The 57,671-nt window shown below is 53.1% G+C and carries 48 protein-coding genes and 1 riboswitch (2 of these 49 only partly in view); of the genes, 8 read left to right on the plus strand and 40 right to left on the minus strand.

The window, feature by feature from the left end; genetic code table 11:
* Together ACZ439_RS08665 and ACZ439_RS08670 are read left to right on the plus strand one after the other, a co-directional pair.
* Positions 1-496: the 3' portion of a polysaccharide deacetylase family protein gene (locus ACZ439_RS08665; protein WP_464620889.1), read on the plus strand. Its footprint begins 434 nt before the window's first position; the window shows 496 of its 930 coding nt (coding positions 435-930); its start codon lies beyond the left edge, outside the window; its stop codon occupies positions 494-496.
* A gap of 89 nt (positions 497-585) precedes the next feature.
* Positions 586-1,014 (plus strand): cell wall hydrolase, encoded by a 429-nt coding sequence (locus ACZ439_RS08670; RefSeq protein WP_201319307.1) that lies wholly within the window; start codon positions 586-588, stop codon positions 1,012-1,014.
* 68 nt (positions 1,015-1,082) lie between these two features.
* Here the strand turns inward: ACZ439_RS08670 and ACZ439_RS08675 are convergent, their stop codons facing one another.
* Together ACZ439_RS08675 and ACZ439_RS08680 are read right to left on the minus strand one after the other, a co-directional pair.
* The gene (locus ACZ439_RS08675) at positions 1,083-1,562 is read right to left on the minus strand and encodes a YhcN/YlaJ family sporulation lipoprotein (RefSeq protein ID WP_164751813.1); all 480 of its coding nucleotides are present in this window, start codon (positions 1,560-1,562) and stop codon (positions 1,083-1,085) included.
* A 17-nt stretch (positions 1,563-1,579) separates the two neighbouring features.
* Positions 1,580-2,383: a divergent polysaccharide deacetylase family protein gene (locus ACZ439_RS08680; protein ID WP_464621121.1), complete on the minus strand. Its 804-nt coding sequence runs from the start codon at positions 2,381-2,383 to the stop codon at positions 1,580-1,582.
* A 144-nt stretch (positions 2,384-2,527) separates the two neighbouring features.
* Here ACZ439_RS08680 and ACZ439_RS08685 point away from each other — a divergent pair, with 144 nt between their 5' ends.
* The gene (locus ACZ439_RS08685; protein ID WP_464620890.1) at positions 2,528-3,274 is read left to right on the plus strand and encodes a polysaccharide deacetylase family protein; all 747 of its coding nucleotides are present in this window, start codon (positions 2,528-2,530) and stop codon (positions 3,272-3,274) included.
* Between the two features lie 72 nt (positions 3,275-3,346).
* Here ACZ439_RS08685 and ACZ439_RS08690 read toward each other — a convergent pair whose 3' ends face one another.
* From ACZ439_RS08690 to ACZ439_RS08775, 18 genes are all read right to left on the minus strand, one after another.
* Positions 3,347-4,222: an alpha/beta fold hydrolase gene (locus tag ACZ439_RS08690; protein ID WP_127607875.1), complete on the minus strand. Its 876-nt coding sequence runs from the start codon at positions 4,220-4,222 to the stop codon at positions 3,347-3,349.
* A gap of 102 nt (positions 4,223-4,324) precedes the next feature.
* Positions 4,325-5,323, minus strand: a complete 999-nt coding sequence (locus ACZ439_RS08695) for an ABC transporter permease (protein ID WP_464620891.1) — start codon at positions 5,321-5,323, stop codon at positions 4,325-4,327.
* 61 nt (positions 5,324-5,384) lie between these two features.
* Entirely contained in the window at positions 5,385-6,860 is a 1,476-nt protein-coding gene (locus ACZ439_RS08700) for a sugar ABC transporter ATP-binding protein (protein WP_464620892.1), read from the minus strand.
* 205 nt (positions 6,861-7,065) lie between these two features.
* Positions 7,066-9,183 carry a (Fe-S)-binding protein gene (locus ACZ439_RS08705; RefSeq protein ID WP_127607872.1) on the minus strand — a complete coding sequence of 706 codons (2,118 nt, stop codon included), beginning with the start codon at positions 9,181-9,183 and terminating at the stop codon, positions 7,066-7,068.
* 15 nt (positions 9,184-9,198) lie between these two features.
* The gene (locus tag ACZ439_RS08710) at positions 9,199-9,870 is read right to left on the minus strand and encodes a GntR family transcriptional regulator (RefSeq protein WP_127607871.1); all 672 of its coding nucleotides are present in this window, start codon (positions 9,868-9,870) and stop codon (positions 9,199-9,201) included.
* A 123-nt stretch (positions 9,871-9,993) separates the two neighbouring features.
* Positions 9,994-10,968 (minus strand): electron transfer flavoprotein subunit alpha/FixB family protein, encoded by a 975-nt coding sequence (locus tag ACZ439_RS08715; RefSeq protein WP_464620893.1) that lies wholly within the window; start codon positions 10,966-10,968, stop codon positions 9,994-9,996.
* A 14-nt stretch (positions 10,969-10,982) separates the two neighbouring features.
* Entirely contained in the window at positions 10,983-11,741 is a 759-nt protein-coding gene (locus tag ACZ439_RS08720) for an electron transfer flavoprotein subunit beta/FixA family protein (protein ID WP_054797183.1), read from the minus strand.
* 38 nt (positions 11,742-11,779) lie between these two features.
* Positions 11,780-12,550, minus strand: coding sequence for an enoyl-CoA hydratase/isomerase family protein (locus ACZ439_RS08725; protein WP_181410136.1), 771 nt, complete (start codon positions 12,548-12,550; stop codon positions 11,780-11,782).
* Between the two features lie 7 nt (positions 12,551-12,557).
* Complete coding sequence (locus ACZ439_RS08730; protein ID WP_054797181.1) at positions 12,558-14,297, minus strand: FAD-binding protein; 1,740 nt, start codon at positions 14,295-14,297, stop codon at positions 12,558-12,560.
* Positions 14,298-14,339: 42 nt separating this feature from the next.
* On the minus strand, positions 14,340-15,899 hold the full coding sequence (locus tag ACZ439_RS08735) for an acyl CoA:acetate/3-ketoacid CoA transferase (RefSeq protein WP_054797180.1): 1,560 nt from the start codon (positions 15,897-15,899) through the stop codon (positions 14,340-14,342).
* Positions 15,900-15,922: 23 nt separating this feature from the next.
* Entirely contained in the window at positions 15,923-16,558 is a 636-nt protein-coding gene (locus ACZ439_RS08740; RefSeq protein WP_127607865.1) for a 4-carboxy-4-hydroxy-2-oxoadipate aldolase/oxaloacetate decarboxylase, read from the minus strand.
* Between the two features lie 32 nt (positions 16,559-16,590).
* Complete coding sequence (locus tag ACZ439_RS08745) at positions 16,591-17,736, minus strand: acyl-CoA dehydrogenase family protein (protein WP_127607864.1); 1,146 nt, start codon at positions 17,734-17,736, stop codon at positions 16,591-16,593.
* 54 nt (positions 17,737-17,790) lie between these two features.
* Positions 17,791-19,251, minus strand: a complete 1,461-nt coding sequence (locus tag ACZ439_RS08750; RefSeq protein ID WP_464620894.1) for an aldehyde dehydrogenase family protein — start codon at positions 19,249-19,251, stop codon at positions 17,791-17,793.
* A gap of 13 nt (positions 19,252-19,264) precedes the next feature.
* Positions 19,265-20,434: an iron-containing alcohol dehydrogenase gene (locus ACZ439_RS08755; protein WP_127607862.1), complete on the minus strand. Its 1,170-nt coding sequence runs from the start codon at positions 20,432-20,434 to the stop codon at positions 19,265-19,267.
* A 114-nt stretch (positions 20,435-20,548) separates the two neighbouring features.
* Positions 20,549-21,256, minus strand: a complete 708-nt coding sequence (locus ACZ439_RS08760) for an ABC transporter ATP-binding protein (RefSeq protein ID WP_127607861.1) — start codon at positions 21,254-21,256, stop codon at positions 20,549-20,551.
* Entirely contained in the window at positions 21,243-23,105 is a 1,863-nt protein-coding gene (locus ACZ439_RS08765) for a branched-chain amino acid ABC transporter ATP-binding protein/permease (RefSeq protein ID WP_464620895.1), read from the minus strand. The genes ACZ439_RS08760 and ACZ439_RS08765 overlap by 14 nt, the downstream gene beginning before the upstream one ends.
* A 36-nt stretch (positions 23,106-23,141) precedes the next feature.
* Positions 23,142-24,032, minus strand: coding sequence for a branched-chain amino acid ABC transporter permease (locus ACZ439_RS08770; protein WP_127607859.1), 891 nt, complete (start codon positions 24,030-24,032; stop codon positions 23,142-23,144).
* A 77-nt stretch (positions 24,033-24,109) separates the two neighbouring features.
* On the minus strand, positions 24,110-25,285 hold the full coding sequence (locus tag ACZ439_RS08775; protein ID WP_181410137.1) for an ABC transporter substrate-binding protein: 1,176 nt from the start codon (positions 25,283-25,285) through the stop codon (positions 24,110-24,112).
* Positions 25,286-25,689: 404 nt separating this feature from the next.
* Here ACZ439_RS08775 and katA point away from each other — a divergent pair, with 404 nt between their 5' ends.
* Positions 25,690-27,147, plus strand: coding sequence for a catalase KatA (katA, locus tag ACZ439_RS08780; RefSeq protein WP_127607857.1), 1,458 nt, complete (start codon positions 25,690-25,692; stop codon positions 27,145-27,147).
* 65 nt (positions 27,148-27,212) lie between these two features.
* Here katA and ACZ439_RS08785 read toward each other — a convergent pair whose 3' ends face one another.
* The 13 genes from ACZ439_RS08785 to ACZ439_RS08845 all read right to left on the minus strand — a co-directional run bounded on the left by ACZ439_RS08785 (position 27,213) and on the right by ACZ439_RS08845 (position 47,420).
* Positions 27,213-28,373 (minus strand): Gfo/Idh/MocA family protein, encoded by a 1,161-nt coding sequence (locus ACZ439_RS08785; protein ID WP_141335348.1) that lies wholly within the window; start codon positions 28,371-28,373, stop codon positions 27,213-27,215.
* Positions 28,374-28,412: 39 nt separating this feature from the next.
* Positions 28,413-30,362 (minus strand): oxidoreductase, encoded by a 1,950-nt coding sequence (locus ACZ439_RS08790; RefSeq protein WP_464620896.1) that lies wholly within the window; start codon positions 30,360-30,362, stop codon positions 28,413-28,415.
* 35 nt (positions 30,363-30,397) lie between these two features.
* The gene (locus ACZ439_RS08795; RefSeq protein ID WP_054797166.1) at positions 30,398-31,375 is read right to left on the minus strand and encodes an ABC transporter permease; all 978 of its coding nucleotides are present in this window, start codon (positions 31,373-31,375) and stop codon (positions 30,398-30,400) included.
* Positions 31,376-31,402: 27 nt separating this feature from the next.
* Positions 31,403-32,902 carry a sugar ABC transporter ATP-binding protein gene (locus ACZ439_RS08800; protein ID WP_127607853.1) on the minus strand — a complete coding sequence of 500 codons (1,500 nt, stop codon included), beginning with the start codon at positions 32,900-32,902 and terminating at the stop codon, positions 31,403-31,405.
* Positions 32,903-32,970: 68 nt separating this feature from the next.
* Complete coding sequence (locus tag ACZ439_RS08805; protein WP_127607852.1) at positions 32,971-34,101, minus strand: substrate-binding domain-containing protein; 1,131 nt, start codon at positions 34,099-34,101, stop codon at positions 32,971-32,973.
* Positions 34,102-34,216: 115 nt separating this feature from the next.
* Positions 34,217-35,713, minus strand: coding sequence for a sugar ABC transporter ATP-binding protein (locus ACZ439_RS08810; protein ID WP_164751810.1), 1,497 nt, complete (start codon positions 35,711-35,713; stop codon positions 34,217-34,219).
* A 57-nt stretch (positions 35,714-35,770) separates the two neighbouring features.
* Positions 35,771-36,586, minus strand: a complete 816-nt coding sequence (locus ACZ439_RS08815; RefSeq protein ID WP_127607850.1) for a helix-turn-helix domain-containing protein — start codon at positions 36,584-36,586, stop codon at positions 35,771-35,773.
* 177 nt (positions 36,587-36,763) lie between these two features.
* Positions 36,764-37,462: an ECF transporter S component gene (locus ACZ439_RS08820; RefSeq protein WP_141335356.1), complete on the minus strand. Its 699-nt coding sequence runs from the start codon at positions 37,460-37,462 to the stop codon at positions 36,764-36,766.
* Between the two features lies 1 nt (position 37,463).
* Positions 37,464-39,116 carry an ABC transporter ATP-binding protein gene (locus ACZ439_RS08825; protein WP_330164505.1) on the minus strand — a complete coding sequence of 551 codons (1,653 nt, stop codon included), beginning with the start codon at positions 39,114-39,116 and terminating at the stop codon, positions 37,464-37,466.
* Complete coding sequence (locus ACZ439_RS08830) at positions 39,089-39,976, minus strand: energy-coupling factor transporter transmembrane component T family protein (RefSeq protein ID WP_127607847.1); 888 nt, start codon at positions 39,974-39,976, stop codon at positions 39,089-39,091. The genes ACZ439_RS08825 and ACZ439_RS08830 overlap by 28 nt, the downstream gene beginning before the upstream one ends.
* Positions 39,973-40,683 (minus strand): DUF4430 domain-containing protein, encoded by a 711-nt coding sequence (locus ACZ439_RS08835; RefSeq protein ID WP_464620897.1) that lies wholly within the window; start codon positions 40,681-40,683, stop codon positions 39,973-39,975. Before ACZ439_RS08835 ends, ACZ439_RS08830 begins: the two co-directional genes overlap by 4 nt.
* 70 nt (positions 40,684-40,753) lie before the next feature.
* Positions 40,754-45,301, minus strand: coding sequence for an S-layer homology domain-containing protein (locus ACZ439_RS08840; RefSeq protein WP_464620898.1), 4,548 nt, complete (start codon positions 45,299-45,301; stop codon positions 40,754-40,756).
* A 152-nt stretch (positions 45,302-45,453) separates the two neighbouring features.
* Positions 45,454-45,673, minus strand: a riboswitch (cobalamin riboswitch).
* Between the two features lie 130 nt (positions 45,674-45,803).
* On the minus strand, positions 45,804-47,420 hold the full coding sequence (locus tag ACZ439_RS08845) for a methyl-accepting chemotaxis protein (protein ID WP_054798037.1): 1,617 nt from the start codon (positions 47,418-47,420) through the stop codon (positions 45,804-45,806).
* Between the two features lie 494 nt (positions 47,421-47,914).
* On the opposite strand from ACZ439_RS08845, the gene ACZ439_RS08850 reads away from it, so the two are divergent.
* Genes ACZ439_RS08850 through ACZ439_RS08860 form a run of 3 tightly spaced genes read left to right on the plus strand, consistent with a single transcriptional unit; the run spans position 47,915 to position 50,559 of the window.
* Positions 47,915-48,976, plus strand: coding sequence for an ABC transporter substrate-binding protein (locus ACZ439_RS08850; RefSeq protein ID WP_127610044.1), 1,062 nt, complete (start codon positions 47,915-47,917; stop codon positions 48,974-48,976).
* A gap of 7 nt (positions 48,977-48,983) precedes the next feature.
* A complete protein-coding gene (locus ACZ439_RS08855) occupies positions 48,984-49,763 on the plus strand; it encodes an ABC transporter ATP-binding protein (RefSeq protein WP_127610046.1) in 780 nt (259 codons plus the stop codon).
* A 4-nt stretch (positions 49,764-49,767) separates the two neighbouring features.
* Positions 49,768-50,559 (plus strand): ABC transporter permease, encoded by a 792-nt coding sequence (locus tag ACZ439_RS08860; RefSeq protein WP_127610048.1) that lies wholly within the window; start codon positions 49,768-49,770, stop codon positions 50,557-50,559.
* 81 nt (positions 50,560-50,640) lie between these two features.
* Here the strand turns inward: ACZ439_RS08860 and ACZ439_RS08865 are convergent, their stop codons facing one another.
* The gene (locus ACZ439_RS08865; protein WP_054798036.1) at positions 50,641-51,102 is read right to left on the minus strand and encodes a DinB family protein; all 462 of its coding nucleotides are present in this window, start codon (positions 51,100-51,102) and stop codon (positions 50,641-50,643) included.
* A gap of 183 nt (positions 51,103-51,285) precedes the next feature.
* Between ACZ439_RS08865 and ACZ439_RS08870 the strand changes: the two genes are divergently transcribed.
* A complete protein-coding gene (locus ACZ439_RS08870) occupies positions 51,286-52,365 on the plus strand; it encodes a lactonase family protein (RefSeq protein WP_054798035.1) in 1,080 nt (359 codons plus the stop codon).
* 107 nt (positions 52,366-52,472) lie between these two features.
* Here ACZ439_RS08870 and ACZ439_RS08875 read toward each other — a convergent pair whose 3' ends face one another.
* The 6 genes in view from ACZ439_RS08875 to ACZ439_RS08900 are tightly spaced (at most 12 nt apart) and all read right to left on the minus strand, a layout consistent with a single transcriptional unit that may run on beyond the window.
* Positions 52,473-53,351: a MetQ/NlpA family ABC transporter substrate-binding protein gene (locus ACZ439_RS08875; RefSeq protein ID WP_464620899.1), complete on the minus strand. Its 879-nt coding sequence runs from the start codon at positions 53,349-53,351 to the stop codon at positions 52,473-52,475.
* A 12-nt stretch (positions 53,352-53,363) separates the two neighbouring features.
* Positions 53,364-54,026 (minus strand): methionine ABC transporter permease, encoded by a 663-nt coding sequence (locus tag ACZ439_RS08880; RefSeq protein WP_127610054.1) that lies wholly within the window; start codon positions 54,024-54,026, stop codon positions 53,364-53,366.
* A complete protein-coding gene (locus tag ACZ439_RS08885) occupies positions 54,019-54,786 on the minus strand; it encodes a methionine ABC transporter ATP-binding protein (protein WP_127610056.1) in 768 nt (255 codons plus the stop codon). The genes ACZ439_RS08880 and ACZ439_RS08885 overlap by 8 nt, the downstream gene beginning before the upstream one ends.
* Positions 54,783-55,850: an LLM class flavin-dependent oxidoreductase gene (locus tag ACZ439_RS08890; RefSeq protein WP_230876029.1), complete on the minus strand. Its 1,068-nt coding sequence runs from the start codon at positions 55,848-55,850 to the stop codon at positions 54,783-54,785. Before ACZ439_RS08890 ends, ACZ439_RS08885 begins: the two co-directional genes overlap by 4 nt.
* On the minus strand, positions 55,847-57,313 hold the full coding sequence (locus tag ACZ439_RS08895) for a 4-hydroxyphenylacetate 3-hydroxylase family protein (protein WP_464620900.1): 1,467 nt from the start codon (positions 57,311-57,313) through the stop codon (positions 55,847-55,849). The genes ACZ439_RS08890 and ACZ439_RS08895 overlap by 4 nt, the downstream gene beginning before the upstream one ends.
* Positions 57,267-57,671, minus strand: partial view of a 4-hydroxyphenylacetate 3-hydroxylase family protein gene (locus ACZ439_RS08900; protein ID WP_464620901.1) — the 3' portion only. It continues 1,101 nt past the right edge of the window; the window shows 405 of its 1,506 coding nt (coding positions 1,102-1,506); the start codon falls outside the window, past its right edge; the stop codon is at positions 57,267-57,269. The genes ACZ439_RS08895 and ACZ439_RS08900 overlap by 47 nt, the downstream gene beginning before the upstream one ends.

The following is a 57,671-nucleotide window of genomic DNA, read 5'->3' on the forward strand; positions in this document are numbered from 1 at the left end:
TGACGGTTCCTGGCTGAAAAAAAATGTGGCCACCGCACAAAAGATAGGAAGCCGCGGCCATGAGCTGTCCAATCACGCGTATTCCCACAAAAATATGAGCCAATTAAGCAAAAGTCAGGCTCTCCTGGAAATTTCAAAAACCGAGCAGCTGCTTCAAACGCACTTGCAGGTTAAGAACCGCTGGTTCGCTCCCCCTTCCGGTGATTTCGATAAGCAAACCGTAGAAATCGCGTTAAGCTTGAAGCTGAACACCGTGTTATGGACTTTGGATACGGTGGACTGGCAAAATCCGAGTCCGCAATCCCTCATTCATAAGATTGGGACTAAAGCCGGGAACGGGTCATTGATTCTGATGCATCCCACCCGTTCATCCAGCCTGGCGCTTGACGGGATGATCCAGGCTTTGCAGCACAAAGGATTGCATATAGGGACCGTAAGCGACGTCCTGTCGCCAAAGCGAATTCCAGCTCGTGAACCCGGCTTGCTGACACCCTGATGGGTGAACGTCACATAAATTCCGCGTTTGAATAGTATGTATTGTCAAAAACCGTTACCCCCATATCTCCAAAATAAAGAGGTGAAATCATGGCGGTTGTTAAAGCCAGAGAACAGGATATTGCACTCTTGGCCAGATTGCTTCGGGCTGAAGCGGAAGGCGAAGGCGAAAAGGGCATGCTGCTTGTCGGGAACGTAGGAATTAACCGGGTCCGGGCCAATTGCTCCGACTTTAAAGACATTCGTACGATTCCGCAAATGGTATTTCAGCCACACGCTTTCGAAGCGACATTATATGGATATTTCTACCAAAAGGCACGTGATCGGGAAAAACGTCTGGCCAAAAGATCGGTCGATGGCGAGAGACATTGGCCGGCGAAATTCAGTTTGTGGTATTTCAGACCTCCCGGTGATTGTCCTCCGACCTGGTATAACCAGCCTTTGGTAGGACGGTATAAAAGACATTGCTTCTATGAACCCACCGCCGAAGAGTGCGAAAACATTTATAATACTTATTAAACAAGGACAAATAAAAGGAGCCGCGCCGGCTCCTTTTATTTGTTTCTTTTATATTTTACCTTTTTAATTTAACGGGCCGTTGGAAAAAGACGCTGGATCATCGCACTGAATTCTTCAACAAAACCGGCTACCGGTCTTCCTTGCCCTATATCTTGAACGTACCGGTTAACCCGGTCTACAAATTCGGGATTCGTGGACACATAAACGTGCTGGATATTCGGATCGGTTGAACGAACCTCATTGGCGATTTGTTCTTCCAGCTGTTGCGGGATTTCCGTTTGAGGCGTGTCCACGACCGCCGCTACATAAGCATTGCGTCTGGTAACCAGCACATTGGCTTGCTTGACGCCATTCAATCGGACAATCTTGTCAGCCGCATTTTTAGCGATTTCGACACGGTTTTCAGCATTCGTTAACGGTGCGTTTTGAGCTGGCTGCGGAGCCGCCTGCTGCCTTACCTGATTCGTTGTTTTATTCGTGCAGCCAGCGGCGAACACGGACAATGAGAGGGCCAGCAGGGCTATACCTTTACCTGTTTGGATGAACATTCGAAACTCGCTCCTTTTTAATTGGGATGGAATTGCAATGGATTTTCTTGAATGCCTTGGCCTTCGATCAGCTTGGAAATACCTACGAATTCGATATCACGCGCTTGAGCCTGCACTTGTTTAATAACTTCGGCCGTCCCCTTTCCCCCTGCTCCAACATGTCCGATTGCGACGCACTTTTCGTGTTCCGTTAAATGCTGCTGCAATAATCGGAGCTGCTTCATCACATGTTTTTTATTTTTTATATCATCTAAAAAAATGTGGTTTTCTATGCAAGGAACACCGATCTGTCGGGCCACTTTCGAGACAATACTCCGATAATTGGTATGACTGTCCAGAAAGAATAGTCCTCTTTCATGGCAAACCGTCAACACGATGTTCATCACACGCTCGTTAACGGTCGCTTTCGATCCCATATGATTATTGATTCCAATCGCGTGCGGAACATCGTCGATGGCCGCATTTACCCGTTTACGGATTTCCTCATCGCTTAAATCGCAAGTAATTGCGCCTGGGCCGAGCCAGCTCCGATTCCCTTTCAACGGCTCCATCGGCAAATGAACAATAACATCGTGTCCCTTACGATGAGCCGCTTCCGCATCACTCTTGGTTGACGGTAGAAACGGCATAATCGCAACCGTAATCGGATAAGGCAAATTGAGCATTTCTTCCGTCCCCGTCATGTTATTCCCCAAATCATCGATCACAATGACCGCCTTTGGGAGCCCCCCTTGCTCCAGCAGCTGTTCAGCGAACAGAATTTGAGGCAGCCCAAATATGGCGCTGGCGCAAATCGTCAGGATGATAAGTTGTTTGTTCATTTGCTTCACTTGGCCCACTTCCCTATTAGTTTGTCAGCATTCATTTTCTACATAAATAAAGAAAACAATGACAGGATAATAATGAGAACATAGGATGCCAACAAGATGGTTATTATAGGGATGTTACATTGAAGGAGGAATAAGATGCGCATCATCTGCAGTTCACTGGTTGCAACTGCTTTACTCTCCGCCACATTGCTGAACCATGGTCAGGCCGCACCGCAAAACAAAAATCGGGAATATTTTGAAGCCCGGGGGGATATTGTGTGGGAAGTACCCAGCGACGAAAAAATAATAGCTCTAACCTTTGACGATGGTCCCGATCCTGCGGATACCCCGGCAATTTTAGACCTTCTGAAACAATATGAGGCGAAAGCAACCTTCTTTGTAGTCGGAAAGCGCGTTGAAATGTACCCCGAGCTGGCAAAGAGGGAAATCGTCGAAGGCCATGAAATTGCGAACCATACCTACAGTCACAGTTATTTCAGAAAAAGGATGGGCGGGGAAAAAATTCAAAATGAAATACTAAAGGCCGAACAAGCCATCTTCACGACAACGGGGGAGAAACCGCATCTGTTCCGACCTCCTGGAGGCTATTACAGCGAAAATGTAGTGGATGCTTCGAAAAAAAACGGTTATCTGGTCGTCATGTGGTCATGGCATCAGGACACCGAGGACTGGAACAAGCCGGGCGTAAATAAAATCGTCAACAAAGTTTTGAAAAACGCGCGTAACGGCGACATTGTTCTATTCCACGATTATGTCGAAGGAAAAAGCCAAACGCTGGAAGCCTTGAAGCAAGTGCTTCCCGAATTGAAGGAACGCGGCTACCGATTCGTTACGGTATCCGAGCTGCTGACCTTTCGAAAATCTACAACCGTAGAAAAATAGCCTGTCGCGGCGAACGGTTTAAGGCTGTTGAGCATGCTCAACAGCCTTAAAGTGATGTATGCAAGTATCTTTTTATGCTTGTTGATCAGGCTCTTCTTGAATCGTCCCAGGCTCAAATACAGGGATAGGAACGTGCGTCTCCTGGAGGTCGCGAAGGATGCGACGACCCGTTGTTGCAAACGGCTGCGCCTCGATCCACTGTCGAATCAGCCTGTTAGTCGGGCCTGCCCATTTGGTTGGCAGCTGGTGTTTCGCTTTAGGGATGAAATGCAGCGTGCTGTTCGGCAATTGCCGGTGGAGCATTTTCGCATATTTGTGAAAGCCGGAATCTTTCTTACCGTAGAGCAGCAGGGTCGGCAGGGGAATCTCCTTCAGCCGCTGCGTGCAGCTATAAGTCAATCCGCTTTTGTAATATTGCTTGTGATTGCGGATGTCTCCTCTTAGTGCAGCACTATAGAGCTTCTTAAAGTTTTCCGGTGAGCTCGCATTGCCCCAGGTGATGGCTGCGGTCAGAACTCGTTTGGCATGAAGGCCCGATGTATAAATCGCAGCCCAGAACCTGCTTCTCAGCATAAGATCGCTGACCTCCGACATAGCGCTTATAAGGATTCCCCCGTGGAACAGGTCCGGATAAGCGAGCATGGCCGCAAGCGCCACCGAGCCGCCGGTCGAATAGCCGCAAATGCAAGCCTTCTTCACCTCGAGCGCGTCCATTAACCCGCGAATATCGCCGGCTATCAACGGAATGGTCAGCGGCTGCTTGGAATAGGGGCTCCTGCCATGACCACGAACATCGACGGTTATAATTTGATAAGTGTCGGACAGCTGTTCCAACTGATCGTCGAAGTTGTTGCCCTCCAGCAAGGGAGGATGAACGAAAATGATCGGCAACCCCGATCCCTTAACACGGTAATACAACGTAGTTCCGTTGACTTCTGCATATGGCATGGGTCTCTTTTCGCCTTTCTTCTGCTAGCACTTAATAGGAATCAACCGTATTTTTCCCCAATCCGTTTATTGGCTATGCGCGCAGCCTGCGATCCCCCTTCGTTATTTGGAGTAACCGTCCTGCGAATATTTCCTTCGGTACACATCGAGTAACGCCGCGATAAGAATAACTAAGCCTTTCACCACTTGATCCCATGCCGGCGGTACATTCAACAAATTCACCGCGTTGGAAACAAGGGAAATCAGGAGAACGCCCAGCAGGGTGCCCACTATATGGCCTTGTCCGCCAAATAAACTGGTGCCGCCAATGACGACAGCCGCAATGACGGTCTGTTCCATGCCCAATCCGGCGTTCGGACCCGCCGATTCCAGCCGGGCTGCAAGCAGAAGGCCTGCGATGGACGCCGTCGCTCCCGACAGCACATAGGCGCCCGTGATGACGCCCTTGGTCCGGACTCCTGCCAGTCTCGCTGCTAATTCATTCCCGCCGCTGGCACGGAGGGATCGTCCGTATATCGTGTGTGAAAGAAGGATATGGGCGATCATCGCCAACAACCCGACGATGAGAAGCAGTACGGGAATCCCCTCTATTTCCCCATTGGCCCAATAAATAATGCTGTCCGGAATTTTCGTTACTTTAGCTCCATCCGAATAAATAAGGACGATCCCGCGCGCAACTCCCATTGTGGCCAAAGTCACGATAAGCGGAGGGATTCCCACTCGGGTGACCATAATCCCGTTAACCAAGCCGAAAAGGATGCCGATCAGCAATGAAGCTGCAACTCCCACGAGGACAGGAGCTTGATGGTCGACAATCAGGTCAAGACCGATCATAGACGAAACCGCCAATACCGCTCCAACCGAAAGGTCGATTCCTCCCGTCATCATAACAAAGGTTAATCCCATAGCAAGCACAGCAAGAATCGTCGATTGAAGAAGCAGGTTGACCCAATTCGTCGCCGTAAAAAAGACGGGCGAAAGCATGGTGAGAACCGCACAAAAAACGAGGATCACGGCAAGCAGTCCCAGACTTCCCAAGTAACGAAAAAGGCTTCGTTTCGATACACGCATGATGGCAAACGGAGAAATGATTTCTGGCATAGATCCTTGTTTCTGTCCCTGTTGCAAATCGTAACACCTCTTCACGCTAGTATTGATGAAACTATTGCATCAGATTTAAAATCTTTTCTTCCGTCGCTTCATGACGGGGCAGCTCGCCCGCTACTTTTCCATGATGCATGACCAAGATGCGCGTACATAGACCCAGGAGCTCCTGCAGATCCGAAGAAATTAAGACAACCCCCTTGCCTTTCTTGACCAGTTCATGAATCAGTACATACAACTCGGCCTTCGAGCCCATATCCATACCGCGTGTCGGTTCATCCAACAGGTAGATCTCGCTGTCGGCTGCAAGCCATCTGCCCAACATGACCTTCTGCTGATTCCCGCCGCTTAAATACTTTACTTCCTGGTCAACATGATGAATTTTGATGTCCAGCTCCATCACTTTATCGATCGCCAGGTCCCGCTCATCGTCTTTGTACATAAAGTGACGGCGGGAAAGCCTGTTCCAGCTCGAAATGGATAAATTACTGGAGACGCTCATGTCCATCAGCAGTCCTGACTCGATCCGGTTTTCGTGCACATAGCCAAAATGCTTCTTCACCGCTTGGTGAGGATTAGCTGCATCGAACTCTATATTTTTACAGTAAATTACGCCGAAATCTTTCTTGGTTTCTCCGAAGATGGTACTGGCCAATTCCGTTTGTCCGGATCCTACCAGACCGGTCAAGCCTAATATTTCACCTTCGTGCAGCTTGAAACTTACATGATGGAACCAGGGTTCCTTCGATAAACGCTCAATCCGCAGCAATTCTTTACCCAATACTTCGTTAACGGGCGGAAATAAAGTGTGAAGCTCGCGACCCAGCATGAGCCGGACCATATCCCGCTCCAATAGTCCGTTCACCTTACATGTAATCACATGCCGGCCATCGCGCAACACGGTGATCCGGTCGCACAGATCAGCAATTTCCTTGAGCCGGTGGGTGATATATAGAATCGCAATCCCTTGTTCCTTTAAGCTCTTGATCAGCCGGAACAGATGCGAGCGTTCATGATCGTTCAAATAATCGCCGGGTTCATCCATAATCAATATTTTCGGTTTATGCGCGACTGCCTGGGCGATCGCTACAAGATACCGGTCTGCCGGGGAAAGATACCGGACAAGCGCAGCCGGATGAAGATGGCTCCCGAGCGATTTCAACAGCTCCCTGGATTTCTTTTTCATGTTCATGTAATTGGAGAAAATACCTAAGAAAGAAGGCTGCGCCCCGATAAATATGTTCTCGGCGATCGTCATATCCGGAATCAGACAAGGTTCCTGATACACAATAGAAATTCCCAGCTTCTTGGCGTGATAAGGCGACTTTATGTGCACCTTCCGATTGTCCACATAGATTTCGCCAGAGGTTAGTTCATGTACGCCTGCGACTATGTTGACGAGCGTTGATTTACCGGCCCCATTCTCTCCGACAAGCGCATGGACTTCTCCGGCTCTCAATTCCAAATTGATCTCATGGAGCACCTGAACGCCATAGAACATTTTGCTAATATTTCTCAGTTTAAGAAGCGACATCCGTCCACCTCGATTGTTCCACCGAAACTTTAGTCTAAGTGTAAACGAGGCATACCGAAAAATAATACAACCGATCTTGCTGAATCATTATAGTTTATTGCTGACATGTTGATTGGAAGGCGGGTTCTCCGAATGGCGGCTGCTTCGTGTGAACGAATAAAAGGCCACCCTCTAAACGAAGATGACCTGATCAAATATCGCTGGTTTACAGAACGGATTCCGCTAAAATTTCAGCGATATCCTTCGTTTTGACTTGTTCGTCCACATTCTTCAGTTTAGCCCCATCGCTCATCATGGTAAGGCAGTAGGGACATGCGCTGCTGATCAGGGTAGGATGGACGGCGATGGCCTGTTCGACACGGGCGACGTTCACACGTTTGCCCGCCGTCTCCTCCATCCACATCATCCCTCCCCCGGCGCCGCAGCACATCCCGTTCTCCTTCGCCCGCTCCATCTCCACCAGCTCGACGCCGGGTATCGAGCGCAGAATGTTCCGCGGCTGGTCGTAAACGTCGTTGTAGCGCCCCAAATAACAAGAATCATGGTACGTAATCCGCTCTTTGATTTCGCGTTTAGGAATTAACTTCTTCTCTGTGACCAACTGATCGAGCAATTCCGTATGATGGTACACTTCCGCCTCCAAGCCGAATTCCGGGTATTCGTTTTTCAACGTGTTGAAGGTGTGCGGGCAGGCGGTCACGATTTGTTGGACCTTGTACTTTTTAAACAGCTCGATGTTCTCTCTGCACAGCTCCTGGAACAAAAATTCATTGCCCAGTCTTCGTGCCGTATCCCCTGAATTTTTCTCCTCTTCTCCGAGCACGGCAAAATTGACGCCCGCTTCGTTCAACAGCTTCACAAGAGAACGCGTCACCTTGTTGTTTCTCGCATCATAGGAACCCATCGAGCCAATAAACAATAAATACTCAAACCCGGGGTTCTCTTTCACCGTCGGCACGTGGAGGTCCCCCGCTTCTTCTTTCCACTGAAAACGGTCCTTCTTGCTGAATCCCCATGGATTGCCTTGTCTCTCAATGTTTTGAAGCGCACGCTGTCCGCCCGCAGGAATGCTGCCCTGCATAAGAACAAGCTGCCGGCGCAAATCAATAATTTTATCGACATGCTCGTTGCCGACGGGACATTGGTCTTCGCAATTTCGGCAAGTGGTGCACTCCCAGATTTCTTCTTCGCTCATGACATCGCCGATTAACTGGACGTCTTCAATGTTCTTACCGGTTACGGCCCAGCCCGTTTTTTGCAGTTGCATGGTGGGTCCGATATTGGTTACGTCCTGCTCCGGGAATGTGCCGGGCCGATTCGCATGATCGAAAGCATGCGCTCCCTCATAGCCGAACACAAAGCCGGGCACCCACGGCGATTTGGACGTCAAGCTGTGGCCCTTCTCCATTAAATGATCCCGCATCTTGACGATCATATGCATAGGGGACAGCGACTTTCCGGTATTGGAAGCCGGACAAACGTTGGTGCATCTCCCGCATTCCACGCAGGCGTAAAAATCCAGCATTTGCGTTTGCGTGAAATCTTCTATTTTCGCAACGCCGAACGATTCGGCATTCTCATCTTCCAAATCAACCGTTTTCAATTTTCCGGGCGGCTCGCTTCGCTTCAGCCATAAATTGACCGGCGCCGCTATAATATGAAAATGCTTCGACTGCGGGACATAAACCGCAAATGCCAACAGGATCAATAGATGAATCCACCAACACGTAAAAAACAAGTTGACGGACGACTGCAAGGATAAGCCTCCGAATAGGAGGGCAATAGCGGATGAGACGGGCGCATGCCATGCGAAATCATGCTGCAGCATGACACGTTCAAAGGAAAGCGTAAACAAAACGGAGAGCATCAGAAAGAAGATGAAAAACAAAACAATACCAGGCTTCCACCCTTGTTTAAGACGTTTAACCTTCTCGATATACCTTCGGTATCCTGCGTAGCCGGCCGCCCCCAGGATGAGGAGAACGGTAATTTCCTGTACCAACGAGAACGCGGAATATCCCGGGATCGGCAGCGGCTTGCCCGCTAGTCCTTTATAAATCAAATCGATGGCGCCTGCCTGCAAAATGATGAACCCATAAAAAATAACGATATGCATCCATCCGCTTTTCCGATCCTTCAACAGCTTCTTCTGGCCGAAAACTTCGCCCAGAAAATTTATCAGGCGTTCTTTGGAATATAACGGAGCGGATGCAGGCTTACCCAAACGAATATAGAGGTAACGTGTGTAAAGAACCTTCATCAATAAATAAAGCGCGAGCCCCGTTACCCCTAAAAACACCAAAAACGGAATGGCAGCCCCCATAATAACCTCTCCTATTTATTGAGCATCATCTTCATGTTTGGCCGGACCCAGGAATTGATGTCTCACATAATTCAAATGGGTAATGAATGTAGCGCACGCTTCTTCTTTGTTTTTGTTCTTAAAGGCATCGAGGATCGGTTTATGCATGTAGGCAAGCTCCAGCAAATCGCTGAAATAAAACTGGTTGGTGAAATACCAGACGCGATTCATCTTATTGGTCACATCCTGCCAAACCTGATAGACGAAGGAATGATCGGCGATTTTATAAATAACGCTGTGAAAAGCAACATCGCTGATTCTCATTTTTTCAATATCGTCGGTTTGGCCGGCGGTCACCATCTCGTTATAGATGGCCTCCAGTTCAGCGATATCCGCGTCCGTAATACGTTCGATAGCCCTGCTGATGGCAAACGTTTCGAGCACTTCGCGGAAGCTGTACATTTCCTCCACGTCTTTCTTCGAGAAGTTCGAAACATACGTTCCTTTGTTGCCGTGTGTTACGACCAACTCATCCTTGCGCAGCAGCGCTAAAGCTTCACGCACCGTGCTTTGACTGACGCCGTACGTTCTTGCGAGCTCCAGCTCGACGATGCGGTCCCCGGACTTCAGCTCCGCCCTGATAATCGAGTCTTTAATCGCCTCGTAGACCTGCTCGGAAAGCGATTTGTATACAACGGTTTTTTTCATAGTGGTCACTTCCTTATATAAACCTTTTGTCCTCTAGCTGAATACGGATTCATAATAACAACAATATCCGGTTCCTTCAATAGGATACACACCGCCCGGGTTTCATTTCCGTGCTCCCGGTTCCTAAATGGCCAGCTTTTTTCTGAATTCCTCCGTTAGCAAAGGCACGATCTCGAACAAGTCGCCTACAACGCCGTAGTCCGCGATTTGGAAGATCGGAGCTTCCGGGTCCTTATTAATCGCAATAATCGTTTTGGCGTTCGATATGCCGGCAACGTGCTGGATCGCTCCGGAAATCCCGCATGCGATATACAGATCGGGAGTCACGACCTTGCCCGTCTGACCGATTTGCAAGCCGTAATCGCAATACCCTTCGTCGCAAGCGCCTCTGGAAGCCCCTACCGCTCCGCCGATCACGGCGGCCAGTTCCTGCAAAGGCTGAAATCCGTCCTTGCTCTTGATCCCCCGTCCCCCGGAAACGACGATTTTGGCTTCCGCCAAATCGATCGCGCCCGTCGATTTAAGCACAATGTCGCGGATCACGGTTCTCATGTCTACGCTGCCCGCCTCGCACGGAATCACTTCCGGTGTCGCCCGCTCCCGTAATGGTTCGGCCTTGAAGTTGTTCGGCCGGATGGTCACAAACATCGTGTCCGAGGTGAACCGTTTCTTCTCGAAAGCTTTACCCGCATATATCGGCCGTACATAAACCGGCTCGTCGCCTTCGAACTCCACATGCGTGCAGTCCGTGACCAAGCCATAGCCGAAACGGGAAGCAATCCTCGGCGCGACATCCTTCATATTCGCCGTATGTCCCGCGATAATAACATCCGGATTCGTTTCTTGAATCGCTTGGACGAAGGCCTGATAGTAGATGTCCGAATGATACGCATCGAACAGGGCGTCCGGGAACAGCAGGACTTGATCGGCGCCATGCTCGCCCAAGGCTTCTACATGCGGGGACGCCTGGCTTCCGAACACCGCCGCGATCAAGGTGCCGCTGCCGGCCATTTTTTTGCCGATGGACACCCCCTCCAAAGATACTTGACGAAGTGCGGCGCCTTTCATTTCTGTAATAACGAGAACTTTTCGATTCATCGTACGTCCTCCCCCTAAAAAATCGATGTTTTCTCAAACAGAATGTCGACAAGCTCACCTGCCGCATGCGGCAAATCGTTATTGTCGATAAACCGGCATGCCTGCCTTTTCGGAGGCAAGTACCGGTCCACCGTTACGGTCTTGGCCGTTCTGTCCAGTCCCGGCAATTGATCGGCCTGGATCGTCGTAATCGGTTTCTTCTTCGCCTTCATGATGTTAGGCAGAGAAGGATACCTCGGCTCGTTAAGCCCCTGCTGGCAGGTGACGAGCAGCGGCAGCTTTCCTTCGATTTTATATATATCGCCCTCCACATCCCGCTCCAATTCGGCCCGGCCCTGCTCGATGTTGAATTGAATAACCGAGGTGACGTGAGGGAGCTTCAGCTCCTCGGCCAGGCGAACGCCTACTTGTCCCGCTCCGTTATCGATCGATTGATTGCCCGTAAGAAGAAGATCGATGTCCTTATCCCGGAAATAGCAGGCAAGCGTTCGGGAGATGACATGCTCATCGCCCTCCACTCCGCTGATGATTACCCCTTGATCCGCGCCCATCGCCAACGCATGGCGCAGCGAAGACTCTGCCCGCTCGGGACCGATCGTCACAACGGCCACCTCTCCGCCGAACCGTTCGCGCAGCCTCACCGCTTCTTCCACCGCATATTCATCATAAGGATTCATAATCCAATTCGCCTGGTCTTCCACGACGTTCCCGTGATCCAGTTTTATTTTGTCTTCCGTATCAAACGTTTGCTTCAAGCAGACCCAGATTTTCAAGTCGATCCCCTCCCCGATTTGATGTGGTATTTACGCGATTAACGGTGCTTATACACCGGCTTTCGCTTATCCATAAAGGCTTGCACGCCTTCTCTAACGTCCTCGGTTTCATGAACCTGATAGAAAAGCTCGCGTCCGATCCGATTGAAATCGTGCTTGGAGAGACCGTACTGAATCACAGCTTGTTTCACCGCTTGTACGGCTGCCGCCGGCAGGGAGGTGAGCTCTGCCGCCAGCTCAAGAGCAGTTGAATATAACCGGGCCGGCGGCACGACTTCGGAAGCCATGCCTATGCGCTTCGCTTCCGCCGCGGAGATGACGCTGCCCGTCATCATCAGCTGCATCGCCTTGCCGGCGCCCGCGATGTCGATCGTTCGTTCCAATCCGCCATTTCCCGGAAACACGCCCCGAAACACTTCAGGAAAACCGATCTGGACGTTATCGGCAAAAATCCGAAAATCGAAAGCCGCCGCCAGCTCGGCGCCACCGCCGAGCGTCTTTCCCTGGATGCAGGCGATGGTCGGCTGCGGCGTATGCAGGATCGACTGCAGCATGGCATGACCTTCATCCCATACGATCCGGGCCGCTTTCGTCTCGATGCGCGCGGGAAACTCTTTCAAATCGGCGCCGCAGCAAAAATGCGGACCCTCCGTTTCAAACACAACAACACGGACACTCGAATCTTGGGCGATCAGGGAAAACGTATCTTTGAGTTCTTTTTTCACCTGATTGGATAACAGGTTCAGTTGCGGATTGGCCAGCGTAACCTTCGTAATGCCGTCAGCGACCGTTTCGGTTTTAACGAACATAGGATCATCACCCTTGCCTGCTGGCCCGGGTAGGCCAGACATAAAATTCCGTCGTCATTTGACCGTCCCTCTGCTGGACCCGGATGCTTTTGGTCCAGTCCTTGTCGTTCTTCTCGGGGAAGTCCTCCCTGTAATGACAGCTTCGGCTTTCCTTTCTTTCAAGCGCGGAAAGGACGATCAGCTTGGCGGAAACAAGCATATGATGGAGTTCTACGGCTTGAACGAAGCGGCTGTCATCGATCTCAAATTCGCCGTTGAACAGCTTCGTCTCCAGGCTGCACAGCACGTCCCAGGCTTCCGACAGCCGCTTCTCACTTCGGATGACCAGGCAATTTCTGTGCATGAGCGCCCTAACCGAATCAGCGGCCTCCTGGATACTCTTTGTTCCATCGGCGCTCTTTCGCAGCCAGTCCTGATAGCCGTCCAGCTTGGCGGCGGCTTGAGGGTACGGGTTCGGCTTCTCTGCCTGCCGCAGGGCATACTGCGCGGAAGCCGCGCCCGCCCTGTGTCCGAACACTTGGCCTTCCGCAAGCGAGTTGCCGCCCGGCCGGTCCGGTCCGCGCAGGCCGCCCGCCGTTTCTCCGGCGACATACAGTCCCGCGACCTCCGTCTCGCCATTCATGTTACGAATTTGCACGCCGCCGTTATTGCACTGGGAAATGAGTCCGATCTCGAATCGATCCCGGTCCAGCTCGATGCCTTTGCTTTTCAGCACGCGCTTCGTTTTCGGCATTTTTGCTTCAATCAATTCGTCGGTGCCCGGCCCTTTGCGATACCAGACGGCGCCTCTTGGCGTCGGATTGTTCTCCGATTCCCGTTGAATGGAGGTATCCAGATAGAAGGAAACGTTAGACACGGAGAACGGGAACACCTTTTCCTTGTAGACCTCTTCAACGGTTACTCCCTCCGGAAGAATGCCGTCAAACACAGGTTCCCCCTTGCCGTTCGTCAGCACCGGATTCGTTTTCCAGACCGGTCCGGACAGCAGTGTAATCGACGGGAATAAGGCAGCCGGCCCGATCTGCACAAACTCCATATTGATCAGCGGCAAACCGAGTTTATAAGCCATCGCGTAACCGTCGCCGGTCATGTCGGGCGTGCCTGCCCCATATTTATAAATGCCGTGGGAACCGCCGCAGGCGAAAATGACAGCCGGTGTCCGGTACAGCACCATTTCATTCGTCTCCCGGTGCCACCCCAGAGCGCCGGTCACTTGGTTGTTCCCGTCTGTCAACACTTCGAAAATCATCATATCCTCATCCACAGGCAGCTCCAATTCCTGGATTCTTTTCGCCAAAATGTTAAGGATATGCCTTGCGGTGACGCCATTGACCCGGCACGTTCTGGGGTACGTGGCGAAATCGCTCATGCCTTGAACCAATTTGCCGTTGGGCTGTTTATCGAACTCCAGGCCTAAAGCGATTAAGTCATAGATCCGTTCCGGGGCTTCATGAGCCAATCCCCACACGAGGTCGGGATCGATAAACCCGACGCCCGATTCCATCGTATCGGCATAATGGATTTCCGGATGGTCCCGCTCATCCCCGTGGCCGATAGCCGCGGCAATCGAAAGCAATTCGGAGAAAGCCGTGGCCGTAGAACCGCTTTTTAACCACTTGGATTTGACCGCCATCCGCACATCGGCCCCTGCTTCTTTCGCGGAAAGCGCCGCGCGCGATGCCGCCCCGCCCCCTCCGACAACGAGTACATCCGTGTATATTTCTCTAGCGATCTTGCGTTTGGACATGGTATGGTCTCCTTTGTCAAGTTGCTTGCGAGCCTTCAGCGTCTAAACAAAAAGATGGGGGGACATGGGCTTGACGTCCGGATCAATGTCGACTTTGAAATCGATGTAAGGCAAAATCTCCTTCTCCACATCGATGCCCGGCGCGTATTCGGTCAGCACTAAACCGTTGTCCCCTAACCGGAATACGGCTCGTTCCGTAATATAGACAGGCTCCTGTCCCTTTTCTCTCGCGGCCTCCGCATTAAACGTCAAATGCTCGACCTGCCGGATCAGCTTCTTATGCCTGCCTTCCTTCACAATGGTCAGCTTGCCGTCCTGAATGCCGATGTCCAGGCCTCCGCTGGTCAACGTCCCGCAAAACATGATTTTCTTCGTACGGTGCGTGATATCGATAAATCCGCCGGACCCGCGAAAAATTCCGTTAAACTTGCTCACGTTCACATTGCCTGAACCATCGATCTGGGCAAAACCCAGCAGCGTCGCCGACAAGCCTCCGTTATGGTAATAATCAAACACTTGGGGGGACGTGAAGAACGCCGTCGGATTCCGGTGCGCGCCGAACACTTCTTCGCCCATAGGGATCCCCCCTACCGCTCCGTGCTCCAAAGAAAACGTCACTTGATCGAGCCTGTGTTGTTCCAATAATAACTGCGGCAGCGCAACCGGTATGCCCACGCCCAGATTGATCACCGAGCCCGGAAGCAGCTCCTCCGCAGCTCGGCGCAAAATGACCTTCTTCATGTCAAGCGCCATGGGCTGCACCATGTCATCGGTCGGAGCCTTGACTTCTCCCGTCCAGCTCGGATTGTACGGCAGCAGACTCTGCTGTTGCTCCGGGTCGATCACGACGGCATCCACCAATATCCCCGGAATGGCTACGGAACGGGGAGAAATCGATCCTCTCGCGGTAAGCCGCTCGGCCTGCACGATCACATAGCCGCCGCTTGCCTTCGCCGCCATGGCCATTTCGAGTCCCGCCAACGTTACCGGCTCGCGCTCCAGAGAGACATTGCCATCTTCATCCGCAGTCGTGCCGCGGATAATCGCGACATCGATAGGCAGCGGACGGTAATACAGGTATTCCTCTGCACCCACCTGGATGACTTCATTGATATTGTCCGTCGTCGCTTCGTTCAGCTTGCCGCCCTCCATACGGGGATCGACATACGTCCGCAAGCCGACCTTGGTGAACATGCCGTCGTTGCCGCCGGCCATGCTCCGTATGAGCTGGAATAACGTTCCCATCGAGAAGCTGTACGCTTCAATTTGATTATTCCGGATCATATCCGTAATTCTCGGGCTTTCCTTGACATTGAAGCTTCCGCTAATCAAGCGCTTTAACATCCCGGGCCTGGCAAAATGATCGAGTCCCGTCGTGTTGTCTTTGTCCCAACCGACGCGAACGGGGGTGACAACTGATACATGCGCAGGACTCCCGCTCGTCTCGAACCGATTTCCCAAGGCAGCAATGACCGTCTCCGGACACAGAATCGAAATGAGGCCCCCGATCGCAATCGTCGAGCCGCTTGGAATTTTCGCCACGGCCTCTTCGGCCGTCATGACTTTGGAGCGGGCCGCTGTCCCCCTACTTGGTGCCGGCATGCGTCTTCCTCCTTCCCGTCGTTCTAATAGTCATATTTGCGGAGATCGAACAAATCAACGGTTAATTGCCCCTGCTCCAACTTCCCGATCACCATTTTTTCAAAATCCACCTTCTCCTGAGCCGCTTGCACGATCTCCTCCAGCCGGTGCGAAGGAACAACGGCCACACCGCTGGCATCGGCCAGGATGATGTCCCCCGGATTCACCGTGATGCCTCCGGCAACGATGGGGACGTTTAGTTTACCCGCATTTTTCTTTTCCGCTTTCTTGATGGAGACCGAGTGGGTGAAGACCGGAAAACCCAGATCTATAATCGGCCCGATATCCCGGACGCTGCCGTCGATGACCAGCCCCTGGATACCGCGTTTCATCGCGGCGATCGTTAGAATCTCGCCCCAGTAACCGGCTTCGTAATGCTGGTTCGTCACAGCGACCAGAACGTCTCCCGGTTTCGCCTGAGCTACCGCCAGATGCAGCATCAAGTTATCCTGCGGCTGACATTTGACCGTCAGCGCCGGCCCGCATATTTGGGTGCTGCGGTCAAGCGGTTTAATCGATGCGGACATCGCATGTTCATTCCCGGCCAGGCAATCCGATACAATGGCCGCATCAAACCGGGCCAATTGCTCTACTAATGTTGCCGTAGTGTGTTCCGGCATGTCTTTCTCCTCCCTCGCGGACAGACTGGAATTTACTTTCGTTGATCGAATTTTTTTCCAAGTACCGATGAAGCAAGCATGGTCTTATGAACCTGTATCGTTCCTCCGGCGATCGAGGCCGCACGCACGCAGCGGTAATACCATTCCAGCGGATATTCCTTGGAGAAACCGTACCCGCCATGAAGCTGGAGACAATCATCCGTAATCTTTTTCGCAGCTTCCGCGACGTAGACCTTGGCAATGCTTACCGACGTTTTATCGGCTTTACTGTCGAGGGCGTCAGCCGCTGCCTTGTAGAGCAGCGTCCTGGCCGCTTCCAGCTGCAAATACATATCGGCGATCATCCACTGCACGCCCTGGAAATCGCAAATCTCTTTGCCGAATTGCTTGCGTTCCTTCACATATTGGCAGGTGCGGTCGAAAGCGGCCTGCGTAATCCCGAGCGTTTGCGCGGCATAGCCTAAGCGAACCCCGTTATAAACGCCCATCAGCGCCTTAAACGCATGCTCTTTCACCAATACATTCGCTTTAGGAACGATCGCGTCGTCAAAATAGAGCGCCGTCTGGAATTCACCGCTCATATTTTCTTCGGCTACGCCTACGGAAAAGCCCGGCATTCCCCGTTCCACAAGAATCGCGCCGATATCCGACGGCTTGCCGGTATGGCCGAATCTGGCGTACACGACAAAGGCATCGGCAATATGCCCTTCGCTGACAAAGATCTTCGAGCCGTTCAACCTGTAGTTATCGCCGTCTTCCACGGCCGTTGTTTGGATATCGGTTGCCGCGCTCCCCGCATCCGGCTCGCTCATCCCCAGAGCGACATAGTATTGACCTGCGACGATTTTCGGCAAATATTGGCGTTTCTGCTCCGGCGTCCCCAAGTGATTGATGAAGTTGGCGATCCCCGGACCTGTGTGATACACCATGCGGCCGCTCGTCGGACACACTCTGCACAGCTCCTCGATCATAAGGATGGCGCTGAACAGATCCAGATTCATGCCGCCGTATTCTTCAGGCAGCGTAACGCCGAGAAAGCCTTGCTCCGAGAGCATCTTCGCGTTATTCCAAAACTCCTCGCCCTCCAGCCAATGCTTGGCCGGCGTCAGCTTCCGCCCGGCAAAATCCCGCGCGACCGACTGCCACTCCAGCTGCTGTGCCGTTAATTCATAGCTCATAGGTCAACTCTCCCAACCCGTTGTAATAACCAATCGTTTCGTGAACGCCCGCCCTTATTTCGGGCTGGAATAAATGACTTTAAGTGCGGTAAAAAAATCTTTGCCCGTCGAGCCGATCGAGTACGACCCTACGGCTGAATCCTTCACTCCGCCGAATGGAACGTGCGACTCGCTGATCGTCCCGTTGTTGATATGAACCATGCCTACTTCAATTTCCACGGCCGCTTTCTCCGCGTACTGCATGTTGTGCGTAAAGCAGGATACGGCCAATCCGTATTCGCTGTTGTTTGCAACCTGAACGGCTTCTTCAAAGCTGTCTACCGCGATGACGACGAGGACAGGGCCAAAAATTTCTTCCTTGGCGATTCTCATCTCCGGCGTTACTTGGGTGAATACCGTAGGCTCGAAATAATAACCGCCTTCGGCTCCGGTCGGCTTCTTGCCGCCAACCGCCAGCGTAGCGCCTTCCTCCAGTCCGATGCGGACATAGTGCTCGACGGTTTCCAGTTGGTCTTGACTGACCAGCGGGCCCATATTGACGTTTCCGGACATTCCGTCGCCAATGACATAGGAGCCCAGCTTTTCCTTCAAGTAGCCTGTGACCTCGTTTTCTATCGATCTTTGGACGACCACGCGGCTGATCGATGTGCACCGCTGCCCGCTTGCGGCGAATGCGGCGGCCAAAATCTGGTCAAGCGCACCTTTCACATCCGGGTACTCATAAATAATGCCGGCGTTCTTGCCGCCCATCTCCAGCTGCACCTCAATGAGGCGCTCCGCAGCCAGTTTGTAGATGCCGGAGCCGACCGCCGTAGATCCGGTGAAGGTCACCCCTTTGACGAGCGGATGCGAGACAAGCGTATGGCCTACGCTTCGGCCCGCACCGACAACCAGATTCAGCACACCCGCAGGAAGGCCCGCTTCTTCGAACAATTCCACAATTTTCGCCCCCATCGCTGCCGTCACCGTTGCCGGTTTAAAGACAACCGTATTTCCGGCGGCTAGTGCAGGAGCGATTTTACGCATCGGCGTGACAAGCGGGAAATTCCACGGAGAGATGGCGGCGATGACCCCCTTCGGCACGCGCACCGTTCTCACCTGAATGCCGGGGCGCTCGCTCGGAAGCGTTTCTCCGGTCAATCGAAGAGCTTCGCCGGCAGAGAACCGCACCTCGTTGATCGCTTTCGTGATTTCACCGTTCGCTTCGTGGATCGGCTTGCCCATCTCCCTGGTGAGCAGCTCGGCGATTTCCTGTCTTCTTCTCTCCAGCAGCTCGAGGAATTTATAAATCGTTTCGATTCGTTTCACTGCCGGAACTTTGGACCACGTTTGAAACGCTTCATGAGCCGATTCGATCGCTTGAATCGCGTCTTCCTGCGTAGCGCTGCTGACAACAGCGACAATTTCATTCGTATTGGCCGGATTTTCCCTCTGGACCGGCTCTCCCTTGGACGCCGCCCACCGGCCTCCGATATAGCTTTTCACTTGAATCGCGGTTTGCTGTGCATTTCCCATCTCTCCATGCCCCCTATCGAATTTCTTCGAGCATTTTGCGTAAATCCTTCACCGTACATTCCTTCGGATTCGCAGCCGTCATCCCGGAATCCATCGCTTCCTTCGCGATGATATCCAGCTCCTCATCGGTCGGATGCAGTTGAAGAGCAGCCAGTGTGGTCGGAATTTCCAGGTCGTGAATCAACTGCTCCACCGCGTGAATCGAGCGCTCTGCAGCCTCGCGCAAGCTTAATCCTTCCACCGGTTCGCCGAGCGCGATCGCGATATCGCGGAATTTTTCGTAGTTCGTACTGACGTTGTAGCGCATCACGGCAGGCAGCAGCAGCGAGTTTGCCATGCCGTGCGCGACCCCGAGCCGACCGCCGAGCGGATGGGAGATGGCATGGACGGCGGCGATTCTTCCCCAGATGAAGGCCGCTCCGGCGATGGTGGAAGCCAGCATCATCTGGGAGGCGGCTTGAAGATCGGCTCTGCGTGCGACGAAGGGGCGCAAATTTTGGCCGATTAATCGAATGGCGTGCAGGCCGAGCGCTTCCGTAATCGGCTGCGCCTGATTGGATGTGTACGATTCGATGGCATGGCTTAAGGCATCCATCCCCGTTACCGCCGCAACGCCTCTTGGAACCGTCGTCAGCAATTGGGGATCCAGGATAGCCGCCTTGGCATGCAAGGTATGGCTTAAAATGCCCATTTTATATTGACGCTTCTTATCCTTTAATACGGTAGCATGGGTGACCTCGGAGCCGGTCCCCGCCGTCGTTGGAATCGCAATCAGGTCGGGTCCCTTGTGCGGAATCTTATCCTTCCCCTCGTATTGGCTAAGGTCGCCGGGATTCGCTACGGCAACGGAAACGCCCTTGGCCGTATCGATCGAGCTGCCTCCGCCCAGGCCGATAAGCGCGTCGCATCCGTTTTCGATAAACAAGCTTTTCACATGCTGGACGATCTCGATGGTCGGGTCCGGCTCCACATCGGTGAAGGTGAAGAAATCAATCCCGGCTTCTTTCAGCATATTTTCCAGTCGAATCAAATTGCCGGACTGCACAATCCCTTTATCCGTGCATATCAAAACCTTGCTGTAGTTGTACCTGCGGATCAGATGAGGGAGGTCATTTAATTTATTAACGCCGTAGTAAATTTGAGTGTGTAAACCAAATTCAAAGGAGTCCAGAACAAGATTCATGACGTCACGCCCTTATCGTGTTTTTATCAATTATCGATTATCGATAATGCAATAATTTGATGTTACCAAAATTACCCACAATCTGTAAAGATAATTTTTGAAAGGTAAGCTCTCTTATTTGGCTGCGCCCAAATAGGCGTGATGGATCCCGTTAAGCAGATTCGACGCTTCGTCGCTTGCGACGATTTTACCGGCTTCCGCTACATACCCGCGATGGGCAATGGCCAGGCTTTGTCTTGCGTTTTGTTCGACCAACAGCACCGTTGTCCCGTTCCGGTTAATTTTCTGAATCGTATGAAACATGTTCTGAACGATTAACGGAGCCAGCCCAAGCGAAGGCTCGTCAAGCATGAGCAGCTTCGGTTTGGCCATCAGACCTCTTCCGATTGCGCACATTTGCTGCTGCCCTCCGGATAGAGACCAGCCAAGCTGATCCAGCAACGGAATCAGTTCGGGGAATATGTCCAAAATCTCCTGGAGTTCCTGTTTCACCTGAGTCATGGAAATTTTTCTGCTGGTTGCCCCCAGAATCAAGTTTTCCTTCACGGTCAGTCCGGGAAAAATCTTCCTGCCTTCCGGTACGTGAATAATGCCGCGCCGGACAATTTCTTCCGGGGAAAGCTGGTCAACCGGCTGGCCCATGAATTCAATCGTTCCCGCTTTCGGACGGAGCAGCCCGGAGATGGTTTTCAAGGTTGTCGATTTGCCTGCTCCGTTCATACCGAGCAGAGCCACGATTTCTCCCTCTCTAACCTCCAGAGACATGTTTCTCAAAGCGACAATTTTACCGTATCTGGTTTCGATTCCGTTAAGCCTCAGCACGAACAAATTCCTCCCCGAGATAGGCTTTAATGACTTCCGCATCATCCAATACTTGCTCGAGTGAGCCTTCGCTAATTTTTTTGCCGAAATTCAGTACGGTAATCGAATCGGCAACCTGCGTCACCAAATTCATGTCATGCTCGATCAGCAGCATCGTAATGCCCAGCTCATTCATTCGTTTCAGCAGCTTGACAAGCTCCTGCGTCTCTTCCGGATTCATACCTGCGGCCGGCTCATCCAACAATAGCAATTCCGGTTCGGTTGCCAGCGCTCTGGCGATTTCCACCAATCTCTGCTGACCGTATGCCAAATTTTTTACCTTTTCCGCGTAATTCTCAAACCCTACAAACGCGAGCGCTTCTTCCGCCCGTTCTCTAATTTTTTTCTCTTCATCCCGGAAAGACCTGATATTGAAAAATATGCTCCCCAAATTCGATTTCGTCCGGATATGCTGGCCGATCATCACGTTCTCGATCACGGTGAGCTCGGGAAATAACCGGATGTTCTGGAACGTCCTCGCGATGCCTTGCTTGACAATCAGGTGCGGCCGCAAATTGGCGATCGGATTGCCGCGGTAGCTGACCGTTCCCTCTGTTGCCGTGTATAGTCCGCTCAGAACGTTAATAACAGTCGTTTTGCCCGATCCGTTCGGTCCGATGAGCACGTGGATGTCACCTTTCCGGATGTGAAAATCGACGCCGTCAACCGCTTTAACTCCGCCAAAATGCTTCTTTAATCCGTTCACCTCGAAAATAACAGGCTGCCGGGACTTTATCGCTGGAGCGTCCTGCCGTTCCAGATACGACAGTCTTTTTCCTTCTACAAATTTTATCGTTCCCGAAACCGCATTGCCGCTGCCCTTCTTCTTCGTGACCATCAGATACAGACTGCTGACGATGCCCCAAATCCCGTTGGGCACGAAGATCAGCACCGCAATAATCAAGCCGCCGTAAATCGCCAGGTAATAATCTTTAAAGGATCGAAGCCATTCCGGCAGCCAGGTCAATAAGACGGTGCCTACCAGGGTGCCGATGATGGAATCCGCTCCTCCGGTAATCAGCATCGCGAAGAAGGTAACCGACTGCTCAAAGCTGAATACATCCGGGCTGATGTACTGATAAGCGGAGGCATACAGGAGACCGCCTACGCCGCCTAAGGCCGAACATACGGAGAACGCCATCATTTTCGTCCGATACAAGTCAATGCCGATGGCCGAGGCCGCCAGTTCGTCTTCCCGCAAGGCGAACAAAGCCCGTCCGAGTCTTGATCTTCTCATCCGGTACACGAACAACATGCAGACGAGTAAAACCGTCAGACAGACCCAATAATAAGCCTTCAGATCGTCAATGCCGAAGGGACGAGGGATGCCGCCCACGCCGTCGGCGCCGCCAAAAACAATTTTCCAGTTATGCATGACCAGCTGGACGATAATTTGAAAGCCGATGGTCACCAGCGCCAAATAGTGAGTGACGACACGCAGAGAGATGGCACCGAGGAGCAGCCCGGAGACAACGGGTACGAGAAGGGCCAACAGCACTCCCACCCAATAAGGCAATCCGAACAGCACGGTGGCCGACGCAAGCGAATAGGCGCCTAGGCCGAAAAACGCGGCTTGGGCAAGCGAGATTTGCCCCCCGTAGCCCATACCTGCCGTGAGGCCGAGGGTAGCCAAACAAAATACGGTCGTTTTAATAACCTCGGTCATATAGTAGTTGCCGAGCCGCCCGCCCGGCAGCAGATACGGAAGACAAAACGCAATAACGATCAGCAGAAGACCGGCGGCGATAAGCAGGGAATTATTCGTTTTGCCGCTTCTTACATTCGCTTCACTAAGCTTTATGGTTTGCATTTCAACACTCCCCAGAAATTTGGATTCGTCAGGGCATCAGGCTTTCGTTCCGACTTTTTCTCCAAAAATCCCATACGGTCTAAAGATCAGGAAAATAATTAAAAATAAAAACGCAAAGCCGTCTTTATAAGGTCCTGAAATATAAGCAGCCGCAAAGGTTTCGATAACCCCGATCATCAAGCCTCCGAAGATGGCTCCCTTCACATCGCCCAAACCGCCTACGATCGAAGCAGCAAACGCTTTAAGCCCGATAATCGCTCCCATCGTATGGTTAATCATAAAAACCGGCGCAACCAAAATACCGGCCGTTCCGCCTAATGCCGCGCTATAAATAAAGGTCAGCGCTTGCATCGAGGTGACTTTGATTCCCATCAATTTGGCAGTGGTCGGGTCCTGGGCAGTCGCCTGCATCATTTTGCCGAGGCGCGTCTTCTCAAATAACAAGTACTGCAGCACGAGGAGGAGGACGGCGCAGCAAAGAATCGCTAAGTACTGCACCGAAATGACGATTTCCCCGACTTTAATCGTTTCCTTGCTAAAAAGCGGAGACAGCTTCTGCGGGTAGGGGCCGTAAATGATTAAGAAAATATTTTGAATAATCATCGACGCCCCAAGCGTACTGATCATCACCGGCAAAAAAGCTTTGTTCCGTTTCACAAAAGGCCGGTACACGCTGAGCTGAAACAAATATCCGATTCCCCCGATGATGACAATCCCGATCAAAAGCCCGGCCCACACCGGGAGGCCGCCGCCAACCACAAGCGTAAATGCTACGAAAGCCCCCATCATCGTAAAGTCGCCTTGTGCAAAATTAACCACATTCACCGATACGTAAGTCAACACAAATCCCAGTGCTACCAGCGCGTATATGCTGCCGATCGCCAGTCCGCTGACCAGGAGCTGCAGGGGCATATTGAACTGTTCCATATTGTTCCCCTTCCTCTTCTATGGGTCGAATCCGGCCAAGCCTGCGCCGCCGCCGAATTCAACCCATGGCCCTTGTGTTATTTTTGTGTTACAAAATTGCCGTTTTCGACCTTCACGATGGAGTATTGATGCAAGCCGTCGCCATTTTCGTCAAAGTTATATTCGCCTTCCACCCCTTTGAAGCCCTTGAGAGCCAATATCCCTTGCCGCATTTGCTCCGGATCCGTTCCTTTATCTTTGATGATCTTGGCTAAAATATGCAGGGAATCATACACCCATCCCGTATACAGATCCGGAAGCTCATTATATTTCTTCTGGAATTTATCAACGAATTGCTTGGCTTCCTCGCTCTGATCCAGAGCAAAGTCGTTAGCCCCGTAAATTCCGTTCAATTTATCCCCGGCCAATTTCACGGTTGTCGTTTGGGCTGCCGATGATGAGCCTACCAAATCGGTATTGATCCCAAGCTGCCTCATTTGGATGACCAGCTGTGCGACGTCCGCGGATGCCGTCATCATCGTATTGATCGCTTCAGCGCCGGATTTGCGGATGCTTTCAAGGGTCGGCGTGAAGTCTTTGGTACCTGCCGTAATCCCCTCAACCGTTGTAGGCGTAATTCCCTTTTTCTTATATTCGCTGATCAGCATGTCTTTGCCGGCTGTGCCGAATGCATCCGTATCGTAGATGATCGCGATTTTTTGATGACCTTTTTTATCTGCGGTGAAGTCTGCGATCGTTTGGGCCGAATATCCGTCATGCGGTCGGATCCGGAAAAACCATGGATTTTTCAACTCTGTGGTCAACCCGACATTGGTTCCGCCGATCAAGACCGGAATGCCGGTTTTCTTGGCGATATCGCTGATCGACTTCGCATTCGTGCTCGTAATCGGACCGAGTACGGCTATGACGTCCGGATTCGATACAATTTTCTGAAAGGACGATACCGTCCCGTCGTTCGTACCGCGATCATCCTCAATGACCAGTTCAATCGTCTTGCCGTTAATTCCGCCGTTTGCGTTAATTTCGTCCAAGGCAATTTGCGCCCCTCTTTTCTTAAACTCGCCGGTAAGCGCGGACTTCCCCGTCAGGTCGGCTACCATCCCGATTTTAATAACGCCCCCCGTACCGCCTGACCCGCTGCCTCCGGAGCCTTTGCTGCCTTGACCGTCACCGCTGTTCGTTCCACAAGCTGACAATACGATCATCATGGAGGCTATACATAGAAGCAGTGTTGTCCGAATCGACTTTTTCAATGTGTGCACCCCTTCATCAATCAACTTTTTTGGATGACCCGGTTCCGACATCTGGATCTTTATCGTTCACTTCATAACCGCCACCTCCTCCCAAAATTAAGCGCTTTCAAATAACTAATATAGATTATCGATTAACGATAATATAAATATAGTGCGACCTCCTATTATTTGTCAATTGATTTTTTATGACTCGTCTAATGGTCCATATCATGGTATAATTAGAATTATTTTCAAATGGATTCGAAGTCATACATTGCCGAAAAACACTGACAAACCGCGAATTTTGTCTAACTTTCTATCGTTATTTATAATAATTATAAATAAGTATTGATTTTTTGTTGAGAATAGTTATCATAGTATATAGAGTATGAAATATTAAAAATTTCTGATGAGGTGACGCTATTTTGAGTACAAATAAGAAAAATCTAACTACTAGTTGGGGAGCTCCAGTTGGGGATAACCAAAACTCAATGACAGCCGGTTCGCGTGGTCCGACATTAATTCAAGATGTTCACCTTCTAGAAAAATTAGCGCATTTCAACAGAGAACGTGTTCCGGAGCGTGTTGTTCATGCCAAGGGCGCCGGAGCGCACGGTTACTTCGAAGTAACCAATGATGTATCGGAATATACCAAAGCTAACTTTTTATCAGAGGTAGGAAAACGTACTCCCCTATTCATCCGATTCTCGACGGTTGCCGGCGAACTCGGTTCGGCCGATACGGTTCGCGACCCGCGTGGATTCGCCGTCAAGTTCTACACCGAAGAAGGAAACTATGACCTGGTCGGCAACAACACACCTGTTTTCTTTATCCGCGATGCGATTAAATTCCCGGACTTTATTCATACTCAAAAACGTCATCCGCAAACACATCTGAAAAACCCGAACGCCGTATGGGATTTCTGGTCTTTATCCCCTGAATCCTTGCACCAGGTAACGATTCTGATGTCCGATCGCGGTATTCCGGCGACGTTCCGGCATATGCACGGTTTCGGCAGCCATACTTTCAAGTGGGTCAATGCCCAAGGCCAAGCCGTATGGGTGAAATATCACTTTAAAACAGAGCAAGGCATTAAAAACCTCGATCCTAACCTTGCTGCGCAGCTTGCAGGCGAAAATCCGGATTACCATATCGAGGATTTGTTCAATGCCATTGATAAGGGCGATTTCCCGGCATGGACGCTGTATGTTCAAATCATGCCGTTGGAAGATGCGAATACGTACCGTTTCGATCCATTCGATGTAACGAAAGTATGGTCCCAGAAAGACTATCCGTTAATTGAAGTAGGCCGTATGGTATTGGATCGCAACCCGGAAAACTATTTTGCCGAAGTTGAGCAAGCAACGTTCTCTCCCGGGTCGTTTGTCCCTGGAATCGAAGCTTCACCGGATAAAATGCTGCAAGGCCGTCTGTTCGCCTACTCGGACGCTCATCGCTATCGTGTAGGAGCTAACCACAATACGCTGCCGATCAATCGTCCGGTAGCGGAAGTGAACAACCATCAGCGCGACGGCCAAATGCGTGCCGATAACAATGGCGGGGCTTCCGTATATTACGAGCCAAACAGCTACGGCGGACCTACAGAATCGCCTGAGAATAAGCCTGCCGCCTTCACCGTATCCGGCGAAGCCGATAGCGTCGGTTATGACCATCATGACCATTACACGCAGCCTGGCGACTTATACCGTCTCTTAAGCGAAGAAGAACGTGCGCGTCTGGTTGAAAACATTGTCGGCGCTATGAAGCCTGTCGAAAAAGACGAAATCAAGCTTCGTCAAATCGGGCACTGGTATAAAGCAGATCCGGAGTTCGGACAACGTATCGCAGAAGGACTCGGATTATCTGTACCGCAAGGCGTTTAATGAACGGCTAACAAATCATGGATGCGACGAAGCCCTGAACTTTATTGGTTCAGGGCTTTGTTTCGTTAGGTTTTGACCTTGACCCATGCTTGAGTCTGATTGCTTTCCAGAATAGCATCGATCAGGCACATCGCCGTATGCCCGTCGGCAAACGTGGCGAAATTGGCGCTGTCTTTGAGCGGGTCTTTGCCTTCGGCAATAAAGCGATAGAAATGGGCCATCATATTTTTCATTCCATCCGGCCACCCTTCGTTATGTCCGCCAGGATGCTTGATGTAGGCTTTGGCCTCCGGCAGTAACAAGGGAGGGTCCGCCAGAAGATGCTCATTGGCGCGGTCGCGGTGTCCGATCCAAAGCTTCTCCGGTTCTTCCTGATTCCAGTAAGCCGCCGACAGGCTGCCATCAATTTCAAAAGAAAGCCTGTTTTTACGGCCCGCACTGACTTGGGAAACGGTAAACGCCCCTCTTGCGCCGCCGTTGAAACGAACCAGTACTGTAGCATAATCCTCCGTAGCAACAGGCACTTCATCGTACTCCGCTTCCTGCTGTGACGGGGAGCCAAAAGTGACAACCCCTTGCTTCGAGCGCTTTCTTACAGGGATGACCGTCGCTAAATCGGCAAACACTTCTGTAATCCGCTGACCGATGACATGCTGTACAATATCGCACCAGTGTGATCCGATATCCGCTACCGCCCGCGAGTTCCCCCCTACTCCAGGCTCAAGGCGCCAGTTGTAGTCGGTATCATAGAGCAGCCAGTCTTGCAGGTAGCTTCCATGCACAAGATGAACCGTCCCTAATTGGCCTTGAGCGATCATCGCCCGTAATTGCTGGACGAGCGGATACTGCCGGTAGTTGAAGTTTACGCCATGCACGATATGGTTCTCACGGGCTAACCGGACAAGCTCTGCCGTCTCATCGCGGGTCATGCCCAGCGGTTTTTCAGATATGACGTGCTTCCCGGCCAGGATGATATCTTTGCTGATCTGATAATGCAGATGGTTGGGCGTACAATTGTGTACGACCTGGATTTCCGGGTCTGCCAACATGTCGCGGTAATCGCTGTATGCCGTAGGTATATGGAATTCAGCCGCTCTTTTTTCAGCCTTCTCCTTACTGGTCTCCGCCACGGCCGCTACATCCACAAACCCCAAGCGCCGCACGGCCTCGATATGCTCAGGCCCGATAAACCCGGTTCCTATAAATCCAGCTTTAATTTTCTGCACCTTGGAATACCCCTTTATGTTATCGTTCTGTCCGATCGCCTAGAGTTTGCGGCCAATTTCTTCTCCGTCCCATACCGCCTGCTCGATCATGCGGGGAGCCGCACTGTCGCCAACGCGGTATACTTCCTTGCATTTTCCTTTGAGTGCATGATACAAAGCTTCATTGGAATGGTTATAGGTCACATAAATAAAGGTGTCATAACCGCTAAGCCGCTGCTCTTTGCCCGAATATACATGCTGAATGACGGCATCCCGCCCATGGATGGACACGGCTTCCACATGAGGCGTCATTTCGATATCCAGTTTGGAAATGCGTTGATAGAGCAGCGCCCTGTTGCTCGGTTCCAGATTCTCTCCTACGAACAATAAGGGGGTGACGATATGGACGTGTTTCCCTTGGGAAGCCAGAAGCTCCGCCATGCCCGCGCCCTTATAATGCCCGCCCCGGTCGATAAGCAGAACCCTGTCGCCGATGGCCGCTTTCCCTTGAAGCACGTCGTATACGTTATAAACATTGTCCTGGTCTATGCCCGGAATATTTAATTTGCCGGAATAAGAACCGGTAGCAATGACGACCGCATCAGGCTGGAGCGAGCGCACGCTTGCTTCCGTAGCTTCCGTGTTATACAGCACTTCTACGCCAAGCCGGTTCACCCGTTTAATGAGATGCGAAGGAACTTCAAGCAGCTGATCTCTGTAGGGCAGCTTGCTTGCCAGCAGCACCTGGCCGCCCAGCTGGCCGCTTTTCTCGATAAGCGTGACTTGATGGCCGCGCAGAGCGGCGATTTCGCTTACCTTCAAACCGGCCACGCCGCCACCGATGACGACTACCCGTTTCTTCACGGCAGCCAGCGTTAAAGTCCCGATGCCAAGCGTCTTCTCCCGGCCTGCCGCAGGGTTATGAATACAGCGTATAGCCTTTTCCTGCATCACTTGAAAAATACAACCGTCGTTGCAGTGGATACAGGCGCGCACATCATCCGCATCTCCCCGCATCGCTTTATTCGGAAGCTCAGGGTCGGCAATCAGCGGCCTGGCCATCCCGATCAGGTCGGCTTGACCGTCGGCTAAAATTTTCTCCGCCTGAACCGGATCGTTAATGCGGCCGAAAGCGATAACCGGCAGCTTGATCGTATCCTTCAGGGAAGCGCTCATATGCACGGCAAAGCCTTTCGGAACCGCAGCGGGCGGAATTTCCATATAAAAGCTGGAAAAGGTTCCCGCATCCGTATTGATGTACGTGACCTGGCCCGTTTCTTCGAACGCTTTAGCCAGCTTCAGACCGAAGTCAAGCCCGTATCCCCATGACGTATATTCATCCAGACAAAGACGTATGCCGAGCGGATAGTCATCGCCTACTGCGTCTCTAATCGCTTGAATGACTTCCAGCGGAAACCGCAATCTATTTTCAAACGAACCCCCGTATTGGTCTGTACGCCGGTTGAAAAACTCCGACACAAACGAACGCAGGAGACCGTCATGGGCGACTTTAATTTCTACCCCGTCGAAGCCGGCCATCTTAAAATGCAAAGCGGTTTTGGCAAAGCCTTCAATCACCTCTTGAATATCTTCAATTTCCATTTCTTTCGTATTAAATGGACTCGAAGGCTCCGGCATTTGCGTAGGGGCAAACAAGAGCTGCGGAGGATTTTGCAAGGTCGTGTGTCCGCCATGGTTGATTTGGCCGAAAATTTTACTGCCGTGCTGATGAACCAATTCGGCATATTGGCTTAACCCGGGCACGATTTGAGGATCCCAGCCGTGAATAAATTTTTGCGACATTTTACCGGATAACGTACAGGCAATGCCGTACATGATGATGAGTCCCGCTCCGCCTTTGGCGCGCTCGGCAAAATAGAGCGCATCCCTTTCCGTCGGCATCCCGTCCTCGCTGCTAAGCGCATTAAAATGCGGAAGAAAAACAATTCTATTTTTTACCGTTACATTCCCGATTGAAAATGGTGTGAACAAATGGCTAAAGCCGCTCATCGCTTTCCCTCCATCTACGCATGTTAAGCTTCATGTTAAGCTTCTTCCCTGCGAACCCAAATATCCAAAATAACGGCGATTCCAATAATAATCCCCTTAATAATTAACTGGTAAGCATAAGTCATGCCGAGCAGCGTTAAACCGTTGCTGAGAATGCCGATAATAAGCGCTCCCCCGAGCGTGCCGATCACGGTGCCTTTGCCTCCGCTGAACTTGGTTCCCCCTAATACGACTGCGGCGATGGCATCCAATTCCCACCCTGTACCGGAATCGGGCAAGCCTGCCGACAAACGGCCGGCCAGCACGAGTCCGCTGAAGGCTGACAATAAACCGCTGATGACAAACACCATGATCTTGACCCGGCTGACGTTGACTCCGGATAATGAAGCCGCGATAGCGCTGCCGCCCGTCGCATAAATATGTCTGCCGAAGACCGTTTTATTTAATACAAAATGCGTGATAAACAGCAGGACAGCGAGATAAATCAGCACAATCGGGATCGGCCCGATGTTCATCGTCGTCAAATCGACGAAAAGCGGCGAGCTGATCGTAACAGGCGCCGAGCCGGGGCTTGACGCCAACGACAGCCCCCTTAATATCGACATGCAAACCAGGGTGGCCAGAAAGGCGGTGACCCTTACTTTTACGACCATGATTCCGTTAAATAAACCGATCAAAGCACCTAAAGCGAGCGTTAAAAAGATAACAACAACCGGATCGAGGCCGGATTTGATATTGATGGCCGCGACCATGCCGGTGATGCCGATAATCGAGCCGACGGAAAGATCTATTTCCCCGGCAATGATAACGTACGTCATGCCGAAAGCGACGATCGCAATCATGGACATTTGCCGGATAATATTCATAAAATTGCTGAAGGTTAAGAAATACGGCGAAAGATAGCTGAAAATGGCAATCAATATCACGAGCGCTATAAAAATGATTGCCGTTGATTTGCCCAGTAGTTTTCCCAGCTTGAGCGCGGGGCTTTGTTCCGTTGCCAGACCAGCCATTTTTTGTCCTCCCAGTTCCATTGCGAATTATTGCCCCCCGGTAGCGTGATACAAGATGCTCTTGTTATTGATCTCAGCGTCTTCGAGCGTTGTTTTGACTTGCCCGTCATAAAGGACGATCGTCCGGTCCGTGATCGACACGAGCTCCGGCAGTTCCGATGATACAACGATGATCGCCATGCCTTGATCGGCTAATGAACGAAACAATTTATACAATTCGGTTTTGGCCACAATATCAATGCCTTGCGTCGGTTCATCCAGCAGCAGAATTTGGGGATTCAGATTCAGGCATCTCGAGATGACGACCTTTTGCTGATTGCCGCCGCTGAGCTTGCCAACCTTTTTCTCCGGATCTCCCGGCGCTATTTTTAAATCCGTGATGTTCCGGCGGGCCACGGTATGTTCCGTTTTGGACTTAATGACGCCGCTGGGGAAAAAAGCGGGAAGATTGGTTAAGGTTACATTTTCCCTGATCGACATGCCCGGTATGATCCCTTCATTTCTTCGATCTTCCGGAACCATAATAATGCCAAGCCGGATAGCGTCCTGAATCGATTTGATCCTGCGCACGGTTCCATTCATGGTTATCGTTCCCGATGAGACCGGGTCCAGCCCGCAGATCGCGCGTAATATTTCCGTCCTGCCGCTGCCCAATAATCCGGCAATGCCCAGAATCTCCCCTTTATAAAGCTTAAAGCTGACATTTTTAAACTTGGTGCCGGTGAGACGGTCTACTTGTAAGATCGGAGCGGCCGTTTGCTTGCCCGTTTGCTTCCTCGCAATGACCGATTCATGAAACCCTTCGTTATCGCCGATCATCATGTTGATGATTTGTTTGATGTCCGCTTCTTTCGTATCCACCGTATCGATCTTCTTGCCGTCCCGAAGTACGGTAATCCGGTCGCAAATTTTGAAAATCTCGTCCATTCGGTGGGATACATATATAATGGCAGTTCCTCTGGCCTTTAATTTCTGAATGATTTCAAAAAGCTTTTCCTGCTCGTCATGGGTTAAGGCCGAAGTCGGTTCATCCATAACGATAATTTTCGCGTCGCTTGAAATCGCTCGGGCGATCTCGATAACCTGGCGTTCACCCATGCTTAAATTTTTCACGATCTGATTGGGGCTTATAGATAAGCCCAGGCTTTGGAGAAGCGCTTGCGCTTCTTTTTCCATCAGGGAGTTGTCGAGCAGCATCCCCTTTTTCTTTTCCTTCGCCAGGAACAAATTTTCAGCTACATTGAGATTGGGCAGCACGCTCAGCTCTTGGAAGATCATGCCGACGCCCAGCTCTTGGGATTTTTTTCTGGAGTTGATTTGAACGGGCTGCCCGTCGATTACAATTTTCCCCTGTTCCGGACGGTAAACGCCGGCAAGAATTTTCATTAAAGTCGTTTTGCCCGCCCCGTTCTCACCTAATAAAGCATGAACTTCCCCTTTTCTCAGGGTAAAGTTTACGTTGTCTACAGCTTTAACTCCCGGGAAAACTTTGGTGATTCCGGCCATTTCCAGTACATGCTCAGCCACAGTAAACCTCCCCTATAGACGAACCCGGACCGGATCGTATCCAGCCCGGGACCCTAGTTTGCTACGAATTAATTGGGCCAGTCTTTATTGAATACTTTCTTATACATCTCCTTCACGTTCTCCGCAGAGGTAGGCAAGGTGGCTACCGTCACATATTTAGGAACTTGCCCGCCGGCTACGGCCTTTAACAGCGCCAACGCTTTGTATTTTCCTTCGGCATACAAGTCCTGGGACGAGGTGAAGATCACAATTTTATTCCCATCCGCCATTCCTTTGGCAAGGTGATCGTTCAAATCATGGGTAACGACGAAAACATCCTTGCGTCCGGAAGTCCGAACCGCCGCTTCCATCCCTAAAGCCGGCGTCTCATAGACGCCGAAGGCTCCGACAACGTCCGGATGCGCCGTCAAAATGTTTTCAAACTCTTGTTGGGCCTGATCGGCCGTGTCTGCCTGACCTCTTGCCACGATTTTATAGCCGTCTTCCCGGACAGCGTCTTCGAAGCCCCTGACTCTTTGCTCGCAAGTCAAAATATAAGCCCTTAGCCCGATCGTCGCTAAAGATTTGCTTTCAATCCCTTTGGCCTTCAGCTCTTTGACCAATGCTTTGCCTGCCGCAAAACCGCCGCCGTAACCATCCGGGTCTACCAGGCTCACGAAATCGCCTTGGTTAGGAGGCCCGCCGCCAAGCACGACGGGAATTTTCGCGTCGTTTAATTTTTTAACAGCCGGGCCAAAAGCAGCCGTATCAACCCCAATGGCCACAACCCCGTTCACCTTCTGAAGGATGAGCGATTCGACGTCGCTCATTTGTTTATTGAGATTCCTTTGCGCATCCGTCAAAATGTACTTTCCGCCATAGGACTCGACGGTTTCTTTAATCGCCTGGCCAATCACTTTCTCCGATGCGATGTCGCCAAAATGAACGGAATAACCGATCACAGGCTTCATCTCTTTGATTTTCGCCGCTTCCTCGGGCGTCAGCTCCAGCGTATCGACGCCGGCCGGTTTCCCCAGCGCCTCCTCCTCCTTCAGCGGAGGCAGCTTGGCCAGCCCTTCCTCCTTACCGCTGCCTGCGGTCTGGGCGCCGGCTTGCCCGCCATTTGAATCGGGTGGAGCGGCATTTTGCCCACAGCCTGCTGTAACAACGGTAACCAGCAGGATCAGGACCATGAGGAAATTGGTTTTTGTTTTGAACAAGGATAAACCCTCCCTTTCTATTCGAGCTTCATTTTAATCCTTTATTGTAAGCGCTCACATGCCTATCATACTGGATATTGAATCCGCTTACACTTAACAAAATTGTGGCTTGAAGTTATGTTTCTTGCGAATCATGCGATCCTCCCGTAGCATAATGCAGTATTTTTTTTTCACTTGCCTCGCTGTGATGCAGCTCCGCAGCAATCCGCCCTTGATACATGACCAGAATTCGCGTGCACAACCCCATTAATACCGCAAAATCGGACGAAAAGACGATCACGCCTTTGCCGGCGGCTGCCAGATCGTGAATTTTCGCGTAAATTTCAACTTTACTTCCAATGTCTACGCCCCGTGTCGGTTCATCCAGCAAGTAAAGATCGCTTTGAGGAACCAGCCATTTCCCGAGCATCACCTTTTGCTGGCTGCCTCTGCTTAAATATTTCACCTTTTGATTCAGATGCTGAATTTTGATGTCCATTTCGATAACGGCATCCAAAGCCGCGTCATTTTCTTTATTCGCGTTTAGAATATGGTACCGCATGATTTTGTCCAGTCCGGGCATCGTTAAATTGCGATTCACGCCCATCTCCAAAAACAGGCCCTCCTCAATGCGATCCTGATTGACGAATCCGAAGCGAAAATCGGAGGCGTCCCGTCCTTTCTTGTACGGAAGCTCCCGGTTGCGCCAAAATATGCTGCCGCGGTCCCGCTTCTCTTTGCCGAATAGCGCTTTGGCCAGCTCCGAGGTTCCCGATCCAATCAAGCCGGCAACGCCTAAAATTTCGCCTTCCCGCAATGAAAAATCGATGTCATAAAAAAACGGCTTTTTCGTCAGGCCTTGTACCCTGACCAACGTTTCCCCCGCTTCGTCCAAAATCGGAGGAAAATATTGATGCAGCTCTCTTCCCAGCATCATTTTGATCGCTTCTTCTTCGCTCATTCCCGCTACGTCCATCGTGGCGACATGTCTTCCGTCGCGGAGAAAGGTGACCCGGTCGCAGATTTGCATCACCTCTTTGATGCGGTGCGTAATATAGACGATGGCCACCCCTTCCCGTTTCAGCTTGCGGATCACGTCGAACAAACGCCCGCTCTCGAACTCGGATAAACAGGAAGACGGCTCATCCATGATAAGAATTTTAGATTTGAACGACAGCGCTTTAGCGATGGCAACGACGAATTGTTGGCTGTACGATAAATTTCTCACGGGCGTATTGGGGTGAAGGGGAACTCCCAACGTTTTGAGCAATCGTTTGCTCTCTTCCTTCATATAGCGGAATCTCGGAATCATGCCGGCAATCCGCGGTTCGACACCGAGAAATATATTATCGACGACGCTCATATCCTGAACGAGCATCGGTTCCTGATGAAGAATGGCGATTCCAAGCTTTTGCGCTTCCAGAATAGACCGAATTTGAACCGGTTGTCCGCCGAGCAGGATAGCCCCTTCGTCTGGCTCATACATGCCGGTTAATATTTTCATCAAGGTCGATTTGCCTGCGCCGTTCGGACCGATAAGCGCATGCACCTCGCCTGCTTGTAAAGAAAAATTGACTTTATCCAAGGCTTTATTGTTTAAGAACGATTTGCTGATACCCTGCAGCTCAAGCATCCGAAAGCCCTCCAGCATCCTGTCTATTTACTTGCATCGGCAGCCCGCGTGATGGAGCTACCGCCTCGCATCGCTTCGATATTTGCCCGGGGTGACTCCCGCCATCTTTTTGAAAATTTGATTAAAGTAGTTGGAATTAGGGTAGCCGACCCGAAATGAAATGTCGCTGACCGACAATTCCGTACTCCGCAGCAGACGCTTGGCCTCTTCGATCCGGCAATGAATCAAATATTGGATAGGCGCCATGCCGACGTCATTCTTAAAGGTGTGGACCAGGTGATACGGACTGACATATACCAGCTCAGCCAAATCATTAAGCGTTAATTCCTGTTCGAAATGACTCTGGATATATTCTTTTACGGTTTGAGTGATCGACGTGTATTCGGGGACTTTCATCGCTTCAAGCATTCGGATCAGCATGATTGTAATCGTTTTCATTAAACTGTTTACGATTTCCCTGGACCCTGCCGAAGGATGCTCATACTCGTGAACAATGGCTTCGAAATAATTGCCCATCGCGCGAAGGTTATTGCGAAGAGGTACGACCGGACATTGGCCGGCATCCAGCAGCTGTCCTTTGTTTTTTCCGGACACATGAATCGAGAATGTACAATAAATGATCATTAACGGATGATCTGCTGAAGAACGAAGCTGAAAAGGCACAAGCGGATGGCAGATGACGATATCCCCTTCTCTGACGGAGTAGGTCACATTCTCGATAACGCTCTCTCCCCGCCCCCCCTTGATAAATACGAGAGAAGTGACATCGGCACAGGGCTCCGATATTTGGGGCCACGGGTCATTACCGTCCATTCTCTTGGCAGAGAGAAATTCAAGTGCTTCCACCAGCATGCTCTGTCCTGATTGTGACATAGTCTCCTCCAACCCTCGTTAACACAACCGTTAAACCAACCATTTTCCCAGCCTATTATAGACCGTCCCGTCAAGCAATTCTATGAAGGATGTTGCGGAATCCACTTTGGTATCTTGCGGATTATCCAGGGTGCGGAAGAAAGGCCACAGACGCATCGTCCGCGGCCGTATATGACTTCATGACCAGCCCTGGCTATCCAGCAAGCCGTACTTCAACCTGTACCGTTCCAAAATTTTAATCCACCCCGGACCCAAGACGGCCAGAAAAAACACATTGCTGAGCGCGTGGGCCAAATCGAAGTAAAAGCTGGAGGCATAGACGGCCAGAGCCGAGGCCCAGGTCAAATCTTGCCCCATGCCCGCCAGCAGCCAAATATTCATGATCCACCCGAACAAGATGCCCCAGACGAACCCGAAGGCGATCAGCATGTACCGGTTTTTCAGCCAGCCCCGCTGATACAGCATACCGGCCGTCCAGCCGATCATGCCCCAGCTGAACATTTGCCAAGGCGTCCAGGGACCTTGTCCCAGAAACATATTGGAGACCAGCGCGGCCACCGCCCCGACCATGAAGCCCGTCTCGGAACCGAACACGAGAGCGGAGACGATGATCACGAACGATGTGGGCTGCACGCTCGGCAAAGCGGCGAAAGGAACGCGCCCGACGGCGGCAATTGCGGAAAGTACGGCCACCAGCACGATTTCCCTTGCCTGAAGGGACCGACTCTCATAGCGAAGGAAGAACGGCACAATCGATGCGCACACCAACAATAAGGCGATGGGCAAATACTGCTCATCGTTCGCCCACGCCATATAGGCGAGCGAGCCGAAAAACAAGAGGATGACGACAGCCGAAGCGAAACGGACGCGCGCCATGTCAAACCTCCCTCAGCAGCTGGCACATCGCCGTCGTATAGTACAAGTTATCGCGAAAAAACAACGATGGCGCTTCATCGGCCGCGAGCATCCCGTCAAACATCATCGCACACCGGGTCGCGTATTCCGCGGCAAATTCCACGTCGTGCGTAACCATGACCACGGTTTTGCCCAGCTGCTGCAGCTCCCGGAGCCGCTCTCCCCAGCGGCGCTTGGCCGCGGGATCGAGCCCTTTGGTCGGCTCGTCGAGCAGCAGGAGATCGGGGCCTGACAGCAGCACCGCGGCGAGCGCCGCAAGCTGACGTTCCCCTTCGCTTAGATCGTAGGGGTGCCGCTCCAGCACGCGTCCCAGTCCCAGCCTGTTGACGATGTCCGCGGTGTCTTCGGCTGAGCCGGTCCCCCTGTGTACCGCACGGGCCGCCGCCTGCCGAAGCTCCAGCTCCACCGTGTCCTCGATAAAATACGTTAGCGGATTTTGATCGAGAAATCCGATCCGCGCGGCGCGTTCATGGGGCTTCCATTTGCCCAGGTCTTTCCCTTGAAAAAAGAGCTTTCCCTTTTGCGGCTTCAGCATACCGGCCATGGCCTTCAGCAGCGTCGTTTTGCCGGAACCGTTCGCGCCCAGAATCGCCAGCACCTCGCCGGCATACACGCGAAGCGAAGCATGCTTCAGCACCGGCGCGGCATCCCTGGGGCCGTATTGCAGGTACAGCTCCCTGCATTCCAGCAAAACCGGCCCCTCCGGCCGCGTCGTTTGCGCCGCACGGCCCGACGCCGAATCCGCGGCAGCCGACTGCCGGGCAGCCCCGAAGCCAGGCAGGCGACGCAGCTGCTGCCGGCCTTCTTTGACCGTCAGCGGCACCGCCTCGTGCGGGCTGTCGGTCTCTTGCACTTGCAGAAACAGACTCGGAATCGGCGGGACAAAATCCTTCCATCTCTCATCCTCGTCCGTCCAGAGCGCCCCGACCGCTTCACGCGGTGTTCCCGTGTGCCGGATCGCGCCGTTCTCCATCGCGATCACCCGATCCACGACAGGCAGCAGCTCTTCGTAACGGTGCTCGGCGACGATGATCGTCAAGCCAAGATCCTGGTTGATCCTGTGCAGCAGTTGGATCAGCTCCCGTGCGGCCAGCGGATCGAGCTGCGCCGTCGGCTCGTCGAGCAGCAGCAGCTGCGGCTGCAGAGCCAGAACGGAAGCAAGCTGCACGAGCTGCTTCTGCCCGCCTGACAGCTCAAAGACATGCTTGCCCAGCAGCGCATCCAGTCCGAAATAATGGGACAGCTCCGCCGCCCGCCTCCGCATCAGATCGGACGGAAACCCGACATTTTCCATCGTGAACACGAGCTCCGACAGCACCCGGTCCGTCACCGTCTGATTCTCCGGGCTCTGCTGCACCATGCCGATATTTCTCGATATATACCGGTCGTCATACGACGAGAGAGGCTTGCCTTGAAACAGCAGCTCCCCGCTTCTCGCGCCGAAGGGCGCCAGCTCCTTTTTGATATGGCGGAGCAGTGTCGTTTTGCCGCAGCCGGAAGTCCCGCACAGAAGCACAAACTCACCGGGCTCCACCGCAAGGTTGACCCGGTCGAGAACCGCGCGCTCGCCCGCAGGATAATGAAAGCTCAAATCTTGGATTTCCAGGATCGCCACACCCACACCTCCCTCGTTTCCATGATGACCGGCACCGCCGCGAACAGCGCAAAGCACCCGTACGACAACGTCTCCCAGCCCTGCAGCGTTACAGGTTCAAGCGACGGAAAAATCCGGTAAGTCCCATAACCAAGAAGCCGGAACACGACACAGCCTGTAAACAAACCGAGCAGCAGCCCGAACAAGCCCCAATCCCGGGGCCGCATTCTAAATTCCTCATACCGTCCGCGGGGGCCGGAGCCGTACCCCTTCGCTTTCATCGCATCGGCCGTCTGCAGCGCTTCCTCGAGACAGAGCGCCAGCAAAATTTGCAGCAGCTTCATGCCGTCCGTCATCCGTATCCGCAGGCTGCCATGACCGGGGTCGATCCCCTTCATCTGCTGAACCGACGAAATGCCGGCCAGCCGATGCTTCAGCAGCGGAACAAAGCGCATCGCCATGACGATGAGCAGCGCAATTTTCGGAAACAGCGACCCGAACAAATACAAAAACCTGGCGGGCGTGATCACCGCATTATACGAAATGAACAGGACCAGCAGCACCAGCAGGTTGACGGTGGCAAACAAGCCGTACGCGAGCGATTCCAGCGTAACCGGCTGATCCCACGCATAAAACAGGATATGACTCCCCCGATGGGAAAACAACGGATTGATCAACGCATACAGCAGACTAATGGGAAGAAAAAAGGTAAGCATACTTAGCAAAGTACGAAGCTCCCGATTCAAGACAACCAGCACGACCAGAAGGAGCAAGAGGGTCGCGATATAAACCGGATGGGTCACGATCATGCCGAGAACCATAGCGCCTATAAAATAGAAGAAGCATGGAAACGGGTGAAAGGACCGGAAGCCGCTGTTCATTTCGGCTTCGCTCCCACGTCTTCGCCCAGATCAAGCGTGTACAGCCATTCGATCTTGTCGCCTGCCTTTACCTTATAGGCGCCGGCGCCTTCGCCGGGCGCGCTGCCGTTCACCTTGTAGACCCAACCGCTTTTGGGGCCCTCGTCAAATTCATATAAGTTATCGATGCCTTGCACATATGCGTAAGCTCCCTTGCCCTGAAATTCCATCTGAATCTTATGTTGTTTGGTTGCCTGCTTGAGCGCGTCCATCACCGTCATTCCTTCCTCATAAGGCACGGAGCCTTCCTTCAGAAGGACGCCGCGCTTCGAGTCCCCGGTTATGGTGACGGTTAGCGCGTTATGCACCGGCGCTGCCGCAGCAACAGGGGCCGGCGGCGTTTGCTCAGCCGGCGGCGCGGCCGCAGCGGCGGGCGGCTGGGCGGCGTCTGCATCAGACGGCGCGGCCTGGCCCGCGGACGGGCCTGCTTCCGGCGGCTTCGCAGCCTCCGGCTTGGCGGCATCCGGCTCGGCCTGCCCGGACGCCGGCGGCTCCGGCGGCTTAACCGCCGCTTCCGCAGGCCGGGCTGCTTCTTGCGAAGCAGCGTTGTCCGCGGCCGCCCCTTGCGCAGGGGGCTGCGAGGCGGCGCCGGCAGAAGGCTGCGCTTGCGGCCCACAGCCGGAGAGAGCGGTCATCACGGCAATTCCCAGCAGAAATAATCGATACATCTAGGATCCTCCTGACATGAAAAGGAAAGAAAGAGCCCCTTGCGAACAGGGCTCTTTTCATCCTCACCGATTACGGCTTTTTTGTCAATTCATAGGCTCTTACCGCTACGACCGCAGCCATCTCGCGTGTTGCCGAATCCAGCGGCAGGAACCGTCCCGCTTCGTCGCCTTCCATCAGCCCTTGCTCGCGCACGGCTTGAATGAATGGTACGGCATCCGGGTACGATTCGCTCATATCGATAAATCCGGCGGAATCGGCGCCTGTGGCTTGCAATTGCAGCGCTCTTGCCAGCATGATAGCCATCTCCTGACGTGAAATGGCGGCATCCGGAGCAAACCGATCCGCGCTTACGCCCTGCACGATGCCCTTCGCCACCGCTTTGGTCACATAGCCTGCGTACCAGGCATCCGGAGCGACATCTGCGAAATCCGTCGTTGCTTCGGCCAGAGGCGCTTCGCCCATCATCCGCAGCAGCATTGCGGTAAATTGTACGCGGGTCACTTTTTGTTTAGGTTCGAAAACGGGTACCGATCCGCCCGTCCCCTCCATGATCCGGTAAATAGACGCCTTCTGTACGAACGGCAGCGCCCAGGAGGCAATGTCCGTCTGGTCGGCGTAGACCGGGGCGGCAGGCACCTGCCGATCAAGATTCACATAGGCTTGGTACGCTCCCAGCGCCATTAACGCCTGCTCCGTAGCCATGACCTCCGCTTCCCCTCCGCGTTCATGAGGGAAACCGCCGTTACTCAGCTGCAGCCCGAGCAAGCAGGCCAGCATGCTCTGCTTGCCGGACTTGAAATACGGGCTGTTCACCGGGTCGGTTCCGCTTACCGAGAGACCCCAAATCACTTGCGCTGTACTTTCCGCATTCTCCACACCGTTCAGGGCAAAGCCGCCGTCCGGGGACTGCACGGAGCCCAGCCATTTAACCGCCCTCTCCATGGCGGCTTTCACATCCGTCCGCTCTTGGTAAGGGGTAAGGGCAGCCAGCGCCGCAGCCGTTAAGTCGGGATTTCCCTGCTCGCCCTTCACAAGCGGCCAGCTGCCGTCCGCATTCTGCACGTCGAGGATCCACTGCGCCAGCTTCCCGGTCGTCCATTTCGCATCGGCCGGAATGCGATAAGCGCCTCCGTTCAAAGCCAGCAGCGCATAAATCGGGCCGTTGCTTCCCTGTACTTCCATCCGCTCGTTATTATAAATACGCTCGATCAGATTGAAGCCGCCTATCGATTCCGGATTGCCGCCTGCCGCCTGTACGCTTAGCGCCAATCTTTCATAGTCGGTGACGTTCCGGAACTCGCCGTTCTTCTCCTTCAGCTTGGCGGAAGCCAAAGCGAGGTAATCGTTTGGAACGGCCACGCCGGCTCTGCTCAGCGCATAGGCCGACCAGTCGCTCAGCTCCACGCCGCCCTTCAGCCATTGGGCCGCCCGTTCGATGGAAGGTCCGACGTCTATGCCCGCAGCCGGCGCCACTTTGGACTTGTCGATAACCGCGAATTTCGTAAAATGGTTCACCCATCCGGTAACCGTTCCCGTCTCGGCATCGATGACGGCCGGAATCGGAATCCATTGCTCCGTCTGCTCATCCAGCCACACCAGCGCCAACTGATCCAGACTTACCGAGGCAACCGGCGTTTTAATCGAAATTTGTACCGGTGTATCAAAGGACTGACCCTGCGGGCCGAACTCATACATCGAGGAAACGAGCTCGTTCCGCCCGGCCGAAGCCGAAGGAAGCTCGCTGACCGTCAGCTTCGTCGTTTCCTTAAGCGCACCGGCCGGAACCTGGAGCTGAACCTCCGCTTTGGCGTCGGCAATGACGGTTTCGGTATCGGCAGCTGCCGCTTTTTGCACGTTCACCGTATTGGCCGCCAAGTCCTTCTTGAGCGTATCGGCGGCATTCGCCGTCATTTTCTTGTCTGCGTTCAAGACAATGGCCGGCTTCGCGATCTCATGGATCGGCTTCCGGTTGTTATACGGCATCTCCAGCTTCTGAACCACATCGGCAGCCGCCGGGACGGTCGGCGCCACCGGTACCCCGACAGCGCCCGTTCCTCCGGTACCCGCGCCGGCATTCAAATCCTTGCCGCCGTCCAGCGTATAACGCCACGCCACCGTATCGCCCGGCTTCAAGGACGTGGAATCCGCCCCTGTGCTCAGGTAGGTGCCGTTGACCGCGTACATCCAGCCGCTTAGCGGCCCCCGGTCGAATTCCCGCAGTCCGTCAATGCCTTGGACGTAAGCCGTCGAGCCCGAGCCGGACGATTGAACGCGGCCTGCGCCCAGGGCCCGGATCAGAATGGAATAAGGCGTGTCGCCGCTCTGCAAGGAAACCGAGGTCGAAGGCAGGATCGTCCCCATGCTGCTGTCCCCGGTTACGGACACATATACGACAGGATTGACGACAGGACCCGTTCCTCCGTCTGTTCCGCCCCCGGTTCTCGGTTGAATCGTCACCGGTTGCGAGGTATGTACCACTTTCGGCGCCTCACCGGTCACATAGCCCGATATATCGAGGGTATAGGTTCCTGCAGGCAATCCGGCGAATGTGGCGATGCCTTCACTGCTTGTTGTGGCGGTCAAGCTTCCGATCTTCACTTGAATGCCGGCTGCGGGAGAAGCCGGCTTATTGTCCGCGAGCGTCTTCTTCACCGTAACGGTGAACGATTCGTTAGCCTTAGGCTGTGCAGGATTCAAGGCAATCGAATCGACCAAATACGTCGACGAGTTCCACTCCGCGTCGAATCCGCTAATATAAACGACCGCCCGGTCCCCCGGCTGCAGCGTATATTGATCCGCGCCGACCATTCCCGGATTCCACTTGCCTTGGCGGTAGATCGCATAGAGCCAAGCCCCGGCATCAGCGCCGACGGATTGGATGTACGTTCCGAAGCTGGCGTGTTCAAGCTCGTAAGGAACCTGGTTGGCATCTAGAAGCCGCACAACGCTTTCCAGCAAATTCGGAGAACTCGCCTTCCCTTCGGCATAAGTGCCCGAAGCTCCTTCAATTTGAATCGCCGCCGTTCCGACCTGAATCGTCTTGGAATCCTTGACGATCTTCGGCGCAAGCCCGTCTTGATAGCCTGTTACAACCGCTTGATAGGTGCCGCCGGGCAAGCCGGACGGGAACAACGCGTATCCGTTTGCGTCCGTCTCCACCTTACGTCCGCCCAATTCTACATAAACGCTGGCGGCAACCGTGACGACCTCGTCCCTTGTAACGTCATAATCCCATACCGACCGATAGACCTGAACCGTTACTGCCTGGCCTTCAACCGGCATCGCCGGCTCCACCTTAATCGAATCCACCAATGCGGTACTTATGCCTGTATAGTACAAATAAATGTCATCGCCGTTACGCAGGGAGTAGTCAGCCATGCCCAGGTTATTCGTGCGGGCATAATCCCAGGAGCCCTGGCGTTTGACATTGTACCCCCACCAGGTGCTGTAGTCGCTTTTACCGGAAATTCCGTTGATCGTATGAATGAAATGGCCGTCGCTCTCTTGAAAAGGAACCCCCTGCGCATGCAGCACTTGAGCCACAGCCTCATAGGCAGTCCCCACTATGGCGGAGCCTTCGGCGATCGTACCGGCGGGGCCTTCCACATGAACCGTCACGCGAGCTGCGGCAGGCGCTCCGCCCCCTGTGGTCAGGATCGCCTCATACGATCCGCTGTCACCGTTGACAGCCGTATGGAAGGCCGCCAGCGCCACAAGCGATTGCACCGTGGCCCATCCGTCGGAAGAACCGCCGGCCACATGGGCAAATCCGCCGTCGCCTTGCCGGTAACCGAATAAATAGGTAAGCGGGTTGCCGTTCGCCTTCGCGAAGCCTGAACTGCGCGCGTCGAGTCCGGCAGCGGACAACGCGAGAATGACCTGTGCGGTGCTTTCCGCATTTTCCCCATACTCCGAAAATCCGCCGTTCGCTAATTGCTGCGAGGACAGCCATTGAATGCCGCGGTCCATCGCCGGCCGGACACCGGTGTGCGCGGTATGAGCGGCCAGGGCGTTCACAGCAGACGCTGTAATGTCGATGCTGCTCGGCCCTCCGGCCCCAAGCGGCCATCCGCCGTCCGCATTTTGCTGCGCGAGCAGCCATGCCACGATTTTATCGGGATTCCACTTCGCGGTTAACGGAATGTGATAAGCATCGCCGCTCAAGGCCAGCAGCGCATAAATCGCGCCGTTCGTTCCCTGGGCAGTCAGCACATCGCTGTTATAAATGCCCTCAATAAGGTTGTACGAACTCGACCCGGCCGCGATCTGCTCGGGGTTTCCTCCGGCCGACTTTACGCCTAACGCAATCCGGGCATAGTCCGTTACCTTGCTGTAACGTCCGCCGTTCTGCTGAAGCTGCTCGCGGACGGATGATAAATATGAGGCCGGCACCTGCTTCCCGGCTGCAGCCAGCGCATAAGCATCCCAATCGGAAAGCGCGCCTCCATTCGCATCCAGGATGTAGCCGGCCGCATCGTCTATAGCCTGAGGAACCGTGACAAGCCCTCTCCCCGCTCCATCCGCATACGCAGGCGCCAGCCCGCCAAGCATGGATATGAGCAAGCACCAGCTTAGCAGGACCATGCTTATCTTGTTGATCCATCTGTTACTCTTCATCTGTTGTCCTATTCCCCTCTCTTGAAACTGACCTTCCTTAAACTAAAAAAGCACCCCTTCTCTATGAAGGGATGCCGATACGCATGAACCTGCAGGCAATATTACGTTCCTGACGGATTGCCGTTCCCCCTTCTCCTAATTTCGCGTAGGCGACGGTGTTCTCGGGTTAGACAGATATCCTGACTTGCGGATCGAAGCCGGACTTCCGTCATCCCAACCGCCCCCCCTAAACCAACTGAAGGACAGTGACATCATGGAAGCCGCTCCCCGCTTACAGTGGCGCGACCGTGCCGGATTCTCACCGGACTTCCCTGTTCGCCGAACGCCGGCATGGCTAGCCTCCCGTTCGACATCTACCCGAGCAAATGATTCAATTATGTACAAAGAATAACACGATCCCCAAGCATCGTCCAACTATTTCTTGCGGGCCAACCGCCCGCGGTCCTGACGCGGGGCCTCATCCCGCCGTACGCTTCGATCCACTCGCTTACAGCGGGCGGCTTCAGGATTCCATCACAAACCGGCCGGTAATTTTCTGCAGATTTCCGGAAATGCTTTTGAGCAAATCCGCTTGCTGCGCAATAAGCTCGGTAGCCAAGTGATGCCGTTCTCCGCTGCTCGCCATCGCTTGGGCGGACGCAGTGAACTGTTGAGAAATATCCCGAATCGCCTGCATGCTGCTTTCCATCGAATGAAGCCCAAGCTGAATTTCACGCATCTCCGCAGAATGCGCGGACGCTTGCTCCGCAGTCAGGCGGCACTTGTCGGCCACAAGGCGAATCATATCGCTCAATTGGCCAATCCTTCGGATTCCCCGTTCTACGGCAAGCCGTTCCGCTTTCACCGCATCCGCGGCTTCTTTCGATTTCAGCGCCATATTGTGCGTCAGCCCGATCGCGCGTTCCGCTACCTCATTGGATGTAACGGCAAGCTTCCTCACTTCGCCGGCAACGACCCCGAATCCTCTGCCTTCTTCGCCGGCCCTCGCAGCCTCAATCGCGGCGTTCAGCGCGAGCAGGTTCGTCTGTTCGGCAATTTCACGCATGTACAAGATGAACTCTCTCATTTCTTGCAATTGCCGCTCCAGCTCTTCCATCGAGCTCACGCTCCGCTTGCTCGTTTCCTGCAGGTCATTCATGTCATTGCGCAATTCCAGCGTCTTCTCCAGCCCGGCATGCGACGATGTCCGGGCCTCCTCGGATATCTTGCCCGAAAGCTCCATGTCTTGACCGGCCCGGCTGACTCTGTCGTGAATCTGCTGCATCCGGCTGCCGTTAAGTTCGATGAGCTGCAGCTGGTCATTCGCTCCCGCGCTCACTTCCTGCATGCTCGCTACCAGCTGCTCAGCCGAAGACAGCAGCTGCCGAATTTCGTCGGCCTGCTCGGACCCGATCTTATTCACGGTGGAGGAAGCCTCCTTCATGTCGGACAAGATCGCTCTCATCCCTATCACAATTTTGTTGATCTCAAACGAAACTTGTCCGAGCTCATTGCGCCTGGAGCCTGCCGAAGCGGGCATCAGCTTGCCGGAAGAAATGGCTTTCATGCGGCCCATCCAGCTCTTCAAGCTTTGAAGTACCGTTCGATGAAAATACAAGCCCGTCCCGGCGAACGCCGCCAGCACAAGAAGGCCCGCCCCGGCGCGTTCCCCCCACGAATCGGCCAGCCCGAGGCCGCCTAAAGCGATCAGCAAGGGAATACTGTAAACGGTGTACCAGGTTGCCTGAAAAGATAAGGATTGCACGATCACACCCAGCCGCAAATTATAAGGCGAAGCTCCCGCCCCCGGAATGTTCACAGGAGTCGAAACATCCAATATAACCTCACCGGTGTTACGGTGATAAATTTGAGCTAACGGCTTGTCCGTTTGCGCAGCCGCCAAGCCAACGACATCGTTGAAGACCGTCCCCTCGCGCAGCCGGTTTGTGTGCAGAACGGATAGTCCGTGATGCTCGACAACCAGGAAGTATTCATCATTTTGAAGCAACTGGTCCAATAATACCCGAATATCCTCTGACCGTTCAGACCATGCGTGTCCTTCCAAGAGCTTGCCGATCTCTACAGCGGCGGATTGCACTTTGGCTATTGCGCGGTTTTCCAGTTGTTTAGGTATGTTCATGTCGAAAGCCCCCTTAGAATTAATGTAAGCGCTTTAATAAAACTTTACATGGATTTGATCTCTCTGTGATAGCTCTGTGCGTGAAGTGTTAAATTAAAAGCATGAAATGTTAAAAACCAGCAGTGAACGGCTTGTCTTCCGGGCTCGCTTACATGCTGCACCCGGCATGATCTTTCGAAAGAAAAAGAGGCCCGTCCTGACTCCTTTCACCCTACAATTGGAATAATAAGGTGTCCCCGGTTCATGCTCAGCTGCACGAAGGGCATAGCGTTATTTTTCATGTGGCCAATTTCCCTTATCTCAAGCTAGTTTTCATCACTTCCGTATTAAATTGAGTTATGGTGCGGGTATTCGTGTACACTATGCTTCCAAGACCTGTTCAAATCCAATATTATGACAAACTGTTGAAGGAATTATTTTACAGAAGGATTCCTTCTCCGAAGTGTCGAATCATGTAAATTTCGCAGTTTAAATCGCATTCAGGAGGGTACAAAATGAAAAAGAACTTCGCACTGCTACTTGCGGCCATGCTGGTCATGGTTGCGGTTCTAGGGGCTTGCGGCAAAAAAGAAGAAGCTCCCCAGGCGGCGGGCTCCGCACCAAAGGCGGAAGTCAAACCCGTCAAACTGGAGATCGGGATGCTGAAACTTACCAGCTCCGCTCCACTGTTTATCGCCATGGAAAAAGGCTTCTTCAAAGAAGAAGGAATCGAAGCGAGTCCACGGTGGTTTGAAGCGGCCCAGCCGATCGCCGTTGCTACCGCATCGGGAAGCGTGGACGTGGGCGCTACGGGAATTACCGCAAGTCTTTACAATATGATCGCCGGGGGCCAGAAGCTGCTCATCGTCGCGGATAAAGGAAGAGAGCAGAAAGGCTATTCCTCTTCCGCTTTACTGGTACACAAAGATTCTCCGGTAGCTTCCATCCAGGATTTGAAGGGCAAAAAGATCGGTATTACCCAAACCGGCTCTACGTTCCATTACATGGCCGGCCGTCTGCTGGAAAAGTACGGCCTGACACTGGCCGACGTAGAACTCGTGCCGCTCGGCAAAGTGAGCGCGATGATGGAAACACTGAAGAGCAAACAGGTGGACGCCGTGCTCCTCAACGAGCCTAATATTACAGCCGTTGTGAAGGAAGGCTATGGGAAAGTCATTGCGCAGGTGGGCGACGAAATCGAATACCAGACGTCCGGTCTCTTCTTCTCGCAGAAATTCGCGGACAATCGTGACGCAGCCGTTCGCTTCATGAAGGCGTACGTCAAAGCGTCCCGCTACTACTACGATGCGGTGCTCGTGCAAAAGGACGGCAAACCTCAACCGGGCGCTAACTATGACGAAGTCATCAGCATCATTGCCAAATACACCGATCAGCCTGCCGACAACATCAAGCTCGGTCTGCCTTACATGGACCGTGACGGAAAGCTCTTGGCCGAAGACATCAAAACTCAGGTCGAGTGGTACTTGAAAACTAAAATGATCGAACAAGCGGTGGACTACAAAACCATCGTCAATACGGAATTGCTTGACGAAGCATTGAAAACCGTAGGAAAGTGAGGACAGCATGAGAGTCGTCGTCGACGGAGTCACCAAAACGTTTCGGGACAAAAAAGGGCGGGACGTCACCGCCCTCAGCCAGATCGACTTCGCCATCGACCGGGAGGAATTCGTCGTCCTGGTCGGCCCTAGCGGCTGCGGGAAGTCAACGTTGCTGAACATCGTGGGGGGACTGCTGTCCCCCACCGATGGAAGCGTTTATTTCGAAGGACTGTCCGCGGAGCAGAACGATCCGCGTCTTGGGATCGTGTTTCAGGAGATTGCTCTGTTCCCCTGGCGTACGGTGTTCGAGAATGTGGTGTACGGCCTGGAAGAAATGGGGCTGGGCAAAAGCGAGCTGAAGGAAAAGGGCCAGTACTACCTCGACATGGTAGGGCTGACCGGCTTCGAGCAGGCCTATCCTAAGCAGCTCTCCGGCGGTATGAGGCAGCGCGCAGGCATTGCGAGGGCGCTTGCCATCGAACCGGATCTGCTGCTCATGGACGAGCCGTTCTCCGCTTTGGATGCGCAGACCCGCACCCTGATGCAGGAGGAGCTGCTCACCATCTGGAACCGCACGAGACTGAGCACGCTGTACGTCACCCATAATATCCAGGAAGCCGTTTATCTGGCCGACCGCGTGATCGTGCTTTCCCGTCATCCCGGACGAATCAAGGAAATCATTCGAATCGACATGCCGAAAACAGGCCGGGACGATGAGCAATACCGGATTCAATTCGACGATTACGTCAAACAAATTTGGAACCTGATCCGGCATGACGCCCAGGACGCGCTGAAGGAGGGTTAGTCAAGTGGGAGAAACGAGAAAACATATTAAAAACCGGGTGGCGTTTCTGGAGCAGAAGGTTCCCGGCTACGCCTCCGTGGCCGGGATTGCCGCGCTGCTCATAATTTGGGAAATTGTTTGCCGGTTGGAATGGGTCTCCCCTTTGTTCCTGCCTTCACCGACGGGAATCGTTGCGGCGGGCTGGGAACTGCTGACTCAAGGCGATTTGCTGCAAAACACGGGCGCCAGCCTGTACCGTATCGTGCTCGGCTACTTGCTTGGCGCGTCCATCGGCATTGTGATCGGACTGCTGCTCGGCTTTTCCCGCTGGGCGGAGGCGATGGGAACCCCCATCCTGTTCTCCCTGTATCCGATCCCGAAGATCGCCCTTCTGCCGCTGATCGTACTTTGGCTCGGCATCGGCGAGCTGCCGAAGGTGACCATTATCGCGCTCGGCGTCTTCTTCCCCGTCGTCATCAACACATTCTCGGGTGTGAAGAATGTCGATCCGATCCTGATTAAAGCGGCGGTCAGCTTCGGCTCCAACCATATGAACGTGATCCGCAAGGTCATTCTTCCCGGCGCGCTGCCGGTCATTTTTGCCGGGCTCAAGCTGGCGGCCGGCACGTCCCTGCTGCTGCTCGTCGCCGCGGAAATGATTGCGGCCAAGCAGGGCATCGGCTCGATGATCCTGCACTACGGCAACCTGATGATTACGACCAAGCTCATGGTCGGCGTCGTGGTGTTATCGCTGCTCGGCCTCCTGTTCAACCGCAGCCTGCAGTGGCTGGAGAACAAGCTGCTGCCTTGGAAGTAGCCTGCCGCAAAAACTTGCGTGCGGCAAACAAAAGCCCGATGGAATGTACGTGACATTCCATCGGGCTTTTTGTACGGTCCGCTACGACTGAGCGGCTACCGCTTTCTTCAGAGCCATGATGTAACCGGCATGGGTCGCCTCGTGGCCGATACTGAACATCAGCACTTCATCCAGGCGGGTGAACTCCTTAAAAGCTACCGTAAGCTTGTCATTCAGCCGCCCTTGAAGGCGCTGACGGTGCCGTTCGGGCTGTTCCTCCAGAAGTTGGCGCAAGGCCGCAAGATCCGGCGGCGAGGTTTGCCAGTCGGCCGGCTTCGTGCCGTTGACGAACAAGCTCGTCAGCTCCTCCGGCAGCTCAAGCGGTTCTCCGAGCAAGCGGAAAGCGAGCCGTTCTTGGGTCGTCAGAATATGCCCCAAATGCCAGCGGATGTTGTTGTTGAATCCGTTCGGCACCACATCCGCCGTCTTTTCCGATAATTCGGCCACAACCGCCAGCGTGCGGCTCCGGTTAAGGGCAAGCTGACTGAAGACGATTGAATCCATGCGATCGATCCCTCCCAGGATGAAGATGAATGAAGCCCCGCGTGTAACTTCATTCCATTATACCAGATGAAACGATTATCCGGTAATAATAGTACGGTCAACAGCCGCTGGAGCTCATTTGCCAGCCGCATGCGGATTTGCGATAATGCGTATATGACAGAATGAACCGGAGGGTGAGTTTCGATGGAGAAGAAGAAGAAGGTCCTCGCTTTCATCGGGTCCTATGCGGACTCCGCTAATCCCGGGCTATACGCCTGCAGGTTCGATACAGATACCGGAAGTCTCGAGATCGTCGATCAAGCTTCCGGGCTGCAAAACCCGACTTTTCTGGATGTGGATCAAGACCGCTTGAAGCTGTACGCCATAACCGAGGGGACGGACGCTAAGGGCCAGCGCTGCGGGGCTGCCGCCGCTTATGATATCGACCCTTCCACCGGAACGTTGTCGTTGTTAAACAAGGAGCTGACGGTGCCGTCCCCGACTTGCCATATCACCTTGGATCATACCCGCCAGTGCATCATGGTGTCGAGCTATCACGGCGGCATGATCGGTCTGTCTCCGGTGATGGAGGACGGACGGGTGGGGCCGACGTCTGACATCCATCAGCACAAAGGCGCAAGCATCCTGCCCGTACAGGACCGGCCGCGTGCGCACTCCGTCTTCGTTGACCGCTCCAACCGCTTTGCCGTCGCTTCCGACCTGGGCTTGGATCGCCTCATGATCTATAAGCTGGATGTCCCGGCCCGCCGGCTGATTCCTCACGGGGAAGTCCGGATTGCGCCCGGGTCAGGCCCGCGGCACTTTGCGTTTCATCCGCAATTGCCTTACGGGTACGTGATCAATGAGCTCAACGCAACCATCACCGGATTCTCGTATGATCAGGAGCAAGGGGCGCTGCATGAAATCCAGACCGTCTCTACGCTGCCTGACGCTTACGAAGGAGACAATGCATGCGCCGATATCCACATTTCTCCCGACGGCAAATTCCTGTATGGCTCCAACCGCGGACATGACAGCATCGCGGTTTATGCGATCGATCCGTTCACGGGGAAGCTCGCTTTAGTTGAGCATGCCTCCACGCTCGGCGGACATCCGCGCAACTTCGCGCTTTCGCCGGATGGACGGTTCTTGCTGGCGGCCAACCGGGATTCCAACAACATCGTAACGTTTACCCGGGATGCGGAAACAGGGAAGCTTCTCCCTGCCGGGCCTGTTCTGGAAGTGTCCAAGCCGGTCTGCATCAAGTTTGCTGCATGGGATTGAGACCTGTGCACGACAGGTTATCCAAGCCCTTCGCTCCTGCGGAGGGCTTTTTCTTCTTTCGGTGGTCCCGCCCCCTATAATGGGTGCGCCGGCTTCAGTAGGCTTCTTTATTTTTGGTAATCGGGTTTGACGAAGCCTTGAAACTTGGTTTCCGTCACCTGTTTAAATTCTGCCGATTTGTAGGCTTCCAGGATGTCCTTAACAAACGTTTTATCCTTGTCGGCGGCTTTGATTGCTATGAGGTTCATGTATTGATCCGGCGTTTTCTCCAAACCCAGCGCCTCGGTTAAAGATAGTCCGGAAGCTAAAGCAAAATTTCCGTTAATAAACGAATAGTCGGCATCATCCAACGACCGCGGCAGCTGGGCGGCTTCAATCGGCAGAAGCTTGATTTTCTTTATGTACTCGGCAACGTCTTTTTCGGAAACCTTGATCTGATCGTAACCATCCTTCAGCTTGATCCACCCGAATTGCTCCATCATCACTAACGCCCGCGCCTGGTTGGCCGGATCGTTCGGCAGCGCAACCTTCGAATTCTCAGTGACTTCGTCTAACGATTTATGCTTCCTGGAATAAATGCCGATAGGCGCAGTGGGCACTTTGTCCAAGTCGATCAAATCCAGCTTCCGGTCGGTAGCAAAATTTTTCAAATAGATGATATGCTGGAACACATTAGCGTCCAAGGAGCCGTCAGCCAAGGACAAATTAGGCTGAATATAGTCGTTGAACTCGACGATTTTCACTTTGTAGCCTTTCTTTTCAAGAATGGGCTGGATGCCTAGTTTAATTTGATCGCTGTAGGGACCGGCAGTTGCTCCAAAGGTGATTTCTTTCTTTTCATCTGAAGGTTTGCTTGGGCTTGATGGTTGGCTGCTGCCGCCCGTCTTCGAATCGGCCGATGGTTCCGGCGCCTTCTCTTGACCGCATGCGGCCAGCATCAGGGTGAATAATATAAGGGTTATGAGCAAGGACAAAGTTTTTTTCATAGACATGCTCTCCTATCTTTTATCTAATCGTTTGACCAGCGTATTTCCCGTAAATTGAATGATATGAACGAACACAATCAATAAAATGACTGTAAAAATCATGACGTCCGTCTGAAACCGGTAGTAACCGAACCGGATCGCCAGGTCGCCTATGCCGCCGCCGCCTACAATGCCCGCCATCGCCGTGTAGGATAAAAGACTTATTGTCGTAATCGTAATTCCCGACAGGATTCCCGAACGGGCTTCGGCCAGCACGACCTTCCACGTAATCTGAAGGGGCGTCGCGCCCATGCCCAGCGCCGCTTCAATAATTCCTTTAGGGATTTCGCGCAGCGATTGCTCCACCAATCTGGACAGATAGGCAATTGAGACGATGGATAAAGGAACGGTTGCCGCTACCGGGCCAATCGTCGTTCCGACAATCGTTCTTGTAATCGGAATAAGAGCTACAAGCAAAATGATGAACGGCAGCGATCGGATCGTATTCACCACATAATTCGTGATTCGAAACAGCGCCGGCCGCTCATAAATTTGTCCGCTGCCGGTAAAATACAGAAAAACACCAATAGGTATGCCGATCAGAACGGCAGCACTTACAGAAATGAGCAGCATAAGCCCGGTTTCTGCGATGGCATGCCCGATTTCCGGTGCTAAGGAGAACAGATTGTCAAACATACGCACCGACTCCTTTCAACACTTCAGGACGGCTTCCAAGCAGCAGCCTGGCGATTTCCGTCTTTGGCTGCTGGTCCCTTCTTCCCAAATCCAGCGTTTCAATAAGGCTTCCCTTCTCCACGACAGCGATTTTTCCGCAAACCTGCTTGACCACCTCCATGTCATGGGAGACCAGCACGATCGTCATGCCGAAACGCTTATTAATGTCGCGAATAAATTCGAGGATGCTGCCGGTCGTTTGAGGATCGAGCGCTGAAGTCGGTTCGTCGCATAATAAAACCTTGGGCTCGGTAGCCAATGCCCGCGCGATAGCCACCCTCTGCTTTTGTCCACCGCTTAGCTGGGCCGGATAGGAGGAGGCTTTATCTTCAAGCCCGACGATCTCCAGGCATTCCTTTACCCGCTTTTCGCGGTCCTTTTTGGACATGCCGGAAATTTCCAGGGGGAACGCAATATTGTCCGCTGCTGTCCGGTTTTGAAGCAAATAAAAATGCTGAAAGATCATCCCGATCCATCTTCTTGCCACGCGAAGCTCCCTCGGCGTACATTGCGACAGATTCTGGCCGTTTACAATGACCGACCCGGTAGACGGCTTCTCAAGCAAATTCATCATCCGCAAAATCGTCGATTTCCCGGCGCCGCTTTGCCCGATAATTCCGAATATTTCCCCCTCCCCCACCTCCAGAGACACGGGAACGAGAGCTGAGAAATCGCCATCTTTCGTTCGATACGTTTTACTGACCTCTTTTAATGTAATCATCGGGCATCCATCCCTTGTTTGATAAATGACGTAAGCGGCAATACGTAATCATGAAAACGAACAACTTCTTCCAGCGGAAACCGAAATGCGCTCAGCAGCATGTGAACGCCCGCGCTCTCAAGCTCCCTGATCTTTTGCGCGATCTGGCTGTAGGAGCCGACCAGCCCCGTGCGGAAGCCTTCGTTATTGGCGACAAAGTCGCTGACCGTCGAGGCATTGCCCCACATTCCTTTGGCGCCCTTCGCCTTTTCCTGAAAACCCCGAACAGCGGCATGATCGGCTTGCTCGAGGATCAACCGGTATTCTTCCTGCGCCTCCTGTTCCGTTGCTCTTGCGATGACGAACGCATTGACGGCAAATCGGACCGTTCTGCCGTAGGAGGAGGCGATTTCCCGAACCTCTCTAATCTGCTCCTTGATTTCATCCAGCGGCGCACCGTTAATGAAATACCAATCGGATAACCGGCCGGCCATACTGCGGGCCGCCGGGGAGTTGCCTCCCTGAAATATGGCGGGGTAGGGTTGTTGATAGGGGGCAGGCCGGAGTCTTCCTTCCTTGATTTTGTAATAACGGCCGTCGAAGGTAAACGCTTCTTGCTGCCAAAGCCCCTTCAAAATTTCAATATACTCTTCCGAGCGTGAATAGCGCTCCTCATGCGCAATCCAAGGTACGCCGAACATCTCCTGCTCTTCCTGAAACCAGCCGGTTACCAGGTTTACATGCCATCGGCCCGAGCTGATATGGTCAATGGTCGCCCCCATCTTGGCCAAGGTTACCGGCGGAATAAACCCCGGCAGCACGGCGCTGATGAACCGAATTTGGGTGGTAGCGGCGGCCAACGCCGCAGCCAGCGTGACCGGGTCGAGTTGACCGTTGGTAGAATCTCCCCCGCCTATACCGCCAATATAACGAACGGGCAGCAAAATTGCATGGTAGCCGAGACGGTCGGCAAGCTGGGCGAGCTTCAGGTTATAAGCGAAGCTTGCTTCCTTATCCTGCTCGATTCCGGAACGGAGAAATCCGCCGGCAATATTCGAGCCCCAGACAGAAAACTGCATACTCATCTTGCGCTCACCTCATTCAGGGGCTGGCCGATCAGCTTCCAAACCGGGTCCGTGAGCCTTGTCTGGTCATACCCCAAATACTGCGCCGCATAAGCCCGCACCGGATCGCCGGAGTAAAAAATCTCATAAAGCTCGTGGCGCGAGCCTAGAGGACTCGCAATCAAATCCCATGCCAGCTTGAACAGCCTCACGCGTTCTTTCGCAGGGCTGGACGCTCCGCGGTAATATTTTTGCAGCAGCGGACCTAGCGGACCGTCCAGCTCCGCAAGCGTGGAAGGCGTTTGCATCAAGCCGCCGGCACATATATGCTGCAAAATACCGATCGCCCGCGGATAGTAACGGCTGCCCAAATTGCGGGCGGTCGTTAGAGGCTCGATGGCCGGAAGCCATACTCCGGTATCAGCGTCCGGCTTCGCCAGTTCTTCGGAGACGGCAAGAAGCGACTTGATCGTGCTCAGCTGCACCAGCAGCTCGCCCAGCTTTTCCTGAACATGCAGATGATGCGTGACCCCGATGGTTGTTGCGACTTCATGGCCGACCGCCGTTACAAATTCCAGCTTGCTGATCAACCGGACTACCGTTTGATGCTGGCTTAAGGCGACTACGGCCGGATCCATCCTCATCTTCCAGATCGCTTCAGGATCGTTCTTGATAAAGACCCGTTCCCAAGGAACAAACACATCATCGAAAATAAGGACAGCATCCATCTCGTCATACCTGGAGCTGAGCGGGTGTTCTTCCGGTTGTTCCGAAGCGAACGGCTCCCGGCATACGAGATGAAGTCCGGGAGCGCCGGCCGAAACGGCAAACATGGACGAGTAGAGCAAGTCTTCGGACGATCTTCGATGGAACGGGTAAATGAAAATTTCATCCACATAGGGGGCGGCTGTGGCCACCATCTTGGCGCCTCTGACCCAGATGCCGTCGCTCGTCTCTTTCACGATCCGCAAGTAGGCGTCCGGGTCGGGGGAATCGGAAGGTCCCTTGGAACGGTCTATTTGCGGATCGTGAAATGCTGTGGTGGACATCCAGTCCAAGTCTCTGCTCTGTTCAAAGTAACGGGTGATTTTATCTGCAAAATGGTCCGAAGCCCCTCCCAGCCGGTTTCGGCTTGCATACCATCCGGTCAGCAGAGACCGGGAATATTCAGATATCCGGCTCATCATCCCGAAGGTCGCGTCCGACCATATCCGAAAAGCCTCATGGCGGTGCAGAATATCTTCCTTGCCGTAGGGAACGAGAAAGGCCGCGTTCACCCGTTTGCCGGTAGCCGGGCTGGTAAAGGTCAAAGCATCCCGGGTTCCCGGCTGCTCCTGCAGATCGATCAGAGAAGCGACGGTGTCCACCGTTCCCTTAAAAGCGGGATGATTCGGAACATCCGCTACATCCCTGCCATTCACCCACACCTTTCTTCCGTCATAAAGTCGTGCGCGATAGCTGCTGCCCGGCGATTGTCGATTCATCGGATTCCGCCTCCTTTCCATAATGAGTTTGCCGGAATGTCCGCATCCGACTCTCCAACTCGGATTTATCGGCGTTTACATATTGATTGGCATAAGTGCGTACCGGATCGCCCGCATAGAACCGTTCGTACAGTTCATGACGGGAGCCGAGCGGACTCCCGACCAAATCCCACGCCAGCTTGAACAAGCGCACTTTATGATCCGCATCGAGCTGTTTGCCCGCATAGTAAGTCTTCATCATGTCTCCGAGCGGTCCGTTCAGATCCTCCAGCTTGGACGGAACCTGCATGAAGCCGCCCGCCCCGATCAATTGCAGAATATCCAAAGCCCGGGGATAATACCAAGCGCCCAAATTTCT

It is taken from the genome of Paenibacillus sp. JCM 9796 (genome assembly GCF_055379675.1).

What these genes read in the sequence shown, in the direction of transcription:
- ACZ439_RS08820 (WP_141335356.1), bottom strand. Translation starts at nt 37,462, where the DNA reads ATGGCGCGCGTCCGTTTCGCTTCGGCTGTCGTCATCCTCTTGTTTTTC.
- ACZ439_RS08725 (WP_181410136.1), bottom strand. Translation starts at nt 12,550, where the DNA reads ATGTTCGTTAAAACCGAAACGGTCGCTGACGGCATTACGAAGGTTACG.
- ACZ439_RS08685 (WP_464620890.1), top strand. Translation starts at nt 2,528, where the DNA reads ATGCGCATCATCTGCAGTTCACTGGTTGCAACTGCTTTACTCTCCGCC.
- ACZ439_RS08815 (WP_127607850.1), bottom strand. Translation starts at nt 36,586, where the DNA reads ATGTCACAATCAGGACAGAGCATGCTGGTGGAAGCACTTGAATTTCTC.
- ACZ439_RS08875 (WP_464620899.1), bottom strand. Translation starts at nt 53,351, where the DNA reads ATGAAAAAAACTTTGTCCTTGCTCATAACCCTTATATTATTCACCCTG.
- ACZ439_RS08755 (WP_127607862.1), bottom strand. Translation starts at nt 20,434, where the DNA reads ATGAATCTTGTTCTGGACTCCTTTGAATTTGGTTTACACACTCAAATT.
- ACZ439_RS08880 (WP_127610054.1), bottom strand. Translation starts at nt 54,026, where the DNA reads ATGTTTGACAATCTGTTCTCCTTAGCACCGGAAATCGGGCATGCCATC.
- ACZ439_RS08740 (WP_127607865.1), bottom strand. Translation starts at nt 16,558, where the DNA reads ATGCCGGAACACACTACGGCAACATTAGTAGAGCAATTGGCCCGGTTT.
- ACZ439_RS08710 (WP_127607871.1), bottom strand. Translation starts at nt 9,870, where the DNA reads ATGAAAAAAACCGTTGTATACAAATCGCTTTCCGAGCAGGTCTACGAG.
- ACZ439_RS08855 (WP_127610046.1), top strand. Translation starts at nt 48,984, where the DNA reads ATGAGAGTCGTCGTCGACGGAGTCACCAAAACGTTTCGGGACAAAAAA.
- ACZ439_RS08840 (WP_464620898.1), bottom strand. Translation starts at nt 45,301, where the DNA reads ATGAAGAGTAACAGATGGATCAACAAGATAAGCATGGTCCTGCTAAGC.
- ACZ439_RS08885 (WP_127610056.1), bottom strand. Translation starts at nt 54,786, where the DNA reads ATGATTACATTAAAAGAGGTCAGTAAAACGTATCGAACGAAAGATGGC.
- ACZ439_RS08730 (WP_054797181.1), bottom strand. Translation starts at nt 14,297, where the DNA reads ATGTCCAAACGCAAGATCGCTAGAGAAATATACACGGATGTACTCGTT.
- ACZ439_RS08715 (WP_464620893.1), bottom strand. Translation starts at nt 10,968, where the DNA reads ATGAATCGAAAAGTTCTCGTTATTACAGAAATGAAAGGCGCCGCACTT.
- ACZ439_RS08705 (WP_127607872.1), bottom strand. Translation starts at nt 9,183, where the DNA reads ATGGGGGCTGCCATTCCGTTTTTGGTGTTTTTAGGGGTAACGGGGCTC.
- ACZ439_RS08830 (WP_127607847.1), bottom strand. Translation starts at nt 39,976, where the DNA reads ATGAACAGCGGCTTCCGGTCCTTTCACCCGTTTCCATGCTTCTTCTAT.
- ACZ439_RS08790 (WP_464620896.1), bottom strand. Translation starts at nt 30,362, where the DNA reads ATGAGCGGCTTTAGCCATTTGTTCACACCATTTTCAATCGGGAATGTA.
- ACZ439_RS08690 (WP_127607875.1), bottom strand. Translation starts at nt 4,222, where the DNA reads ATGCCATATGCAGAAGTCAACGGAACTACGTTGTATTACCGTGTTAAG.
- ACZ439_RS08895 (WP_464620900.1), bottom strand. Translation starts at nt 57,313, where the DNA reads ATGAATCGACAATCGCCGGGCAGCAGCTATCGCGCACGACTTTATGAC.
- ACZ439_RS08675 (WP_164751813.1), bottom strand. Translation starts at nt 1,562, where the DNA reads ATGTTCATCCAAACAGGTAAAGGTATAGCCCTGCTGGCCCTCTCATTG.
- ACZ439_RS08845 (WP_054798037.1), bottom strand. Translation starts at nt 47,420, where the DNA reads ATGAACATACCTAAACAACTGGAAAACCGCGCAATAGCCAAAGTGCAA.
- ACZ439_RS08865 (WP_054798036.1), bottom strand. Translation starts at nt 51,102, where the DNA reads ATGGATTCAATCGTCTTCAGTCAGCTTGCCCTTAACCGGAGCCGCACG.
- ACZ439_RS08750 (WP_464620894.1), bottom strand. Translation starts at nt 19,251, where the DNA reads ATGGGAAATGCACAGCAAACCGCGATTCAAGTGAAAAGCTATATCGGA.
- ACZ439_RS08735 (WP_054797180.1), bottom strand. Translation starts at nt 15,899, where the DNA reads ATGCCGGCACCAAGTAGGGGGACAGCGGCCCGCTCCAAAGTCATGACG.
- ACZ439_RS08770 (WP_127607859.1), bottom strand. Translation starts at nt 24,032, where the DNA reads ATGGAACAGTTCAATATGCCCCTGCAGCTCCTGGTCAGCGGACTGGCG.
- ACZ439_RS08810 (WP_164751810.1), bottom strand. Translation starts at nt 35,713, where the DNA reads ATGCTTGAGCTGCAGGGTATCAGCAAATCGTTCTTAAACAATAAAGCC.
- ACZ439_RS08795 (WP_054797166.1), bottom strand. Translation starts at nt 31,375, where the DNA reads ATGGCTGGTCTGGCAACGGAACAAAGCCCCGCGCTCAAGCTGGGAAAA.
- ACZ439_RS08765 (WP_464620895.1), bottom strand. Translation starts at nt 23,105, where the DNA reads ATGCAAACCATAAAGCTTAGTGAAGCGAATGTAAGAAGCGGCAAAACG.
- ACZ439_RS08680 (WP_464621121.1), bottom strand. Translation starts at nt 2,383, where the DNA reads ATGAACAAACAACTTATCATCCTGACGATTTGCGCCAGCGCCATATTT.
- ACZ439_RS08695 (WP_464620891.1), bottom strand. Translation starts at nt 5,323, where the DNA reads ATGCCAGAAATCATTTCTCCGTTTGCCATCATGCGTGTATCGAAACGA.
- ACZ439_RS08870 (WP_054798035.1), top strand. Translation starts at nt 51,286, where the DNA reads ATGGAGAAGAAGAAGAAGGTCCTCGCTTTCATCGGGTCCTATGCGGAC.
- ACZ439_RS08850 (WP_127610044.1), top strand. Translation starts at nt 47,915, where the DNA reads ATGAAAAAGAACTTCGCACTGCTACTTGCGGCCATGCTGGTCATGGTT.
- ACZ439_RS08670 (WP_201319307.1), top strand. Translation starts at nt 586, where the DNA reads ATGGCGGTTGTTAAAGCCAGAGAACAGGATATTGCACTCTTGGCCAGA.
- ACZ439_RS08890 (WP_230876029.1), bottom strand. Translation starts at nt 55,850, where the DNA reads ATGAGTATGCAGTTTTCTGTCTGGGGCTCGAATATTGCCGGCGGATTT.
- ACZ439_RS08835 (WP_464620897.1), bottom strand. Translation starts at nt 40,683, where the DNA reads ATGTATCGATTATTTCTGCTGGGAATTGCCGTGATGACCGCTCTCTCC.
- ACZ439_RS08745 (WP_127607864.1), bottom strand. Translation starts at nt 17,736, where the DNA reads ATGAGCTATGAATTAACGGCACAGCAGCTGGAGTGGCAGTCGGTCGCG.
- ACZ439_RS08700 (WP_464620892.1), bottom strand. Translation starts at nt 6,860, where the DNA reads ATGTCGCTTCTTAAACTGAGAAATATTAGCAAAATGTTCTATGGCGTT.